Raw genomic sequence first — 57,671 nt, forward strand, 5'->3', positions numbered from 1 at the left:
ACCCGAACCGTAGTTTGGCGAGGGCGGAGCGAGCTGAACGGCGCGCGAGCGACGACCCGAACCGTAGTTTGGCGAGGGCGGAGCGAGCTGAACGGCACCGCCGGGCCCAGGCCGACAAACCCAGACCCACCCGCACAGCGAGGAGAGAACGATGAGCGGCCCCGACGACCAGCGAGCCGACGCGGAAGGGCGCCCTGTTTCACGTGAAACATGGACGCCGGAATCCGAGTTCGACACCCCGATCGCTGCCGCGGCCGCCCGGGCCACGCAGGTGCTGCACAAGAACCGCCGGCTGCCGAGGCCGCCACATCTGCGGGTGTTCACGGTCGCGAATCAGAAGGGCGGCGTCGGCAAGACCACGACGGCGGTCAACCTGGCTGCGGCGCTGGCCCTGCACGGGCTCAAGACATTGGTGATCGACCTCGACCCGCAGGGCAACGCCAGCACCGCGCTGGGCATCGAGCGACGCCAGTCAGGCACTCCGTCGTCGTACGAGGTGTTGATCGGGGAGGTGCGGCTGCACGAGGCGATCCAGCAGAGCCCGCACAACCCGCGGCTGTTCTGCATTCCCGCCACCATCGACCTGGCCGGCGCGGAGATTGAACTCGTCAGCATGGTCGCCCGGGAGAACCGGTTGCGCAACGCGCTGGCGGAGCTGGCCGGCACCGACTTCGACTACGTGTTCATCGACTGCCCGCCGTCGCTGGGCCTGCTCACCATCAACGCCCTCGTCGCCGCGCGTGAAGTCCTGATCCCCATCCAGTGCGAGTACTACGCGCTGGAGGGCGTCTCCCAGCTGATGAACAACATCAACCTGGTCAAGGCGCACCTCAACCCGAACCTTGACGTCACCACCGTCGTACTCACCATGTACGACGGGCGGACCAAGCTCGCCGACCAGGTGGCCGACGAGGTCCGCCGGTACTTCGGCGACAAGGTGCTACGGACCGTCATCCCGCGCAGCGTCAAAGTGTCCGAGGCCCCGGGCTACAGCATGACGATCATCGATTACGATCCGGGTTCCCGGGGTGCGATGAGTTATCTGGACGCCGGGCGCGAACTCGCCGAACGCGGCGCGACAGAGAAGGGACGGGCATGAGCACCCCATCACGCCGTAAGGGAGGGCTGGGCCGCGGTCTGGCGTCGCTGATCCCCACCGGTCCGGCCGACGGCGGTGCCGCGACCAACGGACCAAAGTTGGGCGCTGCGGCTGCCGACGTCGTCATCGGCGGCCCGGTCGCGGAGGCCGCCCGCCGGGCCGACGCTGCCGCGGCCGATGCCGCAGCCGCGGACGCCGACGCGGAACTGGTCGCGGTCTACCGCGAGTTGCCGCCGCTGACAATCCGGCCGAATCCCCGACAGCCCCGCCAGGTGTTCGACGACGAGGCGCTCGCCGAACTCGTGCATTCGATCCGCGAGTTCGGGCTCATGCAGCCGATCGTGGTCCGGGAACTGCCCGTGGCCGAGGTCACCGGCGACGTCCGGTACGAGCTCGTCATGGGGGAGCGGCGCTGGCGGGCGTCCCAAGCGGCCGGCCTGGAGACTATCCCCGCGATCGTCCGCGAGACCGCCGACGACAACATGCTTCGCGACGCGCTGCTGGAGAATATCCACCGGGTCCAGCTCAACCCGCTGGAAGAGGCGGCGGCGTATCAGCAACTGCTGGATGAGTTCGGGGTCACCCACGAGGAACTGGCCACCCGGATCGGCCGGTCCCGGCCGTTGATCACCAACATGATCCGGCTGCTGAAGCTGCCGATCCCGGTGCAGCGCCGGGTCGCGGCGGGCGTGCTGTCGGCCGGGCACGCGCGGGCGCTGCTGGCGCTGGAAGCCGGCCCGGAGGCGCAGGAGGAACTCGCGGCCCGCATCGTCGCGGAGGGACTGTCGGTGCGCGCAACGGAGGAGGCCGTCACGCTGGCCAACCGCGCCGGTCCGGTGACGCCGCCCAAGCGGCGCAACCCGATCCAGATGCCCGGCCTGCAGGATATCGCCGAGCGGCTCTCGGGCACCTTCGACACCCGGGTCACGGTGAGCCTCGGCAAGCGCAAGGGCAAGATCGTCGTTGAGTTCGGCTCGGTGGACGACCTCCAGCGCATCGTTGAAATGATGGACGCCGCGGGCCGCTAGCCGGCCGCGAACGACGACCCGAGCCGTAGTTTGGCGAGGGCGGAGTGAGCGTGACAACACCGCGAACGACGACCCGAGCCGTAGTTTGGCGAGGGCGGAGTGAGCGTGACAACACCGCGAACGACGACCCGAGCCGTAGTTTGGCGAGGGCGGAGTGAGCGTGACAACCTTCGGCCGGCCAAGCGGATGCACCGAAGACGGCCGAAAAGTGGCCTGCGGAAGCACATCCGGGCATACCGGCGCGTTGCGTCACTGTGACGGTCGGCAAGCCGGCGAAGCCGGAGTGAAGCCGGGATCGCCCGTGACCAAACTCGGGACCGGATCGGGGTTCCGGTGGCCGTAGTCCGGGCAGCTCTCCTATCCTGGAAGAGCCGCTGTCGATCGGGGCGCGCCGCACCGCGTGCCGCAGAAAGGTATGACCTCTGGTGTCGGCCCGTATCCTGCCCCTGCGTCTCGAGGCCTTCGAGCAATTGCCGAAGCATGCCCGACGTTGCGTGTTCTGGGAGGTCGATCCAGACATCGTCGGAAAAGACGAGCAGCTCGCCGATCCGGAGTTCGAGAAGGAGGCATGGCTGTCGATGGTCATGCTGGAGTGGGGATCCTGTGGCCAGGTCGCCGTTCGAGGGCGTGCGTCGCAGGATCTGACCGTCGACACCGACGCAACGGAGCCGTGCCTAGGATACGTCTTCTACGCACCGCCGCACGCGGTGCCGCGGGCGCAACGATTTCCGACCGGCCCGGTCAGCGCCGACGCGGTGCTCCTGACGTCGATGGGCGTCGAGGCCGGGCCCGATGACATCGGCATGCAGCAGGACCTCATCGCGGCGGTGGTTTCCGAGCTGATGCGTCGCGGTGTCCGCGCGCTGGAAGCGTTCGGGCGCACGGCCGATGCGGTCTCGGCGGGGGACCAGGGCCCGGGGGCCGGGATCCTGCCGGCGGATGCCGTTGCGGCCCTGGGTGATTGCTCTTTCGAGCGGTGCATGATCGACGCAGATTTCCTGCGGGGCATGGGTTTTACCGTGGTGGCTCCGCACCGGTTTTTCCCGCGGCTGCGCCTGGAACTCGACAAGGGCCTGGGCTGGAAGGCCGAGGTGGAGGCGGCGCTGGAACGCCTGCTGGACAGCACCCGGCTGGAGCAGCCGGTGGGGGCGGCGTCAGCTGCCGCTGGCGCGCCCGGCCTGCTCGACCGACATCTCGTGGGCGAGTAGCTCGGCGAAGGTGAACGTCCCGGTGGGCCGGTCGTTCTTGCCCAGCAGGTAGAGCCGTTTGACCGCCGCCAGGATGCCCTCGGCGATGGCGTCCCGCGTCTGCGGGGTGACCAGCAGGGCCCGGTCCCGGGGGTTGGTGAGATAGCCGACGTCGACCTGGACGCTGGGCATCCTGGTGCGCCGCAACAGATCCCAGGTACGCCCGTGCGTCCGGCAGTCCCGCAGCCCGGTGCGGGCCGCGACCTCCCGCTGGATGAAATCGGCCAGATTGCGGCCCAGCGTGGACACCGATCCCTGGGCGGTCCCGAAGTAGAATGAGGCGACCCCGTTGGCGGTCGGCGTCGGGTGGGTGGCGCAGCGCAGGGCGATCATCAGGTCGGCTCCGACGTCGTTGGCGACGGCGGCGCGCTCGGCATTGGACGGGCTGTGGTTGGCCGGGCGGGACACGAAGATCTCCATGCCGATGGCGGTCATCCGGCCCTCGAGCCGACTGGCCAGATCCCATAGGATGTCGGCCTCGCTGATCGGTCCGCCGGGTCCCTGCATGATCAGGCCGTGATCGCTGCCGCCACGGCCCGGGTCGATGATGATCCGCTTGCCGGACAGCTTCGGGCCGGACTGGCGCACCATCTCCTCGGAGTTGATCGCGTGCAGCGAGCCGCCGGACACTCGGGAGGACAGGAAGTAAAGCGAGCGCAGGGTTTCCGGCCCGCAGATGCCGTCGGCGGCCAGGCCGTACTCCCGCTGGTACGACATCAGCGCGTTGTGGCTCTGCAGCCCGAAGTAGCCGTCGACGAGCGCGGTGTAGAAGCCGAGATCCTGCAACCGGTGCTGCAGCGTGGCGACATCGTCGCCGTACATCGGGGCGCCGAACTGGTGCGCCAGCACCCGAGCCCCCAGGCGGTACGAGGCCTCCTTGAGCGCCCGAAAGGTCGCGCTGCCCACGATGCCGTCGACCAGCAGGCCGCGGCGCTGCTGGAAGGCCCGGACGGCATGGTCGAGCTCGGTGTCGAACACGTCCAGCGCGACGTGCCGGCCGGTGACCATCTCGGCGTCCGGATTGTCCAGCAGGCCCAGGGACAGTAGAGCCTCGCGGATGCCGATGACGGCCGCACCGCGGTCACCGAGGCGCAACTGATCCTCGGAGTCTCCGCGAGAGGGACTCGGCATTTCACGCCCTTCGGTCACGGGTGCTGGACGGCCGGTTGGCCTGTCGTTGGCGCAAGCCGGTCAGTCGCAATTGTCGCAGACGGGCAGCGAAATTCCGAAACTACCGGTGACGACATCGCATCGAATAGCGCTCCGTCGGGCGACGGCGCGGCGACGTCAGAGGGCGTCGGCCAACTCCCGCAGCAGGGCGGCCTTGCCCTTCGCGCCGACGATCCGCTTCACCGGCTTGCCGTCGCGGAACAGGATCATCGTCGGGATCGAGACGACCTGGAACGCCTGGGCGCTGTCCGGGTTGGCATCCACGTCGAGCTTCGCGACGGTCAGCTCCCCGGCCTTGTCGGCGGCGATCTCCTCGAGCACCGGGGCGACCATCTTGCACGGGCCGCACCAGGTGGCCCAAAAGTCGACAAGTACCGGGGTGCTGCTCTCCAGAACCTCGGTGCGGAAGGTGCTGTCGGTTACGGTCACGGTCATTTCTCGGCTCCAATCAGATCGGTATCGGTCCCGGCGGGTTCGGCATGTTCGGCGTGTTCGGCCAGCCAGCGCTCGGCGTCGATCGCGGCGGCACAGCCGCTGCCGGCGGCGGTGATGGCCTGGCGATAGGTGCGGTCCACCAGGTCGCCCGCCGCGAAGACGCCCTCGACGGACGTCTCGGTGCTGCCCGGGCGGGTCAGCACGTAGCCGTCGGGGTCGTGGTCGACCACGTCGGCGACGAGTTCGGAGCGGGGGTCGTGCCCGATGGCGACGAACACGCCGGTGACGTCGAGGGTGGAGTCCTCGCCGGTGACGGTGTTGTGCACGCGCAGCCCGGTGACCGTTTCGGTGCCCTCGACGCCCAGCACGGTGGTGTTGGTGAGGAACCGGATCTTCTCGTTGGCCTGGGCACGTTCGAGCATGATGCGGGACGCACGGAACTCCTCGCGGCGGTGTACCAGGGTGACGCTGCGGGCGAACCGGGTCAGGAACGTGGCCTCCTCCATGGCGGAATCGCCGCCGCCGATCACGGCGATGTCCTGATCCTTGAAGAAGAAGCCGTCGCAAGTGGCGCAGGCGCTGACGCCGCGGCCGAGGAGCTCCTGCTCGCCGGGGACACCGAGGTAGCGTGCGGCGGCACCCATCGCCAGGATCACCGACCGCGCCCGGAACGTGTCGCCGGCACCGGTGGTGACGGTCTTGACCGGACCGGTCAGGTCGACGGCCTCGACGTCCTCCATCTGCAGGTCGGCGCCGAAGCGCAGGGCCTGTTCGCGCATCTGGTCCATCAGTTCGGGGCCCATGATGCCGTCCTTGAAGCCCGGGTAGTTCTCCACCTCGGTGGTGGTCATCAAGGCCCCGCCAAACGAGGTGCCCTCGAACACCAGGGGTGCCAGCTGGGCGCGGGCGGTGTACACGGCGGCGGTGTAGCCGGCTGGGCCGGAACCGATGATGATGACGTTGTGAATCTGATCCTGGGCGGGGGAGCTCATGGGGACCTTTCTAGCGGGAGCCACATCTCTAGCGTGAGCCACGTCGGCACGGTCTATATCGCTGTGGTCATGATGTCAAACACCAGGGTAGGGCGTGATGTTCCCGGTTCGCCGGGCGGTGCAGCCGCCTGCGGCTATGGCCGTTGGGTGAATGCGGTGGCCGCGAGCCGGCCGGTGTCGGCCGCACTGCAGGTCGGCGCGACCGCGACGGCGTCGTAGCTGTCCGGCTGGTCGCCGGCCAGCACCAGCAGGATCGCGTTACGCCCGGCGACCCGGATCTGGCTTCCGCCGAGGACCGGGGTGCCGCTCGGATAGCCCAGTCCGGTCAGGCAGGCCGCGCGCCGCCGGCCGTCACTCAACGGGCCCAGATCCGCCGGCTGATCCAGCAGATCCTGCAGCTCCGGTATCGGCAGCGGTACCCGGGTCGGGTCGACGGTGATGTGTTGCAGGGAGGCGGGGGCGCCGTGCATCGACGCGCCGGTCGTGCGCAGCGCCATCGGAATCCCAACGGCCGCCGCTGCGACGACGGCGGCCGACCCCACCCAGGCGGTCGCCCGGCGCCGGGGTGCGTTGGTGCCGCGGGCGGCGTGCGTCGGCCCGGCGTGCGCGGCGGTGGCGCCGTCGGATGGGGTATCGCCGGAGGATTCGGCCACGCTGGCAGTCTCGGCCATGGCCGGGATCGGCGTTCAGCGGGGGTGCGGTGCGGCATCGCGCAGCACGTCGGCCAGCCGCCGTCGTCCCCGGGCCCGCCGGCTCTTTACGGTGCCCTCGGCGATGCCGAGCAGCCGGGCGGCGCCGGCCACCGACAGGCCCTGGATGTCGACGGCCTCCACCGCGCTGCGCTGCTCGGCGGGCAGCGTCATCAACGCACTGTGCACCGAGATCCGGGTGTCCGAGCGGCCGGTGCGGTCCGGGACCGCGCACATCCGCTCGTCGAGCACCTCGGTGCTGTGGGTCCTGTTGTGCCGCAGCCGGTCCAGACACGCATTGAGCACGATGCGATGGAGCCAGCTGCCCACGGCGGCCTGCTGCCGGAAGGTGGCCGCACCCCGGTGCGCCGACAGCATGGCCTCCTGCAGCGCATCCGCGGCGTCCTCCGGGTCGCGCACCAGGTTCACCGCCAACCGGCGCAGCCGCCGGTGGTGCCGGAAGTACAGCTGCGCGAACGCATCCCGGTCACCGGCCGCATGGGCGGCCAGCAGGTCGGCGTCACTGCGCTCACCGGGGATCGGGTCCACGGCGGCAGATTATCGCCGCCCAGCGCGTCGGGCACTTCGCTGCGGCCCGCCCTGTGGATGAAGCTCAGCCGGCCGCGTTCACCACGATCTCGGAGACCTCGGTCCGGTTCTTCCCGGCAGTGGTGCCCATCGTCGAAATCCACAGCAGCAGATCTGAGGTAGGCGCGGAGGCATCGACCTGAATCACGTTCTTGCCCGGCTTGAGAGTCACCGGCTGCGTCAGCGCGGTGGTGTCGTCCAGGGTGCCCGGATGCGAGTTCGGCGCGGACCGGACCTGCACCGCGGTCCCGGTGCTCGGGACCGTCACCGTCACCGTGCCCACCCGCGTCGGCGACGGCAGTTGCAGCAGCAGGCCGACACCGTTCTTGAAGTTCGGGAACGGTGTCGAATCGGTGTAGGTGTCGGTCGACCACGCGGAGTTGGGGTTGCCGTCGATCGCCTTGTCGGCGTCGCCGGGCATATCCGCTTCGCCCTCGGGCGAAAACACGGTTGCCCTAACGGGTTTGACCACCGCGCCGGTAGGTGCGTTCGGCTTCGCTGATTGCGACAGCGAGGGGGCGTTGGTGAACAGGGCGTCGTTGCCGGTGCCGCCGTAGACGTCACCCAGGATGGACCGGAGCCAGAAGAACAGCGACAGCAGCGCCACCAGCAGCACGGTGACGCCGATGGCCCCACCGATCAGTACGATCTGCCGCCGCCGCTGCCGCACCTCCTCGGGCACCGCCGGGCCGGCCTCGGGGGCAGCCGCGGGCGCCGAGGGCCGCGGCGGTTCGTCGGCGGCCGGGGCGACCGAGTTGAGCACCTGGGTGCGGTCGGCGATGGCGGTCGCCTGCTGCAGCAGGTTCAGCATCGTCGGCGCGGTCCGGATACCGCCGGACTGCTGGGCGGCGCGTACCGCCGCGGCTGAGATCTGGAACGGGATGGACCGGTTGACCAACCGCGGTTCGATCGGCTCACCCGCGGCATCGGTGTCCGCAGGCAGCAGTCCGCTCGGGGCGCCGGTTTCCGGTAGCGGCCAACGGTCGATCAGCAGGGCATACAGGGCGGCACCGGTCCCGCGGATGTCATCCTCCGGGGTGGCGCCGGGCAGGGTTGCCGGAAACGCCAGCGCCACATCGCCTTCGATGCTGACCCGGAGTCGGGCGGGGTGATCGATGGATAGCGCGACGCCGGCCTTGTGCGCGGAGTCGGCAGCGGCGGCAAGGGCCTGGATGGCGCGCGCCCCGCCGAACGGTGACGGTGCGGTGGCGGCGACCTCGGCCAGCGAGCCGCCGCGGATCCACTCCGACACCACCAGTCCGCCCTCGTCGGTCTCGGTGACGTCGAGGATCCGGGCGATGCCGGACCCGGTGATCCGGCCCAGTCGCTGGGTGCGCGCGAGGATGTCCTGCAGTTCACCGGCGGCCAGGGTGTGTTCGGGGTCGATCAGGGTCAGTGCGACGGGGCGTTCCAGCGCTGTGTCGACGGCCTGCCAGAACTGCAGCGGCGCCGGGCCGCCGTGGAAGGTCAACAGCCGGTACCGGCCGTTTCCGACGGTGGTGCCGGCCAGTTGGTGGGTCTCCTCGGGCACCGGCGGCTGCGGATCGGCGGACGCCCGGTCGGTCGCCTGTGGGTCAGCAGACCCAGAACCAACCGAAGGAGTGTCGGTCACCACGGTTCCTTTCGCCGCCCCAGGTTCCGCGGCGGCCGTCGGTGCAGACGGCTGTTCGGGTCCGGGTGGATGGTTGCGGTCAGAATACGACAGTGTGTCGCGGGAGGACGCGGACTCGGCGCCGCTCAGCGAGGCGACGACGGGTTCGGGCGCGGTCGCTGCGGCCCCGCGCCCGAGGCGGCGGGCAAGTAGCGCGCGGGCCGCCTGTGCCTCGGGAACCCCGGCGAACACCAGGACCGCGATCACCACGGGGAGCATCACCACGCCCAGCACCATCAGCCTCAGCAACGAGCCCATGCCGCCGCCGTGTTCGGTCAGCGCGGACAGCCCGGTCACCCGATCCAGCGCGTAGCCGACAAGACCGGCCAGCACCGAGGCACCGACGGTGACCCACACGGTGCGCATCACCTGCCGGCCATAGAGCCGGCCGTGCGCCGGGCGCAGCGCGCGGCGTAGCAGCAGGTGCCCGAGAATCGCCCCGGCCACGAACCCCAGTCCGTTGGCCGCACCGAGGAACCCGGCGACCAGGTCCGGGTTGTCGGTGGCCAGCGGAGCCAGCAGCGACCCGACGATCTTGACGGCGGTGATGACGACGATGATCAGGATCGGGATCCAGGGCTGTTCGCGGGCGTAGAACACCCGCAACTGCAGCAGCACCATCGAATACGGGATCAGGGTGAACGCGGACAGTGTGATCGCCACCCCGAGGTAGTTCGCGTCGACGCCGCCGAACTTGCCGTAGGCGAACAGCGCCGAGCCGATCGCCGGTCCGGCGACCGTCATGAACGCGACGATCGGGATCAGGGTGATCATCTGCAGCCGGGTGGCCAGCGACAGGTCGGCCAGCACGCCGTCGGCGTTGTCGGAGGCGGCGTTGCGACTCAACCGCGGCATCACGACGGTCAGCACGGTGACGCCGATCATGCCGAACGGCAACATCAGGACCAGCCATGTGTAGTTGTAGATGGCTGGGCCGGAAGCGGCTGCGGTGCTGGCGATCTGGTTCCCGATGACCAGGCCGAACTGGCTGATCAGCACGTAGAGCACCATTGCGGCGGCCATCGCCCCGAATCTCTTCAGGCGGTCGTCGATGCCCCACAGCGGACGCAGGCTGATCCGTTGCCGGCGGATCGCCACCAGCAGCACCGCGGTCTGGGCGACCACACCGAGGGTGGTGCCGATGCCGAGGACCAGCAGCTTGGTGTTGCCCATCCGGACGGGGTCGACGGAAAGTTCGCCCGGGACCACCAGATACAGCACCAGGGTCAGGATCGCGACGAGATTGTTGACCACCGGCGCCCAGGCGGGCGGACCGAAGATGTTGCGGTTGTTCAGGATTGCCATGTACACCGAGGACAACCCGTAGAAGATCACCTGCGGCAGAAGCAGATACGCGAACGCGGTGGTGAGAGGCTCGTTCACCTGCGGGTCGCGGCCCAGCATCATCTCGACCAGCAGCGGTGCGGCGGCCACCGACGCGATGGTTGCCACCGCGAGCAGCGTTGTGGCGATGGTCACCAGGCGGCGGATGAAGGCGGCGCCGCCGTCGGGATCGTCGCGTTCGGCGCGGGCCAGCACCGGCACGAAGATCGCGGTGAAGGTGGCCTCCAAGACCAGGGCGGCAACCAGATTCGGCAACTGGTTGGCGACGGTGAAGGCACTGGAGAGGGCGGCGCCGAGGATCGCGGCCAGCAGCACGATCCGGATGAACCCGGTGATGCGGCTGATCAGGGTGGCGAAAGCCATGCCCCACGAGCGGGATACCACCGCGGCGTCGGACAGTTCGCGCCGCTGCGTGATCGGCCCGGAGTCGGGGGTTCGTGGTTGCGGCGTCATGCGTCGTCCTCGGGAGCGGCGGCGGTGTTCGGGCGCCGTCGCCGGCTGCGCCGGACCGGGCCGCGGGCTGGGTCGGTGTGCGGGGGCGGCGGTGGGTCGCCGTCGGGGTCGGGCCGGTCGCGGTCGGGCAGATGGGGTTCCGGCGGAACCAGATCCGCGCGGTCGGGTTGTCCGTGGAAGCGGTGCCAGAGCCGGCGGCCGGTCAGGATGGCCAGGGTGACACCGGCGATCAGCGTGATGAAGAACAGCACCTTGCCGTAGGCGTTGGAGTGCAAAGACAACCGGACCGGTTCGCCCAGCGGCAGCCCGCCGGGGGTCTGCAGGGAGACGTCCACCGCGAACCGCTGGGTGAAGTGCACCTCGATGGGCACCTGGATCGGCCGAAAACCGCCCGGGGGGACCTCGAGTTCACCCAGGTCGGTGACCTTCATCCCGGGTGGGCCCTCGACGAGCAGCCGCACGCGGACCGGCACCGCAAGATCGTTGCGCAGCACCAGCGGCAGCGGGCTGCGTTCGGTGGCCAGGGTGTAGGACTCGCCGGGATTGACGATGGTCACCCCGTGCTGCAGGTCGTCGATGGTGGCGCCGACCACCCCCAGCGACGCGCGGGCGGCGTCGTTGCGCTCGGCGTCGGGACGGGATTGACTCAATGCGCGAGGCCAGTCCTCCCGCAGCGGTGCGGTATAGGACAGGCCGGTGAGGCCGGACTGCGGATCGGTGCCCAGCGCCGACGTCAGATTCCACAACCGGGCGTCCTGGTCGGCGATGGTGGCGGTGACGTCGTCGTCGAACCGGCCGGCCGGGGTACCCGGTTCGACCTCGGCCTCCGGCTGCGGCGGCAGGCCGGCGGTCTCGGCGACCACGCTGGACAGCGGCCGGGGCACCGCGATGCCCGAGGACAGGGCGGCGGCCAGCGCCCGCAGCAGCGCGGGGGCGTCGTCGGGCCCCACCCCCCAGGTGGGTGGCGGCACCACGATCTCGGTGCGCGGCGTGACGGTGCGGTCCAGGCTGCGCCACAGCAGCGCGCCCATCGCGTCCAGGCGCCGACCCGTCGCGGACCCGGTTGCCGGCAGCGCCATGCTGGGGTCGAGATAGCTGGGGGTGACGGGAGTCCCGACCGCACCCAGCGTGGCGGCGACGGCGGGGTCGAATCGGGCCAGGGTCACCCGCGGGGCGACTCGGGCCGGGCGGACGTCGGCGGTGGCCGGGCCGCCGGTGGCGGCGTCCACCGCCCCCGCCTCGGCCGGGGCGATCGCGACCGTCGCCGGCCCGCTTCCGAGCAGCGCGACGGCATCGGGGTTCAGTGGGGCGTCGCCGAAGATGGTTGCCTCACGCAGCGAGCTGACACCGAGCAGCCGGTCGACGAGATCGGCCGATCCGGTGGTGACCTGGGTCGCCAACCGCTGTTCGCCTACCCGCTGGACGGCCGCCAGATCGGCCTGGCCGAACGGCAGGGCGACCACGCACAGGTGCGACGCCAGGGCGCGCAACCGTTCCAGCCAGCCGGCCGCCGCGGCCTGCCCGGTGCCCGGTCGGCTCGCGCCTCGGCCGTCGGGGGAATCGGTGACGACGTAGTCCCCGGTCATGGCGTTCACCGTGATGAGCAGGTCCGGGTCGATCGCCAGGCACAGCGAACGGCCCAGCTGGCCGTCGGGGTCCGCGGGTGGCGCGGTGGCGGCCTCGGCCGCGGACACCAGGACGTCCAGCCGCCCGCCGGGGGCCAGCTCGGTGGCCAGGTCGTCGTCGATGAGCCGGGGGGTGGTGCCACCGGGGATACCCGGGGCCAGCCGCGGCCGGTCGGCCAGCGGCCACAGCATGGTCAGAGGCACCGGTGCGGAGGTGTCCGGTGGGATCGGCGGCACGGGTGCGGCGGCTTCGCCGTCGAGTACTGCCGGGGCGGGCGACGGCACGCCGATCACCGGGAGTAGAAAGCGGGCGTCGGCCAGCCGCGCGGGGGCGCCGTAGTCGGGGGTGCCGTTGACATTGACCAGCAGCGGATACACGCCCGGGTTCTCCACGTCGAGCGACGGGGGAGCGGCGCGCAGCGGGTAGCGGAACGTCACCGCGGTGCGCTGACCCGGCTGCATCTCGGCGGCGACGTCGACGAACGGCCCGACCGCCGAGTACGCGGAGGTCGCCGCGTCGCCGAAGGTGGTGCGCAGTTCCGCGGACGCACTGATCGGGGCCGCGCGCTCCAGGCGTGCGACCACGTCGCGCACCGGCCGGTCACCGACGTTGGTGATGGTGGCGTCCACCACGACGTCGGCGTCACCGGTGACCGTCACGATGTCGGGGGTGACCCGGTCCAGCTCGATGATGAGAAAGGAGGTCTCGTCATTGTGCGCTTCGGCGGGGCCGACGACCACCGCCGGCAACAGCACCAGCGCGAGGGTGAGCAGGATCCGCAGCACGCGGGTTCGGCGGGCGGGGTTCACTGCGGAGGTCCGTAACCGTTGGTCCGGCCCCGGGTGGAGTCGTCGGGCCGGTGGTTACGGCTGCGGGAATGCGTTTGCGGCCGGCGCCGCGGGGTGCTGCGCGGCAGCGGAGGCAGGGCCGCCGGGCCGTCGGATTGCAGCAGGGTGATCAGTTCGTCGGCCACCTTGGCCAGCCGGCGTTCGTCGGCGTAGGCGAGCCGGGACCCGAGTTCGGTCAACGGCACCCAGGCCACCTGCGCGACCTCTCGGTCGCTGTCGGACAACTCACCGCCGGCGAACTGCATCAGGTAGTGGTGCACGGTCTTGTGCACCCGGCGGTCCTCGGCGACGAACCAGTAGTCGATGCTGCCCAGGGAGGCCAGCACCTTGCCCTCGATGCCGGTTTCCTCGGCGACCTCGCGAATGGCCGTCTGCTCGGCGGTCTCACCCTGCTCGATATGTCCCTTGGGCAAGGACCACAGCATCCGGCCGCGGCGGTCCACCCGGCCGATCAGCGCGGCCAGCTGGCCCTCCGGCGGGCCGTCCAGACCGTCGATGACCAGGCCTCCGGCGGAGGTCTCGTGGACGGTCCGCATCCGGTCGGGGCTGCGGCGACGGGAACGCGGCCGGCGGCGGCCGGCGGGACCGGCGCCCGGGGTCACGGGCGCGTTGGGGGTGGCGGGCTCGGCCGAGGGTGCGGGTGCCGCCGAGGTCTGTTCGGCGGCCGGGGCCGGGGACCCAGCGGGACGGCGGCCACGGCGACGGCCGCGGCGTCGCCGCGGTTTGGCCTGCTCACCGTCGGACACCCAAGCGATATTAGCGGTCAGCGATGTGGGTTATCGGCGGCAGTGGCCTCGTGCGGGAGCCGTTACCGGCTTGCCGTCAACCCGATATCAGGACCGGCAGCACGGGGGGAGGTCGGCGTTCGGGTCGTTGGGATCGCGGCGGCGGCGCCGGACGACGATGATGCCGACGATGATCGCCAGCACCAGTGCGAACAACACGTATTCCACAGCGCCTCCCGTCGCCGAACCGCCGGCACGATCGAGGATATCGGAGAATTCACCGCCGGAAGTGGGGTCGCCGGACCCGGCGAACTAGGCTGATCGACCGTGTCCGACGCCGAGAACAGCGCACCCGCGGAAGCCGACGCGACGCTGCTGGCGCGCGCGCTGGTCGCGCTGAACACCCACCGCGAACTGCTGGCGGAACTCGGCGGCCGCTTCGACGCGGCCGGGCACCAGCTGTATCTGGTCGGTGGCAGTGTGCGCGACGCGCTGATGGGCCGGCTGGGCACCGACCTGGACTTCACCACCGACGCCCGCCCGGAGACCGTCCAGCAGCTGCTGCGCGGCTGGGCCGAGGCGCAGTGGGACACCGGCATCGCCTTCGGCACCGTCGGTGCCGCTCGCGGCGGCCAGCAGATCGAGATCACCACCTACCGGGCCGACAGCTACGACCGAGTGACCCGCAACCCCCAGGTGTCCTTCGGCGACACCCTGGCCGGGGACCTGGTCCGGCGGGACTTCACCGCCAACGCCATGGCCGTGCGGATCACCGGCGCCGGGCCGGGCGAGTTCGTCGATCCGCTCGACGGGCTGGGCGCACTGCGCAACCGGGTGTTGGACACCCCGGCCTCACCGGAGGTGTCCTTCGGCGACGATCCGCTGCGGATGCTGCGGGCGGCACGCTTCGTCTCGCAGCTCGGGTTCACCGCGTCGCCCAGGGTGCGCACGGCGATCGAGGAGATGGCGCCGGAGATCTCCCGGATCACCGCCGAGCGGATCTCGGCGGAGCTCGACAAGCTGCTGCTGGGCGCGGACCCGGTGGCCGGCATCGAGGTGATCGTCAGTACCGGGCTGGGTGAGCAGATCCTGCCCGAGGTGGGTGCGATGCGGATGGCCATCGATGAGCATCACCAGCACAAGGACGTCTACCAGCATTCGCTGACCGTGTTGCGCCAGGCCATCGATCTGGAGGGGCCCGACGGCCCGGATCTGGTGCTGCGCTGGGCGGCGCTGCTGCACGACATCGGCAAGCCGGTCACCCGCCGGCACGAGCCCGGCGGCGGGGTCAGCTTCCACCACCACGAGGTGGTCGGCGCCAAGATGACCCGCAAGCGGATGCGCGCGCTGAAGTACCCCAAACAGGTCGTCGACGACGTGTCGCAGCTGGTGTATCTGCACCTGCGCTTCCACGGCTACGGCGACGGCCGGTGGACCGACTCCGCGGTGCGCCGCTACGTCACCGACGCCGGACCGCTGCTGGCCCGACTGCACAAGCTGGTCCGCGCGGACTGCACGACGCGCAACAAGCGCCGGGCCGCGCGCCTGCAGGCCACCTACGACGAGCTGGAACACCGGATCGCGGAGCTGGCCGCCCGCGAGGACCTGGACCGGGTGCGCCCGGACCTGGACGGCAACGAGATCATGGCGCTGCTGGGCATCGAGGCCGGCCCCGAGGTGGGCCGCGCCTGGCGCTACCTGAAGGAACTACGGATGGAACGCGGTCCCCTGGATCCCGACGAGGCCCGGGCCGCGCTGCTGGCCTGGTGGAACACCACCGAATCGTGACCTGACCGCTGCTTTCGTGACCCGTTCGTTGTTTCCCGTGAAACATGCGGAACCGCACGGGGTTCCGCCGCGTCTGAACCTGGTATGGACTACTGCCTGGGATCCGACGACGGTACGGCCGCGATCTTCGACGCCGCGCCGGACATCGACACCAACGGCGACGGGATCCTCGACGCCGTCGGGCTCGATCTGGACGGCGACGGACTGCGCGACGATGTGCTGCTCGATCTCGACGGTGACGGGCTGGCCGACCACGCCGGCTACGACGTGGACGGATCGGCGCCGCGATGGTGCACCGACGACGGATCCGGCACCTGGGCGCTGGCCGCCGAACCCGTCGTGCGCGGTTCACCGTTGCGCTGGACCGGGCTCGACGGTTCCAGCCACGAGGACGTCGGGCCGGTCGACGTCGACGGCGACGGACGCGCGGGGGAGCGGCTGTTCGACGACGACGGCGACGGGCTGGCCGATCGGATCGCTGGGACCGCTGAGGACGGCTCCGCGTTCGGCTTCCTCGACACCGACGGCGACGGGCGCTGGGATCTCAAGTTCGTCGACGTCGACGGTGACGGGACGGCCGACTTCGCCGGCCCGGTGAGCTGAGGTTCCCGGGTTCAGGACTCGCCGGTCCGGGACCCCTCCGGCTTGGCATCACCGCTGCCGAGGGCTTCGATGATTTCGGCGGCCACCCGGAGGCCGGACTGGATGGCGCCCTCCAGATACCCCGGGTGCTCGGTCGCCGTTTCGGTGCCAGCCCAGTGGATGTCGTCGACAGGAGCCGAAGCGACGGGGAGACACCCGGCCCGGGAGCCCGGTACCGGCAGCGACATGTACCCGCCGCCGGCGAATTCATCGAGGTGCCAGGACTTCTCGTGCCAGCCCGCCGGATCGAGGATGTCGGCCCCGAGATAGGGGACCAGCGCGCCGAGTAGAACCTCCCGGCGCGCGTCGGCAGACAGGCCGTCGAGTTCGCGTGCCTCCGGTCCGCCCACCAGAATGCACAGGTGACCGGGGCCGTCGGGTGGACTGCTGTCGAACACCGCCCGCCCCGGTCGCTCCAGCACGATGAATTCCGCGCCGTGGCGCTCCCGCCAGAACGGCCGCGGATACACCGCGATCGCCTTGTAGACCGACCCCATGTAGGTGTTCTGCTGGATCTCCGTCCGTTCGGCCGGCAGGGGTGGTTGGTAGTCGATACGCGCCGCCATCGGCGGCGGCACCGTCACGACGATCTTCTCGGCGTGGATCTCCGCCGACGGCGTCCGGACGGTCACCCCGCCGGGAGCGCGGGTGATCGACGTGACCGGCTGCCCCAGCCGGACCCGGTGACCGAGGTCGGCCGCCAACGCCTCGGGGATTGCGCCGATCGCCTCGACGAGCAACGAGTCCTGGGCTCCGCCCCGGGTTGCCAGAGCGGTCCGCAGGCCGCCCTGTCCGCGCAGCATGGAGATCGCCGCGTAGAGGGACATCCGGTCGAGGTCGGCGGTCCAGGAGATGGTGGCGAGGACGTCCAGCAGTCGCCGCGCGGTTCCGGGCACGCCGCGCAGCCACGATTGAACCGACACATCGTTCCATCGAATCGGGGTCGGGAACCGAGTGGCGGCTTCGACGGTGGCCAGAACCACGCCGGTCACCAACATGGTGGGACCGACGGTCCGTAGCCGACCGCCTCCGTCGAGGATGGTCGGCAGCGGCTGGGTGTGCATGGGGAACCGGGTGAGGCCGAGCTCGGTGGCCAGTGCCATCAGCCGGTGATGGTCGTGGCCGATCCACTGGCCGCCGAGATCTACCTGCGAACCCAGCGCGGTGGTTTCGCGCATCGCACGACCGCCTACACGGTCGGCGGCCTCCAGCACGAGGACCGCGACACCGTTGCGGTGTAGTTCACGGGCTGCGGTCAGACCGGACAGCCCCGCTCCGACGACGACAACCGTCGCCGCCTCGCGCTTCGCGCTCATCGGCCCTCGCTCAGGTTGCTACGGCTCGGAGGCGCCTCGCGCTTCGCGCTCACCGCCCCTCGCCGGGTGGCCCCGCGAAGGCCTGGGCGATACCCAGCCACTGCTGTGCGTCGGGCCCCACGGCCCGCAGGTCCAATTCCGCCAGCGGCCGACGCTGGGTCACCAGCGCACAGAAATCCGCCGCCGAGCCCGTCACCCGTTGTGCGGCGGCAGGGTCGCCCCAGGCCCACACCGCGTCGTCCGGACCGGCCAGCTCGACGTAGAACGGTTCCGACGGCGGGGTCAGGTTGTTGACCGCGTACGCGTAGTCGCGGGTGCGCACCCCCAGATGTGCGACCGAGCGAAGCCGCGGCGTCGCCTCCCGCTGCACCCCGAGAGCATCGGCGACGTCGAGCCCGTGCGCCCAGGTCTCCATCAGCCGCGCCGTCGCCATCGACGCCGCACTCATCGACGGCCCGAACCACGGAATCTTCTGCCCGTCGGGAACCTGCACCAGCGCCTCGTGCAGAGCCCCGCGCGCGCTCCGCCATTCCGCCAGGATCTCCTGCGGCGGCAGCGCAGCCAGTTCCTCGGCGCCCGCGTCGACGAAACCCGTCGGGTTCTGCCACGCCTGCGCCACGATGGCGGCGAAGCCGTCGGGATCGGTGGCGGCGACCAGGGCGACGCGATCGGTCCACAGCAGGTGCGCGATCTGATGCGCGATCGTCCAGCCGGGGGCCGGCGTCGGCTCGGCCCAGCGCTGCGGTGACAGGAAAGCGACCAGTGCGTCGAGGTCGTCGCTCTCGGCGCTCAGGTCGGCGACGATGCCCGCGATGTCCGACATCCGCCGAGCATATTCCGCGGCCCGCAGCGACCCGCGTCAGCGGGTGCGTGGCGCGGACAGGGCGTGTCCGGCCAGCCCGGCCAGATAGATCGCCGCGGCGGCGACGATCAGCCCGGGCGCGTGCCCGTCGGCCGGCATGAACGCCGCCGACGCGGTCACCGCGACGACGAACGCCGTCCAGAACAGCGAATCCTGCACAGCGAAGACGTGTCCGCGCAGGGCGTCGTCGACGTCGAGCTGCATGGCGATGTCGGCGCTGAGCTTGACCACCTGACCGGCCGCGCCCAGGAAGAAGCCGCACGCCATCAGCACCGCCGGTGCCAGCCCGAACCCCGCCAGTTCGACGACGACGGCGACGCCGAGCGCGGTGTTGGCGGTGCGGTAGCGGCCCCAGCGCCGGATGAGCGTCGGCGTCGCCACGGTGGCGAGAAAGGAGCCGGTGCCGGTGACCGCGACGAACAGCACCGCGGCACCGAAACCGGCGACGGCGACCGTCGAATCACCCGCGTGCCGGACCAGCATCAGCACCAGCAGCGTATTGATGCCGAAGGCCATCCGGTGCGCGGCCAGCCCGGTCAGCGTGGCCCGCACGCTGGGGATGGCCGCGGCGGTCCGCACGCCGTACCAGAGGCCGCTGGCCACCGTGTAGAACACCGAGCCGTGCACGGTCCGGGCGGAGTCGTCGGGGCCCAGCGCCCGGGGTGCGAAGCGCAGCGCCAGCAGCAGCGCGATGCCGATCGGCACGGTGGTGGAGAAGATGACCGTCGACGCTCCGGTGTCGTCGGCACCGAAGAGGTGCCGCGGAAGCAGCATGGCGATGGCGCCCAGGAAGGTCGCCACAGCGCCGGCGGCCGTCGCCACCGAGTTCATCGACACCACCTGCTCACGCGCGACGACGTGCGGGATGGCCGCGGACAGACCGGAGGCGACGAACCGGCCCAGGCCGTTGATCAGCAGGGCCCCGCAGAGCACGACGAGGTCGCTGGACCGGGTGGCCAGCAGCACACCCACCCCGACCAGCATGACCAGGCGCCCGGCGTTCGCCGCGACGAGCACCAGGCGCCGGTCCCACCGGTCCAGCAGCGCCCCGGCGAACGGCCCCAGCAGCGAGTAGGGCAGATACAGCACCGCGAACGCGCCGGCGATCGCCCACGGCGACGCCGCCCGCTCGGGGTTGAACAGCAGGGCGCCGGCCAGCCCGGCCTGGAACAGACCCTCGCCGAACTGGCTGGCGATGCGCAGGCCGAGCAGTCGGCGGAAGTCGGGCAGGACCCGCACCGAACGCCAGAGCCGGACAACCGCTCGGGCGTCGACCACAGCACCACTTCCTTGCCGGGAGTCCGGTTGGGCGGGGTTGCCAACGGGCGGTCCGGGCCGCGGGGTTCACCTTACAAATTAATTCCGGGTGCGCGGACCGCCGCGAGCCGTGGGCCCGGGTGCCATTATGGACAGATGGCCCAGCCGGAAGACCCCGAGGACTTCGTCGCGCCCGCGGCGCAGCGGGTGCGTGCCGGGACGCTGCTGTTGGCGAACACCGACCTGATGGAGCCGACCTTCCGGCGCAGCGTGATCTACGTCGTCGAGCACAACGACGGCGGCACCCTCGGCGTGGTGTTGAACCGGTCCAGCGAGACCGCCGTTTACAACGTGTTGCCGCAGTGGGCCGGGCTGGTCGCCAAACCGAAGACCATGTTCATCGGCGGCCCGGTCAAGCGCGACTCGGCGCTGTGCCTGGCCACGCTGAGACCCGGGGCCGACGCCAACGGGGTACCGGGACTGCGGCCCGTGCAGGGGCGCATCGCCATGGTCGATCTGGATGCCGATCCCGAGGCCGTCGCACCCTATGTCGAGGCCGCTCGGATCTTCGCCGGCTACTCCGGCTGGACCATCGGTCAGCTGGAGGGCGAGATCGAGCGCGACGACTGGATCGTGCTGTCGGCGCTGCCCACCGATGTCCTGGTCGAACCGCGGGTTGACCTGTGGTCGCGGGTGCTGCGCCGCCAGCCCATGCCGTTGGCGCTGCTGGCCACCCATCCCATCGACGTCAGCCGGAACTAGCGCCCTATCGGTTGCGGGCGACTACCCGCAGAGCTTGTCGCACCCCGCGCAGGACCCGGCGCACGAGTCCTCCTTGGTGGTCGAGGCCCGATCGGCGATCGCCTGCTCGGCGGCGGCCACCCGCACCACTCGCCAGGCGCCGGCCGCGACGGTGGCGAATGCACCGACGACGCAGATCCCCAGCACCAGGCCCGCCGACGGCGCGCGGGTGACGGCGGCGATACCGCCGGCCAGCAGCATGACGGCGGCGGCCAGCTCAGTCGGGGCCAGCGCGCGCTGCACGGCGGCGGCGTCACCGGACGGGGCCAGCAGGTGCCGCAGGCCGATCACCAGGGCCACCACGGCGGCGATCAGGCACAACACACCCGCGATCAGCATGACCTCAGCTTACGAGGCAGCGCCCACCGCGGGCCAATCGGCGGTGTGGGGCCGGGATCAGCGGGCCGGCACCGCCGCCGGGACCGCGGCGGGGGTTGCCGCCGGGACGGCCGGGTTGGCCGCCGGGACACCGGGCTGCGCCGCGGGCACCGAGGGTGAGGCCGCCGGCACGCCGGGTGTGGCGCCGGGGACGGCCGGCACGGCGGCCGGAGCCGCGGTCGGGTCGGCGACCCGGAAGCCGTTGATGATCGCGTTGGTGGCGTCCGCGCTGGCCACCACCTGCCCGACGGCGGTGTTCACCGACAGCGACACCAGGTACCGGTCGGAGCCCGCGGTGGCGATCACATGCCGTCGCGAGGTGTTGATCATGCTGTCGTTTTCCTTGTAGGTACCCTCCAGCAGCGACGACGGGAAGCCGTTGAACTCGGCGAACGACGCGTCGGTGGACTGCCAGTTCTTCAGCTTCTGGGCGTCGACGAAGCCGTGGCTGATGGCCTCGCGCGGGTCGAAGCTGCCGACCAGCTTGTAGACCACCAGCTGTGCGTTGGAGGTGTACAGGCCGTCGCCGCCGGCGCGGTCGGCGATCACCGCGAACGCGTCCGGCACGTTCGGGTCGGGCACCTGGCTCCAGCCGGCCGGCATCGGCAGGGTGATGGACAGCGCGGTGAAGTCCGCCGAGTGCTGCGGCTCCATCTTCACGTTGTGCTCGTGGAAGTAGTCTTCCAGCGTGCCGGAAGCGGCCGGCGCGATGGCCGCCTGGGTCGGGGTGGCGGCGACCGGAGTCGCGTTCTGGCCAGGTGTCGCGTTCTGGCTCGGGGTCGCGTTGACGGTGACGGTCTCGGTGACCGTGGCCGGCGCGGGACCCGGTGCCACCGGATCGGCCCACACCGGAGCGGGCGTGGTGACACCGGCGAGACCGACGACGCCCGCGGTGACCGCTGCGGCACCACCGGCGATGAACTGCCACCTACGGGCATTGAGAATTCGCACAGTTACCCTCCGAAAAATCCGCACGATCGATGACCGGACCGTCATGCTCGGTTTCGACTGTAGTTGGTGTCGCGGGTGCTCGACCAGTTCAGCCGGGGGCTGGGACCGAGATGGAACCAACTGCTGACCGGTGCGCGATCCAACCGATACCGCTGCGTTAGAACCGCCGGATGCTGGGCAGATGCGGTGGTGAAAGGAAGGTAACGGTCCTTATACCCTGACGGGGTGACCGATTCCGTTTCTGCTTCCGCACCGGGCTCCGATGTGCCGGCCTTCCGGTACACCGCCGCGCTGGCCGGTGCCATCGAGTCGGACTGGCAGGTGCGGTGGGCCGACGAAGGCACCTTCGACGTCCCCAATCCGGTCGGGCCGCTGGCACCGGCCGACCCGGCGGCCCTGCCGACGGACAAGATGTTCGTCCAGGACATGTTCCCCTACCCCTCCGGCGACGGACTGCACGTCGGGCACCCGCTGGGCTACATCGCCACCGACGTCTACGCCCGCTACTTCCGGATGACCGGCCGCAACGTGCTGCACGCCCTGGGCTTCGACGCGTTCGGCCTGCCCGCCGAGCAGTACGCCATCCAGACCGGGACGCACCCGCGGATCCGCACCGAGGCCAACATCGTCAACTTCCGCCGCCAGCTCGGCCGGCTGGGGCTGGGCCACGACTCGCGGCGCAGCTTCGCCACCACCGATCCGCAGTACTACAAGTGGACCCAGTGGATCTTCCTGCAGATCTACAACGCATGGTTCGACCCCGCGGTCAACCGGGCCCGGCCGATCGCCGAGCTGATCGCCGAATTCGAGTCCGGTTCCCGGACGCTGGACGACGGCCGGTCCTGGTCGGCGCTGACGGCCGGGGAACGCCACGACGTTATCGACGACCACCGGCTGGTCTACCACAGCGACTCGATGGTCAACTGGTGTCCGGGCCTGGGCACGGTGCTGGCCAACGAAGAGGTCACCGCCGACGGCCGCAGCGAGCGCGGCAACTTCCCGGTTTTCCGGAAGCGGTTGCGGCAGTGGATGATGCGGATCACCGCCTACTCCGACCGGCTGCTCGAAGACCTGGACGTGCTGGACTGGCCGGACAAGGTCAAGGCCATGCAGCGCAACTGGATCGGCAGATCCACCGGCGCATCGGTACTTTTCGGCTCCGCCGCCGGGGACATCGAGGTCTTCACCACCCGCCCCGACACCCTGTTCGGGGCGAGCTACCTGGTGCTGGCGCCCGAACACGAGCTGGTCGACGAACTGGTCGCGGATGCCTGGCCCGACGGCGTGGACGCCCGCTGGACTTACGGCGCACAGACCCCCGCGCAGGCGGTGGCCGCCTACCGCAGTTCGATTGCGGCCAAGTCGGATCTGGAACGCCAGGAGAACAAGACCAAGACCGGCGTGTTCCTCGGTGCCCACGCCACCAATCCGGCCAACGGACAACAGGTTCCGATCTTCATCGCCGACTACGTGCTCGTCGGCTACGGCACCGGCGCGATCATGGCGGTACCCGGCGGCGATCAGCGCGACTGGGACTTCGCCACCGAGTTCGGGCTGCCCGTCGTCGAGGTCGTCGCCGGCGGCGACGTGACCGAGGCCGCCTACACCGGCGACGGCCCGCTGGTGAACTCCGGGTTCCTTGACGGCATGACGGTCGCCGACGCCAAGGCCGCGATGACGCAGCGGCTGGTCGACGACGGCCGCGGGCGGGCCCGCACCGAATACAAGCTCCGCGACTGGCTTTTCGCGCGGCAACGGTACTGGGGCGAGCCGTTCCCCATCGTCTACGACGCCGACGGCCGCGCCCACGCGCTGCCTGTCGAGATGCTGCCGGTGGAGTTGCCCGACATCGCCGACTACTCGCCGACCATGTTCGACCCCGACGACGCCGACAGCGAACCGTCCCCGCCGCTGGGCCGCGCCACCGAATGGCTGCGGGTGGAACTCGACCTCGGCGGCGGCCCGCAGATCTACACCCGCGACACCAACGTCATGCCGCAGTGGGCCGGCAGTTCCTGGTACGAACTGCGCTACGTCGACCCGCACAACCCGGATACCTTCTGCGACAGCCGAAACGAGGCCTACTGGATGGGCCCGCGGCCGGCCGAGCACGGCGCAGGTGACCCGGGCGGAGTGGATCTCTACGTCGGCGGCGTCGAACACGCCGTGCTGCACCTGCTGTATTCGCGATTCTGGCACAAGGTGCTCTACGACCTCGGCCACGTCAGCTCCCGCGAGCCGTACCGGCGCCTGGTCAACCAGGGCTATATCCAGGCGTTCGCCTACACCGACGACCGCGGCGCCTACGTCCCGGCCGCCGACGTCGTCGAGCGCGACGGCCGATTCTTCTACGCCGGCCCCGACGGGGAGATCGAGGTCAATCAGGAGTTCGGCAAGATCGGCAAGAGCCTGAAGAACTCCATCTCACCGGATGAGATCTGCGACGACTACGGCGCCGACACCCTGCGGGTCTACGAGATGTCGATGGGCCCGCTGGAGGCCTCGCGCCCCTGGTCGACCAAGGACGTCGTCGGTGCCCAACGGTTCCTGCAGCGGCTGTGGCGCCTCGTCGTCGACGAGGAGACGGGCGAACTGCGTTGCACGGCCGGTGATCTCAGCGAGGACACGCTGCGGGCGCTGCACCGCGCCATCGCCGGGGTGTCCGACGACTACGCCGGGCTGCGCAACAACACCGCCGCGGCCAAGCTCATCGAATACACCAACCACCTGACCAAGGCCTATCCCGACGGGGCGCCCGCGGGTGCCGTCGAACCGCTGGTGTTGATGGCCGCGCCGCTCGCGCCGCACCTGGCGGAGGAACTGTGGCGCCGGCTCGGGCACGACGAATCGCTGGCGCACGGGCCGTGGCCGGTGGCCGAGGAGGCCTACCTGGCCGAGGACACCGTCGAATACCCGGTGCAGGTCAACGGCAAGGTCCGCGGCCGCATCACGGTGCCCGCCGACGCCTCCCGGGAGGCCCTGTCGGAGGCGGCGCTGGCCGACGAGAAGGTCATCGACTTCCTCGCCGGCGCCACCCCGAAGAAGGTCATCGTGGTGCCGGGCAAGCTGGTCAACCTGGTGGTCTGACCCGGCGGGTTCAGCGGGGGCGCACGATCACCTCGTGCACCACACCGTCCGGCGGGGTGTTGATGGCCTGGGCGACGACGGCCGCTACCGTCTCCGGCCGCAGGAACCGTTCCGGTCGATACTCGCCGCGCTCATAGGCCACCAGATCGCGCTGCATATCGGTATCGATGCGGCCCGGATAGACCGTCGTCACCCGCAGCTCGGGTTCGTCGGCGCGCAGGGAATCGGCGAAGGCGCGCAGCGCGAACTTGGTCGCCGCATACGACGCCAGCCCGGGCGACGGAGTGCGCCCGGCGCCGGAGTTGATGAACACCACGTGCCCCGAGGCCGCGCGCAGCGCCGGCAGCAGCGCAAGGGTAAGTCCCACCGCACCAAGGAAATTCACCTCCATCGACGCCCGCCACTCCTCGATCGACGTGTCGCCGACCCGGCCCGGGTAGGCCACCCCGGCGTTGTGCACCAGCACGTCGAGCTCGGCGATCACCTCGGTCGCCGACTCGACGGCCGCCGAATCGGTGAGATCCAGCGGCCAGGTCGGTGCACCGAGCCGCTCGGCCACCGCGTCCAGGCGTGCCGACGGCCGACCGGCCAGCAGCAGGCTGTGGGTGGGGGCCAGGGCTTCGGCGATGGCGGCGCCGAGGCCGCCGGCCGCTCCGGTGATCATCGCGGTAGGCATGTATCGCAGCGTAGTTCGCCGGAGTGAACCCGCCGGTCGGCGGGCGCGGGAGCCGCCGGGGCCGCAGAATAGGAGCGTGGCCACGGACCCGAGTTTCACCCCGACCCAGCTGGCGGCCCGCGCGGCGTACCTGCTGCGCGGCAACGACCTGGGCGAGATGACGACGGCCGCACCCCTGCTCTATCCGCACATGTGGAGTTGGGACGCCGCCTTCGTCGCCGTCGGTCTGGCCCCGCTATCGGTGGAACGCGCGGTCGTCGAGCTGGACACGTTGCTCTCGGCGCAGTGGCGCAACGGGATGATCCCGCACATCGTCTTCGCCAACGGCGTCGACGGCTACTTTCCCGGGCCCGACCGGTGGGCGTGCTCGGAGTTGACAGACAACGCCCCGACGGCCCGCGCGACGTCGGGTATCACCCAGCCGCCGGTGCATGCCATTGCCGTGCAACGGATCCTGGAGCGCGCGCGGTCTCGCGGGCGCTCCACCCGCGCGGTGGCCGAGGCGTTTCTCGATCGGCGGTGGGCCGATTTGGTGCGCTGGCACCGGTGGCTGGCCACCGCCCGTGACCCCGAGCAGCAGGGCCGCATCACCATCTACCACGGCTGGGAGTCCGGCATGGACAACTCGCCGCGCTGGGACGGGGCGTACGCCAACGTCATTCCCGGGCAGGTGCCGGCCTACGAACGCGCGGACAACCACATCATCACCGATCCGCAGCAGCGGCCCACCGACGCCGAATACGACCGGTACATGTGGCTCATCGAGGAGATGAAGGCCGCCCGCTACGACGACGAGCGGCTGGCGGCGACGATGAGTTTCGCGGTGCAGGACGTGTTCGTCTCGGCGGTTTTCTCGGTCGCCTGCACGGTGCTGGCCGAGATCGGCGAGGACCACAACCGGCCGCTGGCCGACATCCGCGATCTCTACGCCTGGGCCGAGCGCTTCCGGACCGGGGTGGCCGGGATGAGCGACGAAAGAACCGGTGCGGCACGCGATTACGACGTGCGTGCGCAGCGGTGGATCGCGACGGAGACGCTCGCGCAGTTCGCGCCGCTGCTGTGCGGTGCGCTCGGGCACGAGTGTGAACGGGTGTTGCTGAAACGGCTGGAGGGGCCGCGGTTCGTCGGGCATCCGGATCTGCGGTACGCGCTGATCCCGTCCGCGTCCCCGGTGTCCCGGGAGTTCCGCCCCCGGGAGTACTGGCGCGGACCGGTCTGGCCGGTGATGAATTGGCTGTTCTCCTGGGCCTTCGCCCGCCGCGGCTGGGCGGAACGCTCACATGTGTTGCAGCGCGAGGCGTTACGCCAGGTCAGCGACGGCAGCTTCGCGGAGTACTACGAGCCGTTCACCGGTGAGCCGCTGGGCAGCATGCAGCAGTCCTGGACGGCGGCCGCCGTACTCGACTGGCTGGGCTGAGGAGAAGGTCAGGACTCCCGGCCGGCGGGTCCCAGCGCCAGGCGTTCCAGCGGGCCGATGGCGTTGCGGATCGCGGTGATGTCCTCGGAATCCAGCGCGTGCAGCATGGTGACCAGTGCGGCGTGGCGAGCGTCGAGGGACTCCCGGTGCTCGGCGTGCCCCTTGGGGGTGATGTCAACCAGGACTGCCCGCAGATCCGACGGGTCACGGCTGCGCTTGACCAGGCCGAGCTTCTCCAGGCGGCGGATGGCGACGGTGGTGGTGGGGGTGCGCACCCGCTCCCGGGCGGCCAGTTCGGTCATCCGGATCGGGCCGGTTTCCAGCAGGGTGACCAGGATGGATAGCTGAGCCAGCGTTAGTTCGCCGGCAGCGGCGGTCGCCGCGCGATTGGCGTCGCGGCGGCGCAGCACCGAGAACAGTTTGGTCAGCGTTCGCTGCAAACCCTCGGCAATATCCGCCAGATCCGGTTCGACGGCCGTGACGGCTTCGCTCTCAGCCATAGTTTGAGAGTCTAACTGGCCAGTGCTGCGTGGGTTCGGAGGTCAGGCATCTCGGTCCGGTTCCGCTCACCCGGCGGCCAGCAGGCCGCGCAGAATGCGGATCAACTCCAGGGGCTGGTCACCCTGCACGGAATGCCCGGCGCCGTCCACCACGATCGTCGCCCGGAACCCGGGTGCAGTCGCGGCGAATTGGGAGGCGTCGTCGTCGTTGACGAAATGCGAATGTGCGCCGCGCACCAACGTCGTCGGCATGGTAATGGCGGGAACGTCGTCCCATAGGCCCTCGAAACCCGCACCGGTGCGGAACGAGTCGTAACGCCAGGTCCAGCTGCCGTCGTCGAGTCGGCGGGCGTTGTGGAAAACACCGCGGCGCAGGGACTCACGACTGCGGTGCGGAGCGGCGGCGACGGTCTCGTCGAGCATCTCGGTGAAGCTGGTGAAACTGCGCTGACCCTGCACCAGGGCGACCGCACCCAGTTGCGCCTTGGTCATCTCCTCGTGCCGGGCCGGTGCCGACGGGGTGACGTCGACCAGCACCAGTTCGGGCACCAGGGCCGACTCGGTGGCCGCGATGCGCAGCGCGGTCAGCCCGCCCAGCGACATGCCCACCACCAGGCGGGGCCGCGGCGCCAGTTCGCGCAGCACCGGGGCGACGGTCTGCGCGTTCAGCCGGGGCCCGTAGTCGCCGTCCTCCCGCCACGCGGAGTGGCCGTGTCCGGGCAGGTCGACGGCCAGGGCGGGCAGCCCGAGGCCGACGATGACGGTGTCCCAGGTGTGCGCGTTCTGCCCGCCGCCGTGCAGGAACACGATCTGCGCGGGATCGGCGCCCCAGGCCAGCGCGCTGATGTCGCCGTGTTCGAGCCGCTGGACCGGCGGCAGCGGCCCGTCGTGTCCGGCCTGGGCGGCGTTCTCGGGCAGCAGCGCGAACTCGTCGAGGGCCAGCAGTTCGTCATCGGAGAGCACGCCTCTTTATACGCCGGGCCGCAAACGAAAACAGTGCGGCCGCCCGGAGTGGGCGACCGCACCGCATGCTCGACGGGAATTACCCGCTGTTGTAGCGGCTAGCCTTCGATGAACGTCTCCAGCTCGGCGCGCGCGACGTCGTCGGCGAGCTGCTTGGGCGGGCTCTTCATCAGGTACGCCGACGCCGGGATGATCGGGCCGCCGATACCGCGGTCCTTGGCGATCTTGGCGGCGCGCACCGCGTCGATGATGATGCCGGCGGAGTTCGGCGAGTCCCACACCTCGAGCTTGTACTCCAGGTTCAGCGGCACGTCACCGAAGGCGCGGCCTTCGAGGCGGACGTAGGCCCACTTGCGGTCGTCGAGCCACGCGACGTGGTCCGACGGGCCGATGTGCACGTTCTTGTCCTCGATCTTGCCGGCCAGCGAGCCGGTCAGGTTGGAGGTCACGGCCTGGGTCTTGGACACCTTCTTGGACTCCAGGCGCTCACGCTCGAGCATGTTCTTGAAGTCCATGTTGCCGCCGACGTTCAGCTGGTAGGTGCGGTCCAGGGTGACGCCGCGGTCCTCGAACAGCTTGGCCATCACGCGGTGGGTGATGGTGGCGCCGACCTGGCTCTTGATGTCATCGCCGACGATCGGCACACCGGCGTCGGTGAACTTCTTGGCCCACACCGGGTCGGAGGCGATGAACACCGGCAGCGCATTGACGAACGCCACCCCGGCGTCGATGGCGCACTGGGCGTAGAACTTGTCCGCCTCTTCCGAGCCGACCGGCAGGTAGGAGACCAGCACGTCGACCTTGTTGTCGCGCAGCACCTTGACCACGTCGACCGGCTCGGCGTCGGACACCTCGATGGTGTCGGCGTAGTACTTGCCGATGCCGTCCAGCGTCGGGCCGCGCTGCACGACGACGTCGGTCGGCGGCACGTCGGCGATCTTGATGGTGTTGTTCTCGGAGGCGAAGATCGCCTCCGAGAGGTCGAAGCCGACCTTCTTGGCGTCCACGTCGAACGCGGCGACGAACTTCACGTCGCGCACGTGGTACGGCCCGAACTTGACGTGCATCAGGCCGGGCACGTTCGAGTTCTCGTCGGCGCCGGCGTAGTACTGCACGCCCTGCACAAGCGAGGACGCGCAGTTCCCGACGCCGACAATGGCGACCCGCACATCCGTCGACGTGGTCACGGTGTTCTCACTCATGGATTCTCCTTTGGTGGATATTGCTGGGGTGTGGTCTTGGGGGCGGGCCGTGCTCACATCGGCTCCGGGGTTACCTGGTTGCCGCGTTCGGCGGCGATCAGTTCGTTGAGCCAGACGACCTCGCGCTCGCTGGACTCCAGGCCGAGCTGATGCAGCTGGCGGGTGTAGCGGTCGCGGGACCCGGCCGCTCCGGCCACGGCCTCGCGCAGGCCCTCGCGGCGTTCCTCGACCTGACGGCGACGGCCCTCCAGGATGCGCATCCGGGCGTCGGCCGGGGTGCGGTTGAAGAACGCCAGGTGCACGCCGAAGCCGTCGTCGGTGTAGTTCTGCGGTCCGGTGTCGGCGACCAGCTCGGTGAACCGGGCCCGGCCGGCGTCGGTGAGCTGGTAGACCCGGCGCGCCCGGCGCACCTTGACGGTGCCCAGCGGCGCGGCGTCCTCGACGATCAGCCCGTCGGCCTGCATCCGGCGCAGCGCCGGGTACAGCGAGCCGTAAGAGAAGGCGCGGAACGCACCGAGCAGCCCGGTGAGGCGTTTCCGCAGCTCATAGCCGTGCATCGGTGATTCGAGCAGGAGACCGAGGATGGCGAGCTCAAGCACGCGTACACCTCCTCGGAAATCGGGTTGCGCCGTTACGGCGGATCAACAGCTCGGCAAATAGTATCGCTCCGATATATTCGCGCGCAAAATGTGCGCCCCGCGGCGGTCAGGCGGGGTTGGCGCAGCCGTCGGCAGACATTCGCCCGGCGTTCACCCGCCTTCGCGTTCATCCAGAACGTACGCAGGGATTTTTCGTGAAATCTCGGCGTGGACTCTGCCTCGATGGCGAGAGCGAGATTGCCGCGGCTCAGGACGGCGGGTACATCCCGCGGACGGTGCCGTCGGGGGCGAACCTGATGTAGCCGCTGCTGCCGAAGGTCGTGGAGATGTACGCCGACAGTACGACGGCGTCCGGCGTGGACGGGTCCGCCGATGGTTCGACGATCAGGTAGCGGTCTTTGACGTCGGCGGAGTCGATGCCCAGCGACTGCGGCGCCCCGCGCAGGATCCCGATAGCCCCCGTGTAGTCGAAGGCGCCCAGGTCCACCAGACGGTCGTTGGAGCTGCGGGTGGTGGTGCTCGGGTCGCCCCAGCCGCCGCGGTAGGACACGGTCAGCGAGCGGCGCTGATCTGTCGGATCGGGCCGGGTCAGCGAGGCGTTGGTCGGATACACCACCAGCCGGTAGCCGTTGGTGTCGCCGAACCGCTTGCGCATCTGCTCGAACATCCCGGTCAGTCCCCCGAGGGAGTGCAGCTCCCGGGGCGGGGTGAGCACGATGGGTGTCACCCCGTCGGGTTTTTCGCCCGGGTCGGTGGTGAAGTCCAGCGGCGAGCTGGAGTTCCCGTACATCCCCCAGCCGAGTCCGACCCCGAAGACCACCAGCACTGCCGCCAGCCCGATACGCAGGCCCCACCCGGGTGGCAGCGGCCGGACCCGGGGCCGGGTGCGCAGGTGGGGCAGCTGCACCGGCGCGTTGTCGGTCTGCAGATCATCGGTCAGGGACTGCAGGTCGCCCAGCGTGGTGGCGGTGGTGGCGGCGGTCACCCGCAGCCGGTGCTCCTCACCGGAAAGTTGGCCGTCGGCCAGCGCGCTGTCGAGCACAGCGCAGGTGTTGTTGCGGTCGCTGTCTTTGGCGCGGGTGCGCGGAGTTGGCACAAGTATGGATCGTAGGGGGCACGCCCCGGTCGCGCCTCGATGATCGGGGTAGCGACGTACTCTGGTGGGCGTGCGATTGCAACGGCAGGTAGTGGACTACGCGCTTCGGCGCCGGTCGCTGCTGGCCGAGGTGTACTCCGGCCGGACCGGGGTCACCGAGGTGTGCGACGCGAATCCGTATTTGCTGCGAGCCGCCAAGTACCATGGCAAGCAGAGTTCGGTGATGTGCCCGATATGCCGGAAGGAACCACTTACGTTGGTGTCCTGGGTTTTCGGCGACCATCTGGGTCCGGTTTCCGGGTCAGCGCGCACCGCCGAAGAGCTGGTGTTGCTCGCGACGCGCTATGAGGAGTTTGCTGTTCACGTCGTGGAAGTGTGTCGGACTTGCAGTTGGAATCATCTGGTGAAGTCATACCTGTTGGGATTGCCCCAATCCCCCAAGGGCGCTCCGCGCACCCGGGCGGCGCGAAAGGGCGCACGTACCGCCAGTGAATGATCAGACGAACACTCCGCCACAGCGACCCCACCCGGAGAACGAACCGCAGCGGCCGGATCCGGTGACCGGCCCCGCCCAGGGTCCGACGACGGGCGACGCCGCCCGCCCCGGTGACACCGTCCGCATCACCCGGCCGGGGGGCACCGCCTCCGGCCCGACGACCGGTGACCCCGGTCGGCCCGCGCGCCCGTCGTTGCCGCCGCCCCCGGGGGCACCGCAGCGTCGTTCCCCGCGCCCGACCGAGATCCTGCCGACGACACCCGACGGCGCCGACCGCGATCTGGCCGATCCGATCGACGTCGTCAAGGCCGCCCTGGACGGGACGCCGCTGTCCAAACCACGCCGGCCCGGCGACGGCCCGCCGGCCGACGGGGACAGCGGTGCCGCCGCAGCAGCCGTCGAGCACGGGGAGGCGCCGCCGCTGTTGCCGCGTCGCGGTCCCGCCCGGGGTCCCCGCGACGGGCGCCCGCCGCGGGGGGCCGGTGTGGTTCCCCCCGGGTTCAAACTCCCCGCTTTCAAGATCAACTGGAAGTGGGTGCGCCGCGGCACCGCGGCGCTGGTCGCCCTGGTGGTGCTGCTGCCGCTGATCACCTTCGGCATGGCCTACGCGATCGTCGACGTCCCCAAGCCCGGTGACATCCGCACCGCCCAGATTTCGACCATCCTGGCCTCCGACGGGTCGGAGATCGCCAAGATCATCCCGCCGGAGGGCAACCGGATCGACATCAGCATCGACCAGGTACCCCAGCACGTGCGCGCCGCCGTGATGGCCGCCGAGGACCGCGACTTCTACAGCAACCCGGGCTTCTCGTTCAGCGGGTTCGCCCGGGCGTTCAAGAACAACCTGGTCGGCGGGGACACCCAGGGCGGATCCACCATCACCCAGCAGTACGTGAAGAACGCGCTGGTCGGCGACGCGCGCTCGGGTACCCGCGGGCTGATCCGCAAGGCCAAGGAACTCGTCATCTCCACCAAGATGTCGCGGGAATGGTCCAAGGACCAGGTGATGGAGGCCTACCTCAACATCATCTACTTCGGCCGCGGCGCCTACGGCATCTCGGCGGCGTCCCAGGCCTACTTCGCCAAACCGGTCAACGAGTTGACCGTCTCCGAGGGCGCGCTGCTGGCGGCGCTGATCCAGCGGCCGTCGACCCTGGATCCCGCGGTCGACCACGCGGGGGCGATGGAGCGCTGGAACTGGGTGCTCGACGGCATGGTCACCATCGGCGCGCTGTCGGCGCAGGACCGGGCCCAGCAGGTGTTCCCGGACACCATCGCACCGGAGCGCGCCAGCCAGGAGAACCAGACCGTCGGCCCCAACGGGCTGATCGAGCGACAGGTCGTCAAGGAACTGATGGCCATGTTCAACGTCAGCGAGCAGCAGCTCAACACCGAGGGCCTGCAGGTCACCACCACCATCGACCCGCAGGCGCAGAACGCCGCCGTCGACGCCGTCACCACGACGATGTCCGGCCAGGATCCGGACATGCGCGCCGCGGTCGTGTCGATCGACCCGCGCACCGGCGGCGTCAAGGCCTACTACGGCGGCTCGGACGCCAACGGGTTCGACTTCGCCCAGGCCGGCCTGCCGACCGGCTCGTCGTTCAAGGTCTTCGCGCTGATCGCCGCGCTGGAACAGGGGATCGGGCTCGGCTACCAGGTGGACAGCTCGCAGCTGTGGGTCAACGGCATCAAGATCTCCAACGTCGAGGGCGAGGGCTGCGGCACCTGCAACATCGCCGAGGCGCTCAAGCGGTCGCTGAACACCAGCTTCTACCGGCTGATGATGAAGCTGAAGAACGGCCCGGAGGACGTCGCCGACGCCGCGCACCGCGCCGGCATCGCCACCAGCTTCCCCGGCGTCCCGCACACCCTCAGCGAGGACGGCCAGGGCGGCCCGCCGAACAACGGCGTGGTGCTGGGCCAGTACCAGACCCGGGTGATCGACATGGCGTCGGCCTACGCGACGATCGCCGCCTCCGGCGTGTACCGCACCCCGCACTTCGTGCAGAAGGTGGTCAACTCCGACGGCCAGGTGCTCTTCGACGCGGGCACCCAGGACAACGCCGGCGATCAGCGCATCGAGAAGGCCGTCGCCGACAATGTCACCGCCGCCATGGCCCCGATCGCGGGCTATTCGCGCGGCCACAACCTGGCCGGCGGCCGGGCGTCGGCGGCCAAGACCGGCACCAACCAGCTCGGCGACACCGGCGCCAACCGCGACGCCTGGATGGTCGGCTTCACCCCGTCGCTGTCGACGGCGGTGTGGGTGGGCACCACCTCCGGCGACAAGCCACTGGTGAACAAGTGGGGCGGCCCGGTCTACGGGTCGGGGCTGCCGTCGGACATCTGGAAGGCCACCATGGACGGCGCCCTCAAGGGCACCGACAACGAGACCTTCCCCAAGCCGACCGAGATCGGCGGTTACGCCGGTGTTCCGGTGTATATCCCGCCGCCGCGGCCGGTGAACCCCGAACCAGGCCCCGTCGAGCCGCCGCCCGACGGTGCCCCGGGTGACGAGCCGCCGGGCGAGCCGCTCCCGCCGGGTGACCCCAACCTGCCGCCCCCGCCGCCGTGACGGGTGCCGACCGCCCCGTCGTCTCGCCTCGGCCGCTGGCCGCGGACCTGCGCAGCGACCAGACCCGTGACCTGCCCAGCCGCACCGATGCGCTCGGCGCTGCGCTGTCGCAGACGATCGGCGGCCCGGTGGGCCGGCACGCGCTCATCGGGCGCCAGCGGTTCCTAACGCCGCTGCGAGTGATGTTCGGCATCGCGGTGGTGTTCCTGGCGCTGGGCTGGACCACCAAATCGCCGTGCCTGCAGACCGTCGGACAGGGCACCGCCGACCAGAAGGTCGCCAACTGGGCCAACAACCGGGCCTACTACGAGCTCTGCTATTCCGACACCGTGCCGCTCTACGGCGCGGAACTGCTGAACCAGGGCAAGTTTCCGTACAAGTCGAGCTGGATCGACACCGACGCGTCCGGTAAACCGCACATCCGCTACGACGGCGAAACCGCCATCCGCTACATGGAATACCCGGTGCTGACCGGGCTGTACCAGTACGGATCGATGGCGCTGGCCAAGACTTACACGGTGCTCACCAAGATCACGCCGGTGCCGGTGGTGGCCGAGGTGGTGATGTTCTTCAACTTCGCCGCGATCGGGTTGGCGCTGGCTTGGCTGGTGACGGTGTGGGCCAGCGCGGGACTGGCCGGACGGCGACCGTGGGACGCCGCCCTGGTGGCCGGCTCGCCGATCCTGATCTTCCAGATCTTCACCAATTTCGACGCGCTGGCAACGGCTTTGGCGATGACCGGACTGCTGGCCTGGGCCCGCCGGCGCCCGGCGCTGGCCGGCGTATTGATCGGCCTGGGCGTGGCGGCCAAGCTCTATCCGGCGCTGCTGCTGTTCCCGATCGTGCTGCTGGCACTGCGCACCGGCCGGCTGCGCGCGGCCGGGGTGACCCTGGCTACGACGGCAGCCTCCTGGCTGGTGGTGAATCTGCCGGTGGCACTGCTGTATCCGCGGGGCTGGTCGGAGTTCTTCCGGCTCAACGCCCGCCGGGGCGACGATATGGACTCGCTGTACAACGTCTTCAAATCCTTCACCGGGTGGCGCGGTTTCGATCAGCACCTGGGCTTCTGGGAGCCCCCGGTGATCCTCAACTCCGTGGTGGCCGTGGCGTTTCTGGCCTGCTGCACGGGCATCGGCTACCTGGCGCTGACCGCCCCGCGGCGCCCCCGGCTGGCCCAGCTGGCGTTCCTGGTGGTGGCGGCGTTCCTGCTGACCAACAAGGTGTGGAGCCCGCAGTTCTCGCTGTGGCTGGTGCCGCTGGCGGTGCTGGCGCTGCCGCACCGGCGGATCCTGCTGGCCTGGATGACCGTCGACGCCGTGGTCTGGGTGCCGCGGATGATGTACCTGTTCGGCGTGCAGAACCACGGACTGCCCGAACAGTGGTTCACCACAACGGTTTTGGTGCGCGATCTGGCCGTCGTCGGGATGTGCTACCTGGTCATCCGCCAGATCCGGCGTCCGCGGGAGGATCTGGTGCGCATGCGCGGGGGAGTCGACGACCCGTCGGGCGGGGTGTTCGACGGTGCGCCCGACGACCCGCCGTCGTGGCTGCCGCGCCGGCTGCGGCCTACGCCGGTCGCCACAAAGGCGCCGACCGACGAGGACTACCAGGCGCTGGCCGTCAGCGCGGTCGGAGGCGTCGGCCCGACGGCGGACCGCTAGCGCGGGTCTGCGCGATTTCGCAGGTCGCGGGTCGTTCCTGTAACCTGAGCCGGTTGCCGACGCAGGCGACCCTCCTGCCGCGGAATCCCCCGCGGCCGCACTACGACCATAGGAGGTGATGAGGTTCCCATGCGTCCATACGAAATCATGGTCATCCTTGACCCCACTCTTGACGAGCGCACCGTGGCCCCGTCGCTGGAGACGTTCCTGAACGTCATCCGCAAAGACGGTGGCAGCGTCGACAAGGTGGACATCTGGGGCCGTCGCCGGCTCGCCTACGAGATCGCCAAGCACGCCGAGGGCATCTACGCCGTCATCGACGTCAAGGCAGCGCCCGCTTCGGTCGCCGAATTGGATCGTCAGCTGGGGCTGAACGAGTCGGTTCTGCGCACCAAGGTGATGCGGACCGACAAGCACTGATCCAAGACGGTGGGTCCGCGTGCGGGTTAGTCTCGCGAGCGAACATCCACCCAATCCCAGGAGGATCCCGTGGCTGCTGGTGACACCACCATCACCGTCGTCGGAAACCTGACCGCCGATCCGGAACTTCGGTTCACCCCGTCGGGGGCGGCCGTCGCCAACTTCACCGTCGCCTCTACTCCCCGGATCTATGACCGGCAGAGCGGCGAGTGGAAGGACGGCGAGGCGCTGTTCCTGCGCTGCAACATCTGGCGGGAGGCCGCGGAGAACGTGGCCGAGAGCCTGACTCGCGGCGCTCGGGTGATCGTGACCGGGCGGCTCAAGCAGCGCTCGTTCGAAACCCGCGAGGGCGAGAAGCGCACTGTGGTCGAGGTCGAGGTCGACGAAATCGGACCTTCGCTGCGGTACGCCACGGCGAAGGTCTCCAAGACCAGCCGCGGTGGCGGCGGCGGTGGATTCGGCGGTGGCGGTGGCGGTGGGGGTGCCTCCCGGCCTGCTGCGGCCTCGGCACCGGCCGATGACCCGTGGAGCAACGCCCCGGCGTCCGGTTCGTTCGCCGGTGGCGACGACGAACCGCCCTTCTGACACCACCCGTATTCGAAAACAGTTGAGAAAGAGACAGATTCATGGCCAAGGCCAATAAGCGCCGGCCGGCGCCGGAAAAGCCGGTCAAGACGCGCAAGTGCGTGTTCTGCTCCAAGAAGGGGCAGGAGATCGACTACAAGGACACCTCGCTGCTGCGCACCTACATCAGCGACCGCGGCAAGATCCGCGCCCGCCGGGTCACCGGCAACTGTGTCCAGCACCAGCGCGACATCGCGATCGCGGTGAAGAATGCCCGCGAGGTCGCCCTGCTGCCGTTCACCTCTGCCACCCGCTAGGCCCACGCAGGCCCGGCGCATACCGAAAGTACGAACATGAAGCTCATCCTGACCACCGAGGTCGACCACCTCGGCTCGGCCGGTGACACCGTCGAGGTCAAAGACGGGTACGGCCGCAACTACCTGCTGCCGCGCGGACTGGCCATCGTGGCCACCCGCGGCGCGCAGCGCCAGGCCGACGAGATCCGTCGGGCGCAGGAGACCAAGGCCGTCCGCGACCTGGACCACGCCCGCGAGATCAAGACCGCCCTGGAGGGCCTGGGCTCGGTGACCCTGCCGGTGAAGACCTCGGGCGACTCCGGCAAGCTCTTCGGCTCGGTCACCGCCGCTCATATCGTCAACGCGGTGAAGAAGGCCGGTGGCCCGAACCTCGACAAGCGTCTGGTTCACCTGCCCAAGGCGCACATCAAGTCCGTCGGCGAGCACAAGGTCGAGGTGCGCCTGCACCACGACCTGAACGCTCTGCTCGGGCTGAATGTCGTCGCCGAAAGCTGAGCGGGCCGCGAAGCGGACCGCGAGGCTTGCCGGTGATTGAGGACAGCGTCGCGGAGAGTTAACAGCTGACACCGAACGCCCCGGTGGAACCCCTGGAGGTTCCACCGGGGCGTTTGCTGTGCGTTCAGCGAACGAAACCGGTGTGCTCTGCCGGAGCAAACTACACATGCCGTTAACCTGCGGCGCTGTGAGTCGTTACGCAACACTCCCGGGACGGCAACCCGATGCGACACGCCGTAGCGATCTCCATCCCCAGCCCATAACTTTCCCTATTGCCGGTTGACCTGCGGATTTGGGGAAAACTTCTACTGATGTACACAAGTTCTCCCCAAGGGCCCAACACGCTCCACCTGATGTTTCCACACAGCATCCACAGGTTGCTCCACAGCGTCGATTTGCGCGGGGGCCAGCAACGTCTAGCGTTACAGCGCGCGCGTACGCAGGCCGCCGCCGAGCGGAGTTGTCGGACCCGAGGAATACCGTCGGATTCGAGCGGTATTCGAATGTGCGTTTGACGGAAGGGGGCAGGTCGAGATGGCCGTAGTGGACGATCTTGGGCACCCGGACGGGGAGGCCCCGCCGTCGAGTGAGGACTTCGGGCGGCAGCCGCCGCAGGACATGGTGGCAGAGCAGTCCGTGCTGGGCGGCATGCTGCTGAGCAAGGACGCCATCGCCGACGTCCTGGAGAAGCTGCGCCCCGGGGACTTCTACCGCCCGGCCCACCAGAGCATCTACGACGCCGTCTTGGACCTCTACGGCCGCGGTGAACCTGCCGATGCCGTCACCGTCTCCGCCGAGCTGGACCGGCGCGGGCTGCTGCGCCGCATCGGCGGGGCCCCGTACCTGCACACGCTGATCTCGACCGTCCCGACGGCCGCCAACGCCGGCTACTACGCGGGCATCGTCGCCGAGAAGGCGCTGCTGCGCCGGCTGATCGAGGCCGGTACCCGGGTGGTCCAGTACGGCTACGCGGGCGCCGAGGGTGCCGACGTGTTCGACGTGGTGGATCGCGCCCAGGCCGAGATGTTCGACGTCAGCGACCGGCGCACCAGCGAGGATTTCGTGCCGCTGGAGGACCTTCTGCAGCCGACCATGGACGAGATCGACGCCATCGCCTCCAACGGCGGCGTGGCCCGCGGTGTGGCGACCGGGTTCACCGAGCTCGACGACATCACCAACGGCCTGCACGCCGGCCAGATGATCATCATCGCCGCGCGCCCGGGTGTCGGGAAGTCAACGCTCGGATTGGATTTCATGCGCTCCTGCTCGATCAAGCAGCGGCAGGCCAGCGTCATCTTCTCGCTGGAAATGAGCAAGTCCGAGATCGTCATGCGCCTGCTGTCGGCCGAGGCGAAAATCAAGCTCGGTGACATGCGCTCGGGCAAGATGAGCGACGACGACTGGGCCCGGCTGGCGCGGCGGATGAGCGAGATCAGCGAGGCGCCGCTGTACATCGACGATTCGCCGAACCTGACCATGATGGAGATCCGTGCCAAGGCCCGCCGTCTGGCACAGAAGTCCGACCTACGGCTCATTGTGGTGGATTACATGCAGCTGATGACGTCCGGCAAGAAATACGAATCACGCCAGCAAGAAGTGTCGGACTTCTCGCGTAGCCTTAAATTGATGGCAAAAGAATTGGACGTTCCGGTGGTCGCAATTAGCCAGCTGAACCGTGGCCCGGAACAGCGTACGGATAAGCGTCCGCAAGTCTCTGACCTGCGTGAAAGCGGCTCGCTCGAGCAAGATGCGGATATGGTAATGCTATTGCACAGGCCGGATGCATTTGATCGTGATGACCCTCGCGGGGGCGAGGCGGACATTATTCTCGGTAAACACCGAAATGGTCCGACTGCCACAATTACCGTGGCGCATCAATTGCATTTGTCACGATTTACAAATATGGCGCGTTAGTTCCCTCCTAGGGTAGGTTCTCGCGCTCGACTTAAAAATCTCACGGCTGACTTCTTGGCGCGACTTGCCCGGCAGGTATGGGCGAATGCCCGTGTTGCCCGAAAGAAGTATCAGGCCGCGAGCTGGGGGCTGGTGCTTCTTCTTGGCAGTGGGAGCCCTTGCCGCCGTCGCCCTCGATGTCGCTTGGAGTCGGTGTCGAACTAATGGCGGTGGCAGTCCTCCACGTGCATGGAGCCAACGTGCACGGGTTCATTCAAGGGCAACTTCGCGGATGCCGAAGACGTCAAGTCGAGTCGAATCAGGGGCGTGCGAGCGTGTTGAAGACAGCACGGAGTTTTCCCGGCAGCTGGCTTTCGGTGGTGTCCATGCAGTGTGCGCGAACTCGATTTCCGGACTTCGTGAATCGGGTCTCGATGGAGTAGCGGCGAGCGCGAGGTTGTCCGGTGATGCAGACATGAAGATCTGATCCTCGGCCCGTAACGTGCCAGCAGCGTAGGTGGTCGTTGTGCGGAGCCTGGGGGGTGAAGATGCGGTGGCGGTCGTCGATCGCGAGTGCGTTGTCGAAGTCAGCTGCCGCGAGATATCTGTCGGCGGGATCAAGGGCCATGCCTTTTCGGATCTTCTCAGCCAACGCCTGCGACACGTGGGGTGCACGGTCGCGCACCGGAACGTACTTTCCGTGCAAGATGTCGTCGACTGAATCCCCCGCCTCGTAAGGCAGGCGGCCGGCGACCAGACCGTACAAGGTGCATGCAGCTGAGTAGATATCGGACTGCACGCTTGAGCGTCCGCCGGAATGCAGCTCTGGAGCTTTGATTCTGACATCGCCGTGCGCATCCGCTGTGCCGGTACCGTCCATCAAGGCCGCAATACCGAAGTCCCCAAGCTTGGCGCTGCCGTTTCGCGCAAGGAATATGTTGTGCGGTTTGACGTCACGATGCAACAAGCCACGTTTGTGGCACAGGTCCAAGCCGCGAAGCGCCCGTCGCATCCAGTCGACTGCTAAACCCGGTTCTACGCCCCATGGCTGTGCGCGTACGTCCAAGGAACATTCGGCGAGATCGGTCGCCAGGTATGGCAGGTCGACGGCCTGATCGGCATTGTGTACTTCGACGATGTGCTCGCTGCGAAGTGCCGTTAGGATGGTGGCCTCCCGCCAGGTGGCTCCGGAATCCCTATTGAGGATTAGCTTCAGGGCGACCTCGTATCCGCGATTCCTATCGAATGCCCGCCAAACCTCGCCGTAGGTACCTGCGCCCAAGAACTGCTTGAGGTCATAGCGGTTTGCGATCCGATCGCCGGTTGACGCCCACGTCACATCAGAAGTGTATGTTCTGGACGATGTTTGTTCTGGGACTGCGTGTGGGTACCGAGGGTAGTAAGTGGGTTTTGCGCGGTGTGCTTCTAGATCCTGCGACTGATGAAGTCTGCCCCACGACGATCGATCACTTCCCAAAGAAGAGCCACTCCGCGGCGCAGCAAGCCCATGACGCCCATGACGCATTGGCGGGCGCTTTGTCCGCCTATGAGATTCGCGCGGTCGTGTTACGGGAGGCAGATCACCACAATAGAGCTGGAATCAAGGACGGAACCAAGAAGCGTCTGCGGCTCGAAGGAGCCTGCCTGGCGGCGTGCCAGGCGCTGGGTGTGCCGGTGGAAGTCATGGACGGTCAAGGTGTTGGGCGCGCGATTGGTTCGTCGAAAGAGGGGGCAGAAGATGCGGCGCGGCAGCTTGGCGTCGACTCCAACCTGGTCGAAGCAGCCGCTGCTGCACTGGCCGCGAAATCTCTTCTATGAGTTGAGGTTGAGCGAAACGACGTGGTCTATGCCGGGGTCGTCATCTAGACCATCAAGATCAGGTCGAACGCGGTCGAAGATGACGGCACCTACCCACGAGGCACCGTTTTCGCGCAAATAGGCTGCGCACGAACGTGTTATATTCCCGGTCACCGTGGCAGCATCGACGACCAGCACCTTCTCGGCGAAGGAATTCCGGCTGTCCGAATAGGCCAACTTGCCATTGCTGAGCAAGGCCGCTGCGGTAGTGAGTGGTTCTGCGGCAGCATTTGCGGCGACGAGGTGACTGCAACCAATTGCCGCAGCCGCGTCGATCAAAGCGATGGCGGCTTGTCGCAGTTGGTCGACTTCACGCAGGCATAGTGTCGACAGCTGAGCCTTGAGAACGCCCGCGGCCAGCGACTCCGGGGGGATTACACCCGCATCGGCCGACAGCCCTGCAATCGCCTTGGTCACCTTGCCTCCTCGAGGGTTCAGTGTGGAAACATGTGACAAGTAGCTTGTAACAAGATTCATGCTAGTACGAACGGGGGTGCCGATGTGGATGCCACTCAGGTCAGCGACGACATGTTCGGCAGAGCCTGCAGGCTTCCCCTGATGTTGTGGGTTCTACGCCACCCGAAGGACCGCGTCTACCAGTCCGAGCCACCTGAGTCACTGGGCGCGCGGACTGCGTTGCGGCAGGAACTCGACCGTATGGTCCGCATGGGGTTGCTGCGTGAAGAGCGGCCAGATGGTGACCCTCGCGTGTACTACGCGAAGACCGACAGTCCCTTGTGGGAGATCGTTGAGGCGGCCCGGGATGTCCTCAAGCGCAGTTCCGACAGTTGACCGGTTCGAGATTAAAGCGACTGGCTGTCGGAGAAGTCGGTAGGGCCGCAGGGGTTCGAAGCTATTCGTGAGACAAACCTTGGCGAAGGTGCCATGAGACAGATCCAATGCCTGCATGCCAACGCTGTGGGTATTTGAAGTGGAGTCTTAGAACCCACACCTCCTGCTGCCGAGATGCAACGGAAGATGGGCTGCCTACGAGCTGACCGCGTTCCAGGGCCATGGTCATCTGATGTTCTCGATGCGGCACGTTCACCAGGAGCGGGTATGCCGTCATCCCGGGTAGTGCAGTGTGCACCTCCGCGACCGAAATCTGCGACCGGATGCTGTAGTCGCGGAGGCCGAGGGTCGCCCATGGTGAAGGCACCGGATCACACCGACCACAGCAAGGAAACGTCGCCATGCCTGCAACTGCCACCGCGAAACTACGCACGACCGCCAGTACAGCTCCGATCGACGAGATTCTGTCGATCGTCCGTGAGGATGGCGGCGTAATCGTCAAGGGACTTCTCACACCGGATCAGGTGGCACGATTCAACGCCGAGATCGACCCGGCCCTGCGGGGGTTGGATCCCGGTTCGAAGCACGACAACGAAATCGTCGCGGAATTTCACGGTCGGAACACCAAGCGCCTCACCAACTTGGTCACCCGAAGCGAGACGTTCCGCCGCGAAGTGATCGATCACGACCTCGTTCATGCGTTGGCCGATGGGGTGTTTCTCGAAGAATCGGGTACCTACTGGATGACGACGGCCCAGGTGATCGAGATCGGTCCGGGCAACGCTGCCCAGATGCTCCACCGCGACCTGGAGAATTGGTTTCCGTTCGTCGGCATGGGACCTGCCGGGCCCGAGGTGACCGTCAACTTCCTGATCGCCCTGACCGACTTCACCGAGGAGAACGGCGCCACCCGAGTTATCCCGGGTAGCCACAAGTGGGATGACTTCGAGGACCGCGGTACGCCGGAGCAGACCATTCCAGCTGAGATGAGTGCCGGCGACGCACTGTTCTTCAGCGGCAAGACCGCCCACGGTGGCGGCGCGAACCGCACTTCCGACGAGTACCGCCGTGCGGTCAGCTTCGCACTCAACCCGGGCTTCTTGGTAGGCGAGGAGGCCTACCCGTTCCTCGTCGACCGCGAACTCGCACGATCGCTCCCGCCCCGCGTTCAGAGCCTCATCGGATTCCGCTCGCAATACCCGACCGGCTCTCCGGGGCTTTGGCAGGTCGACTACCGCGAGCTCGCGGACTACCTCGACCTCTGACCTCAAGCACGTACTCCAACAGACCGACACCACCCACTGAAGAAACAAGGAACCATGGCTGAATCACACGATGTCGTCGTGCTCGGCTGCGGCCTGATGGGGTCGGCCCTGGCGAGATCCTTTGCAACCAGGGGCTATTCGACCGGTACCTGGAACCGCACGCACGAGCGGGCAGAAGCATTGGCGGCGGACGGTGTCATGGTTCGCGGCCAGGCGTGCCGTTTCCGGGGTGGGCGACGTCGAGCGCTGGTGACTGTCGGCGGGTCGAGACCGGTATGGGCGGGCCGGGAGCCTCAGGCGGGCGGGGGTTGATGCAATCCGAACGGCACTCCTTGATCATCGGTGCAGTTCGCGAATCGGCCGAAGCCAGGTTCTTCTGGTGACGGATCGGCGGCGTGACCGCCGAGTTCGCGCACCTTGGCGATCGCGTCGTCGATGTCGTTGACGGCGAAGTAAGCGGTCAGAGTGCCCGTCTTCACTTCGTCGTGGAGGCCACCGCGAATGGTGGGGGTTTGGATGACAGCTTGATCGCCGTCACCAAAGCCGTTGAAGGTCCACCCCAGAAGTGTTCCAAAGAACGCTCGAGCCTTCTTCGCGTCGGGTGCGCCAATCTCGAAATGGGTCACTTCACCGGTCATCCCGTTCGCCTTTCTTCGAGGGTGTCTCCGAAACTACGAAGTGTGACGACTGCCGTATTGGAAGAAAGTCACCTATCCGGCCAGCAGCGGCCAGGCGGATCCGAGTCCATCGCCGGTTCGGAGGATGCTCGAGACCACGCCGGGGGGCTGCTCGGCGAAGGCGGCAAAGTCGAGATGCATGTGCGCCTGGTCGTAGTAGCCGCACGCGACGGCAACACGTCCCGGTGTCAGACCATTTCGCAGAAGTGCGGTGGCGTTCTCGAACCGAAACAGGCGGGCCGCCACCTTCGGCGTGACCCCGAAGGCGCGGCAGAACCTGGATCCGAGATGGCGGCGGTTCCAACCAATCTCTTCGGCAACGGATTCGATACGGACCCGCCCGCGGGCGTGTTCGATCATCTCCCATGCCCGGCGAAGCTTGGGATCGACCAGTGGGCCACCGCTGGGCTGTAGGTATTCGTCGACGATGTCGAAGACGTCCGCCCAGTCCGGTGTCGAGGCGAGCCGGTCGTGGAGATCGACGGCTCGACGGCCGATCACGTCGTCGAGAGACACAACCTGCTGGTCGAGATCACCCAACGCGGTCCCGAGGAAACCGGCGGCATCGGTGACCGACAAGTCGATCTCGATACCGTGAAACAATCCCTGCTGATCGACGACCACCGGACCGGCTCGCGGCCCGGCGACGAACGCCCCGACCGCAACCCCGGCGGACTCAACCGCTGCCGTCACCGTCATGGTCGAGCCGAAGACCAGCACCAACCGGGCACATGGTGTGGCCCACTCCACGGTCCTGCGAGACTGGTCCAACTGCTCGGCGAACCCGGCGTAAGAGTGAGCCAGGATGCCACCCGAACGTGGGCGGCGCCAGGCGAGTTCCCAGTCCGTTCCCCGGGATGTCCGCACGTCCACCGTCAACACTGTGCCAGGTGTCCACGCCGCCCATCACGGCGACATCGCACTTGAGGTTGCCGGTGAGGGGGGTGCTCATGGCAGTGCACTCACATTCTCGGTTGGCTTTGCGTTGGCAGCAACGTTGTGGGCGTGCAGCGCGCGGTAGGCGAGGTAGTAGACGAAGCCCTGAGCTCCCCACGTCGTCAGCGCGGCGGTGAAGAAGATCGTGCGGAGTTCGTCGTCGAAGGGGAACGGGAAGAAGTCGTAGGTGATCGCGATGACGGTCCCCGCTGCTGTGGTGAGCGCAGCCCAACCGGCGAGCCGCTTTTCGCCAATGCCCCACAGCCGCTTGACGAAGTACGCGAGGAACAGCGTGGTGAGCAGGTTCATCGTGAGATAGAACGCGGCCGGACCGACATGGAGCGTCTCGTGGTCGAGCCCGCCCAGGAGGAAGCCGCCCCCAATGGCGAGTCCGAAGGCGCCGATCTCGACGGCAAGGGTCGGCTTGTACCGATGGGTCACCGCCATCAGGCCCAGCACCAGGACGAGTGTGAAGCCGAACGATCGCGAGAACGCGTCGAGGAAGAAGGCCACCGACAAGGGGCCGCTGCCCGATTCGGCGCCCAGCAGCGACCCCACGAGGAAGTTCGTCGCCGACACACCGACGACCGAGTATTCAAGGCCGAGCAGCCAGTTGCCGTAGTTCCGGAGGAACTTCCAGCCGCAGCAGAAGCCGACGACGATCAGCCAGACATCGGCCAAGAGGAAGAGCATGTCATTCATTGCCTTGGCTCCTTTCCTATTCGAGGTGGTCTCTACTTTCGCGAGCCGGTGACTCCGGTCACAACGACACGGCGCACCTGTTCGAGTCGCCGTCGGTGCACGGTGCACGGTGCACCCCGTGTGCACGCTGCACCCGCTCGGTCAAAAGGCGGTGCGCGCTGTCGTAGTGAGCGAGGTCATACCTGAGCCACTGTGGACGTCACGAAGTCACCAGAGGAGACGAGGGAGTTGGCAGCCATGACAACTGAGGTATCGAATGACGTTGCGGAGTTCGACGTCGTCATCATCGGAGCGGGAATCTCGGGAATCGGTGCGGCACGGTATTTCAGCCGCGGGCTCCCGGACAAGTCCATCGCCGTGCTGGAGGGCCGCCAGAACTTTGGCGGCACGTGGGATCTTTTCCGCTATCCGGGCATCCGCTCCGACTCGGACCTACACACCTTCGGTTACGAGTTCAAGCCGTGGCGCCATGAGTCGGCGATCGCGGACGCTCATCTGATCCGGGAGTACCTGCACGAGACGATCGAGGAAAACGATCTCGGACGACTCATCCGGTACGGACACCGGGTCGTGCGGTCGGAATGGTCCTCAGCGGACTCGAAGTGGACGCTGACCGTCGAAGTGACCGATCCCACCGGTTCGGTTGCCACGAAGACGATCCGGACCGGCTGGGTTTTCGCGGCCACCGGCTACTACCGGTATGACGAGGGTTTCTCGCCGGAGTTTCCGGGACGCGAGGACTTCGGGGGTCTGGTGATTCATCCGCAGCACTGGCCGGAGGACCTCGACTACCGCGGCAAGAAGGTCGTCATCATCGGCAGCGGCGCGACCGCAGTCACGATGGTGCCGGCGATGTTGACCGGCCCTGGCGCTGCCGGTCATGTGACGATGCTGCAGCGCACGCCGACCTACATCATGCCGAGTCCTCGCGTCGACAAGCTCGCTCTCGCACTCACGAAACTTCTCGGCCCCCAGCGGGGGTACGCCGTGACGCGGTTCAAGAACATCTGGATCGAACGCGGGATCGTCAAGGGCCTGCGGATGTTCCCGAAGGCAGGGCGAAAGCTGATCCGGCGCGAGAACATCAGGCGGCTCCCCAAGGGGTTCGACGTCGACAAGCACTTCAACCCGCCCTACAACCCGTGGGACCAGCGGTTGTGCGCGGCGCCAGACGGGGACTTCTTCGATGCGATCAAGGAAGGCAGCGCCTCGGTCGTCACGGACTCCATCGTGCGCTTCAGCAAGGGCGGTATCGTCCTGAACTCCGGCGAAGAACTGCAGGCCGACATCATCGTGACCGCAACCGGATTGAACCTGCGACTCTTCGATGGAATGCCGATCGTGGTGGACGGGCGCGAGGTCGACATCACCGAGTCGTACGCGTACCGCGGGATGCTCCTGAGCGGAATCCCCAACTGGGCGATGGCCATCGGCTATACGACATCGTCCTGGACTCTCAAGGTGAGTCTCATGTGCCGGTATTTCATCGACTTGATCAAGCACATGGATGCTTGCGGATTCGACCGCGCGGTGCCGGTCGCGATTGCGGGAATGGAGCCCAGGCCGGTGATGGATCTCCAATCCGGTTACGCCAAGCGTGGGGCTAAGGTATTGCCAAAACAGGGACCAACAGCACCGTGGCGCATGGCGATGTCCTACCAGGAAGACGCAAAGGCATTGCGCGGTCCCGTTGCCGACGAGCACCTCGAGTTCGGCGTCAGCGAGAGGGCACAGGCCTATGTCTGACTCAGACCAGTACGCAACGCTCTCATCCGGACAGGCGGTCTGCTTCCGCGAGTCGGGAGATAAGGCGGGCCCCGCTATCCTGCTCATCGCCGGGCTAGGTGAGGACCTCACCTTCTGGAGCGACTCATTCGTCGGATCACTTGTCACCCAGGGTTTTCGGGTAATCGTCATGGATAACCGGGACGTCGGCCGATCAACATTCGCGACCAATCCGGCGCCCGCGATGTGGCGTCAGGTTCTCGGGCGCCCACGCAGCGACGCCTACTCGCTCGCGGACATGGCCTCCGATTGTGTCGGCGTACTCGACCATCTCGGGATCGGGCAGGTTCACCTCGTTGGACGATCCATGGGCGGAATGATCGCGCAGACGATCACCGCGACCGAACCTCAACGCGTGCTGTCCCTGACGTCCATCTTCTCGACCACCGGGGCGAGCGAGGTCGGCCAGCCGGCGCTCTCGACGATTCGGCTGCTCGTCGCTGCACCACCCAAGAACAGAACCGCGGCCGTGCGCAACCATCTGCGAATCACGAGGCACATCGCCGGAACCGCGTACCCCATCGACGACGCCGAGGAAGCCGCGATCGCAGCACACGGCTGGGATCGCAGCGCCGGGGACACCGCTGCCGGTGTGGCGCGTCAGATTCAGGCGATCCAGTGCTCCGGAGACCGCACGGCCCAGCTGAGCAGGATCACAGCTCCAACCTTGGTCATCAACGGTGACCGGGACCTGATGGTGAACCCCAGCGGAGGCATCGCGACGGCCAAAGCGATCCGCTCGGCGCAGCATGTCGTCATCCCCGGCATGGGTCATCACATTCCGGAGGCTCTGGTCGATCCGATCACCCAGTACATCGCGCAACACGCGGACCGAGTGAACAAGGGACTCGGCGTCGAGGACGGAGCTTCGGCGTAAGTCTCGGCGCCCCGGCAACGATCAAGGCAGACTGCCGATATGGAGGAACTGTGGCCGCTGCCCACTCCCGAGGTCTCCGACGCGATCCGGTCACTGTGCCAACGGCTCCTGACGGACGCGGACGCCTTGACCGGCGCAATCGCGGCGGCCGCCCTGACGACGCAGTACGACCCTGCCCTGCTTCCGGATGCATCGTTGGTCGAGGAGGACCGCCACCTCAACCGCTCCGATCTTGTCCAGTGGCTGACGTCGAACATCCAGCAACCGGGGCGAAGGGTCGAGCCCTACATCGGCCCGCGGACAACCGAGTACATTTGCGACCTTGTCTCCCGCGGCATCGCACCTGATTTCGCCGAAGGATGGCGGGTGGCACTCGGTATCGGCTGGCGCCGATGGGTCGAAGAATGCGTGGCGTACTGCGCAGACGCTGACCTGCTCGTGGAGGTCCTCGACGTGTCGGGGAAGTCGCTCGTGCAGTACGCCCTCGACTCGGTCGCGGCGATGCGCGAGGCCAGCCTTGCCGCCGCGATGGGTGACGCAAATGCCGACGCGATTGCGCTGATACAGCTGATCGCCAGTGGGGCCCCCATGACCGAGGACCTCGCGGAAGGGCGCCTGAGATACCGGTTGGCCCGCCAGCACGTCGGCCTCGTCTTGTGGACCGACGATCCTCAACGGGCGAACGCGTTGGATGAGGCGGTCGCGGACGTCCGCTCCGCTTCGGCGGGAGGAAGCGCCCTGATCGCCCGGGCCACTGCTACCTCGCGCTGGATCTGGCTATCCGGGTCCGCGATACCTGACCTTCACCACATCGAGAAGGTGGTGGCGAAGGCGGAGAATGTTCGAGCGGCCGTCGGAAGGCCGGGACGAGGACTCGACGGGTTCAGGTCCAGCCACCAAGACGCCCTCGCGGCCCAGGCACTGGTCGTCCGGCTCGGATCCGACCGGCGCTTCACGGCGTACGCAGACGTCGAGCTCATCGACAGCATCACGAAGGACCCTGCCAGTGCACGACGGTTCGTCACCAAGACTCTCGGCCCGCTGGCCGAAGCAGACGAAGCGATACGGCAGGCGCTTCTGACCTACGTGCAGTGCGGCTTCAACACCACTCGGGCGGCAGCCAACCTCTACGCACACCGAAACACCGTCGAGCGCCGGGTATCGCGCGCCAACGAACTGTCCGCGGTCAAAGTGGAAGACAACCCCACACACGTCGCCGCCGCACTCCTGGTGCTCGAAATCGCGCCAGATATCACGGCGGCCACACCCTGCTAAACGCAGAAGACGTTCTCGCCAGTGCTCCCGAGTCGGCGCACAGCCAGTGGGTCGGGTCTGGCTATGACGCGGCTCGCGAGCACCGCGGTAGATTCTTCGAGAACAACCCGACCAGCCCCCGACGAAAGCCACCATGCCCGAGGACCAGACCGCAGACGTTCCCCCGGATCACCTTTCCCTCGATCCGCGCAGCCCCTTCTTCAACGAGGAGATCCTGCTCCGCGGCGTGGGGATCCGATTCAACGGCGCCGAGAAGACCAATGTCTTCGAGTACGACGTGACCGAGGGCTGGGTGCGTGTGGAAGTCCCCACGGCGAAGGATCGCCGCGGAAACCCGATGGTCGTGAAGCTCAACGGCACGGTCGAGCCGTACTTCCGCTCGGCGGAATAGCCGGCGCGTTCGACACCAACCCCGGCGTCGAGTACACAAAGGAGATGCCGGAGCCAACCTCTGACGTCTGGGAAGTCCTGTCCACCGCGCGCTCCATCCGCCGCTACACCGATGACCCGGTTGACGACGAGACACTGAATCGTTGCCTGGAGGCGGCGACTTGGGCGCCCAACGGGGCCAACGGCCAGTTGTGGCGGTTCATCGTGCTCGATGCGCCGGAGCAGCGGGCTGCGGTTGCCGAGTGCGCGAAGATCGCCCTGCAGACGATCGAACCCGTCTACGGCATGACCCGGCCCGCCGCCGACGATCAGAGTCGGTCGGCGCGCAATAACCGGGCCACCTATGAGTTGCATGACCGGGCCGGTGAGCGCACGTCGGTGCTGTTCACCGCCTTCAAGACCGAGTTCGCTTCGGAATACTTGCAGGCCGGCTCGCTCTACCCGGCGATGCAGAACTTCTACCTGGCCGCACGAGCTCAGGGTCTGGGTGCGTGCTTCACCGGTTGGGCGGCTTACGGCGGCGAGTCGATCCTGCGCGAATCGGTCGGGATTCCCGACGAATGGTTCCTGGCCGGGCACATCGTGGTGGGTTGGCCGCGCGGGCATCATGGCCCGGTGCGGCGCCGCCCGATCTCCGACGTGGTGTTCCGCAATCGGTGGGATCCCGAGCGCGCCGACATCCTGTACGGCCGCGGTGCCCGGTCCCGCGGGGGTAGCTGAGCTGAAGCGTAGGCGTAGGCGTCGGCGTCGTGCACGGTGAGGAGCGGCGAGTGCAGGCCACCCCGCGGGACACCTCGTGGCCACGAACCACCGCCGCGTCAATCGCCGAGTTGGCCCTCGAACTCGCCGAGTTGGCGCCGCAGCTCGGCCAGCCGCTCGGAGGCCGGGAGAGTCTGCTCGATGTGGGGACCGTACCCGTTGCACTCGTGGGTGCCCATACAGGCGCAGCCGGCGCCGTCAACGCTGCTGAAGGCTTTCGACTGAAGTGCTCGAATCAGGTCGGGCATATTGTTCAGCGCGACCGGTCTTTCTTCGTTCATTGTTCAGACTCCCTGTCGTGGTTGTTGCTGAGTGCTAACCCCCGCCGTGACCGCAGATTTACGGGACATCTCGCCGCGGACGAGTTCGACGGCGGTGATCCATGCATCGGTGCCCAGCCTGCGCGCCAACGTCTGCAGTCTGGGCAGCTGGGCCGCGCACAGGTCGGGGTTGTTCTGGGCGAGCTGGGAGACTGCCAGTAAGAGGCGATCGTGGAACTCGTCGTCGACGGCTTCGATCGCCGACGACGCGGGAGGATAAAGCGGCGCGAGAACGTCGATCACCCGACCGAACTCGCCCTCGTCGAAATAGAACTGGCCGAGTGCACGGCGGATCAGCTCGCCATGATGGTCGGCCGTGGTCAATCTGAGCGCCATTTCCAGCTTCCTTCGTGCGCCAGCCCGATCATTGAAGCGGCCGGAGAGCAACTTGGCGGTGTTGACGCCGAGCAGCGCGTACGCCCATCGACCCAGGACCGGTGCGGCTTTCGCGAGTTGCTCGGCAAGTTGCTCGGCCCGCGTCTCAAGCACGAGTGCGGCCTCGTTCTTGCCCTCGTGGTAGTCGACCAACGCCAGGCCGTTCAACATCGCAATGTGGACCCGCAGTCTCTCGATGTCGTCATGCACATCGGCGAGGCCACCTAGTCCCTGCTCATACAGGTGTCGAGCGTGTGCGAGGAACCGTGGATGCCGCTGCACCGCATAGGCATTGGCCAGGTCTGCTGTCAGTTGGGACTTCTCGCCCGGGGCGCTGGCGAGTCGTCGAGCACATCCGAAGTGAAACACTGCTGTGGCGCGGGCGACTCTTGCCGGACGAAGGTGCGGGGCCAGCCGGGCCGCGCTGATGTGCGCCGAAATGGCTCGTTCCCGTGCCCGGTCGTCGCTGTTGTGGGCGGGCGAGCAGGCCCGCGCGAGCGCGGCGCAATGTTGTTGCAACGACGGCTGACCCACGATGCGGTACCCGGCGAGAAGCGCCCCGTGCTGTCGCAGCAAGCCCGATCTATCAGCACCGAGTTGCGGTAGATGTGCGCGGCGCAGATAGCCCCAGCCATCGGGTGGCCATGCTGCGAATAGCGCTGTGGCATTGCGTCGCTGATCGGCCACGTCGAGTCGGCCCCACAGCCTCCGGCGGGTCCGGGCGCTCAGTCGAAGCCATGGCTCACCACTCGGTCCCGGTATCGCGAGCGAGAAGGCCATATCGTCGCGAAGACCGAGGGCGACCACTGCGTCGAGGGGTGCACCGATCTGGGAGGCGGCGAGACAGTTCAACGCTTCGGTGCTCCGCGGATCCAGCCCGGTCGGAACAACTGTCGGACGGGTCGGTACCGCCTCCGTCGGGGTGGTGTGCCTTTTCAGAAAATCGTTGCCGGCCAGAACTGCCGGTCCGCCGACGCAGGCGACGGTGAAGCCGGTCTCCTCGGTGAACCTTGCCAGCCGTGTCACGAAGGTGTGCAGCAGACCCTCGGCGTCAGCAGGCAGCACGAGCGCGAGGCCATACCCATATCCCAGCTCCGCGATCGCACGTGCCGCCGCGTGCACCACGACTCGGGCCTCGGACTGGTCGATGTTCTCCGGCGCGTCGTCACGCTGTGGCTCGGCCGCGTCGCGGGAGGAGTGGGCGAGCTCATCCCATCGTGGAGCGACGGCTCGGGTGGTCGCCCGCAGTAGCGCCGTCGACTGTCGACGATCCGCCGCGTCCAGGGCATCCAAAACAACCGGGTAGGGGGCCGCGCAACTCGGCGAGGGGTCACCCAGCCAGTCCAAGGATGGAAACGTCCGCTGCCAATCGGCCGGACGAGCTGACCAAAGGATGGGCACGACGCACTGCGCCGTCAGTCGGGTTGCGCGCTCGGCGCGGGGTCGCTCGCCAATTCCTGTTCAGCCTCTTCGAGCTGATGCTGGAGGTCGCGAATCTGCTGACGTGTCAGTTCAATTCGATCGGCCAGGCTCATCTTCGTCTGATCCAACGGGGTGGTCCGGTTCGTACAGGAGAACTGTCCCATGCAGAGGCAGTCATCGGGTGCTTCCAGGGCCATGATCTGTTGGTAGACGGTATTCCTCTGCAACATGCGGAACAGGTCATTGAATTCGTTGAGCGCGACGGGTTCTGGCTCTGTCATGTCATTCCCTTGTCATCGTGGCGGTACGGCCGCCGGTTACTTCGACGATCGGTAAGCGGTGGACGTGTGGTGGGCGATTGATGGCCGAGCCCAGCGCGGCAGCCTCGATTGCGGTGTAGCGATCCGCCAAGCTGCCGGGGAAATAGGACTGAAAGTCTTCGCATGCCGCCGCAAAGATGGTGTCATGGTTCGCGCGCGCATGATTGGCGCAACCCGATGTGTGGATCAATGCGTATGGGCAGCGGGAGCATTGTTCGACGGCACCGGGAAACCGGGACAGCCAGGCGGGCGCGTTGTCGTCGTCGAGCCGCAGCACACCGTTGTGATAATCGCCGACCCGGCGGTCTTTGATGCCGATTTCCTCCCAGCAGGCGTACACGTCGCCGTGCGGATCGAACATCAACATCCCGGTTTCGGCAGAGCAGTGTGCGACCCGCTGGAACGGATACTCCTCGGAGAGCGCCCGTCCGAGCACACCGTCCGCGTAGCCTTCGTAACTGCGCACGCATCCTCCGCCGGATTGGTCCGTAATCGAAAGCAGCTGTGCGTGAGAGACCAGGGACTCGTGTGTGCTCTCTCCGGTGACCACGGCGGCGTGCGCGGAGAACGACGAATGACCACTCCATCCGCGCAACGCGAAGAAGTCGTCGAGCAACTCGACCTGGTCGACGTTGCTCGAATCCACATTGATGCGGGCGCTGACGCGCGAGCCGGCTGACAGAGCCAAATCGATGTTGTCCGCGATCCGGTCGAACGATCGGCGAATCCCTGGCCCGATCCGCCGTCGATCATGTACGTCGGGCATGCCGTCGAGCGTTATCTGGAGGTCGGTGATGCCGTCACGGCCCATCAGATCGGTGAATGCGTCGAGTTCCACGCCGTTGGTGATCGCCCACAGGGCGGCACCTCGACGACGGGCCTGCTCGACGATGTATGCCACAACCGGCCGCGTCGCCCGGGTGAGCGGTTCGCCACCGAACAGGCCGACTCGACGCAGCGGACTGCGTTGATGACCCGGTGCCGGGTCATCAACGGCCAGCATCGACAGTTCCCGGGCCAGCGAGCCCGGCTCAGTGAACGCGTCGATCACACGAAAGGCGTCGTCGACTCGGGCTTCGTCCATCATCGACGCATAGATGCCGCGGCCGGCATGCATGTCGTGAGACTGAAAACAGTAGGGACAGCGAAGATTACAGGTGTAGGCGGGCACGAAGACAAAACTCGGTTGGCTGGACGCGAGATCCGATTGATGAATAGCGGTCGCAACGTTCACCATGAGTTCGCGCTCTTGTTCTGCCGACAGGTCGGTTGTGTATCCACGCGCTTCGAGGTGTTTGCCCGTTGCGTCCAGCGGTGACCACGGTGGACGGGTCACCTCTGCGCCGCGGTGTTCGAGCAGGTAGGACCCCGTGGCCGCGGACACTTTGTCGAGGCTGCCGTTGAGGCCATGCATGAGAATGTAGAAGCGCTCGTCGGGGAGTTGAGCGCCGATGATATAGCTGCTAACTCTCATGCGACCCCCTGGCCACTGCAGTCGTCCCCGCAAAATCCGAAGTCCGACCCAAGCACTATAGCTATTCGCTAGGCGACAGGGGATCGAATGAGGCCCCCGCATTCTTCGACCAGCTCGGTCCGGCCCAGGCCGTCGATCGGTCCGACGACGCCGGCCCTGACCCGGGATGCCTGCTGAACCCACAGGAGGCGCATAAGGCGCTCGGAGTGCTATCGGTCAGGTTGATGACCACCGATTGCTCTACTCAGAGCGCATACTATGGGTATGCCGACAACATCGCCGCCGTCGTCATTTCGGAGGCGGAGATCAGCCGTCGGGCGCTGCCCATTCTCGTGTTTGTCACCCGCAACGTCGGAGACGTCCAACGCGCGGACATGCGTCTGCTCAACCCTGGAAGCCCGCTCCCTGACGTACGGCGGCTACGGCGACAGAATCTGCGTGATGCCGTCGCGATAGGTGGTGGCCCTGAACTCCGGGAATCGGGAGGCGAACTTGGACGAATCGAAGATGTTGTCCACGCCGTACCGCGGCATGAGCTCTGAGACTTCCTTCGCCTTCTTGTTGACGAGGCTCGCCAGCGTGATGACCGCGAGCGGGATTGTGCTGTAAGGGATCTGTCGGCCGGTAACCTCGGCGGCGATCGCGATGATCTCGCGGTAGGTGAGGCGGTTCTGATCGATCGGCAGGTGCCAGGTCTGGCCGTAGGCGTCCGGGGTGTTGCCGATCAGGCCCATGGCGCGGCTGGCGTCGGGAGTCCAGATCAGACTCCGCTTGGTATCGGCGCTGACGGGAACCAGAGGCCGCTTGCCGTCCTTGATTCGGTCGAAGACGACAGAATTGGTCAGGCTCTGCGTCTTGCCCGGGCCGTAGAACTCGGGGGCACGAGCGATCACCGCTTGGATGCGGCCCGCGTCCATCTCGGCCTGCAGCAGCGTCGCGATCTGCGCGCGAACGGCAGACTTGCGACCGCGCGGTTCGAAGGGGGTCTTCCCCTCGACCTGCGGGGTGGCGGTACGGGGATACATGTAGGTGTTGTCGAAGAACACCAGTTTGGCCCCGTGATTGCGGACCGCGGCGATGACGCTCTCCATCATTGGCGGGAACTGCGCCTCCCACAGCGCCGAGTCCATCGGCAGCCCGGCCGTCAGGTAGACGATGTCGCTGCCCGCGACGGCGCGGTCGGTCGCCTCCGGATCGGTCAGATCGGCCTTGACGAGTTCGTCGGTGTCGTGGTGCTTGCTGGGGTTGCGCCCGACCAGCCGGATGTCACGGGTCACGTTGTCGTGCAGGTAGCGCGCCAAACCCTCGCCGATCTGCCCGTTGGCACCCAGTACGGTCTGCATCGATTCCCCTATCGCCACTCGTTCAATGGTTGAAGTACATAGCATCCCGCTACGCACCCGTTTCCGTGGCGAGCCAGACTGCTCGTGGCCACGGCTTCCTCGCGGTGACCGCAATCGGAATACCTCAGCACGCACGCAGCGTCTCCATTCCAGGATAACCCGAGCTCGGGGGCTTGCGGCAAGGCCCGGCTGGTGCTGCACACTGGCCCGTCCCACCAGTACGGCAGGAGGATTCGGGTGTCCGAAGCGCTGGATGAAGGGCCGTTCTTCCACGGCACGATCGCAAACCTGGGGGTCGGCGAGTTCCTCACCGCGGGCCGCCCGTCGAACTATCGCCCGGCGATCGTGATGAACCACATCTACTTCACTGCTCGCGTCGACGGAGCCGGCCTTGCCGCGGAGATCGCCGCGGAACTCGCACCCGGTGACACCGTCCCGAGGGTCTATCAGGTGGAGCCCACCGGGGCCTTCGAGAACGATCCGAACGTGACCGACAAGAAGTTCCCCGGCAACCCCACGCGTTCTTACCGCAGTGACGCCCCGTTGCGGATCGTCGGTGAGATCACCGAGTGGACGAGACTGAGGCCCGAGGAACTGCAGTCCTGGCGGGAACGTCTCTCGGAGCTGCTGGCCGGCGAGCGCGGGGTGATCATCAACTGAGCTCGACGGGAGGTGCCCGGCGTCTGGACCGGAAACGCGACCGCGTGACGCACCTGCGCGATGTCGGTGATGGAGACGGCGCCGCGCCATACACTCGCCGTGTGAACATCGTCGGGTTTGTTGCCGGCATCGCGCTCGGCCCGGTTCGGGCCGGCGTCGCGGTGGCAGATGCCGGGCTCAACGCTGCGGTCGTGGCGCTTGGTGTGGTCAAGCAATCCGTCGGTGTGGACGGCACGACGGCAGGCGGATCGATCACCGAGCTGGTCCCTCTACGAGGGGCGTTGGTCGGTGCGAACCGCGTCGCCGAATTCACCGAGAGGGATCGTGCGCTCGGGCGTGCCCTGGCCCCGGGCGGCCCGGCCGACCAGCTGATGCGCCCGGGTGGGGTCGTCGACCTGCTGACCTCGCCGGGCGGCCTGCTCGATCGGTTGGGCGACGGAGGCACGTCATCGCTGGAGCGGATTTTGACACCCGGTGGGCTCGCGGATCGGCTGATCGCCGAAGAAGGCCCGTTGGAGCGGTTGCTTGCCGAGGACGGAATTGTCGAGCGGATATTCGCCGAGGAAGGCGTCATCGACAAGCTACTGG

The 57,671-nt window shown here is 67.9% G+C and carries 56 protein-coding genes (1 of these 56 running past the window's edge); 27 read left to right on the top strand and 29 right to left on the bottom strand.

All coding sequences use genetic code 11. The features are described from left to right. Positions 1-151: 151 nt before the first annotated feature. From G6N16_RS02685 to G6N16_RS02695, 3 genes are all read left to right on the top strand, one after another. Positions 152-1,099, top strand: a complete 948-nt coding sequence (locus G6N16_RS02685) for a ParA family protein (protein WP_083030179.1) — start codon at positions 152-154, stop codon at positions 1,097-1,099. Beyond that, positions 1,096-2,127: a ParB/RepB/Spo0J family partition protein gene (locus G6N16_RS02690; RefSeq protein WP_083030178.1), complete on the top strand. Its 1,032-nt coding sequence runs from the start codon at positions 1,096-1,098 to the stop codon at positions 2,125-2,127. The genes G6N16_RS02685 and G6N16_RS02690 overlap by 4 nt, the downstream gene beginning before the upstream one ends. Positions 2,128-2,552: 425 nt before the next feature. Continuing rightward, a complete protein-coding gene (locus G6N16_RS02695; RefSeq protein ID WP_083030177.1) occupies positions 2,553-3,335 on the top strand; it encodes an acetyltransferase in 783 nt (260 codons plus the stop codon). Here G6N16_RS02695 and G6N16_RS02700 read toward each other — a convergent pair. From G6N16_RS02700 to G6N16_RS02735, 8 genes are all read right to left on the bottom strand, one after another. Further along, on the bottom strand, positions 3,282-4,505 hold the full coding sequence (locus G6N16_RS02700) for an N-acetylmuramoyl-L-alanine amidase (protein ID WP_083030176.1): 1,224 nt from the start codon (positions 4,503-4,505) through the stop codon (positions 3,282-3,284). The two genes, G6N16_RS02695 and G6N16_RS02700, sit on opposite strands and share 54 nt — an antisense overlap. A gap of 156 nt (positions 4,506-4,661) precedes the next feature. Then, on the bottom strand, positions 4,662-4,979 hold the full coding sequence (trxA, locus tag G6N16_RS02705; protein WP_083030175.1) for a thioredoxin: 318 nt from the start codon (positions 4,977-4,979) through the stop codon (positions 4,662-4,664). Then, the gene (trxB, locus tag G6N16_RS02710) at positions 4,976-5,971 is read right to left on the bottom strand and encodes a thioredoxin-disulfide reductase (protein WP_083030174.1); all 996 of its coding nucleotides are present in this window, start codon (positions 5,969-5,971) and stop codon (positions 4,976-4,978) included. Before trxB ends, trxA begins: the two co-directional genes overlap by 4 nt. 134 nt (positions 5,972-6,105) lie before the next feature. Then, on the bottom strand, positions 6,106-6,624 hold the full coding sequence (locus G6N16_RS02715; RefSeq protein ID WP_133052909.1) for an RsmA family anti-sigma factor: 519 nt from the start codon (positions 6,622-6,624) through the stop codon (positions 6,106-6,108). Between the two features lie 33 nt (positions 6,625-6,657). Beyond that, entirely contained in the window at positions 6,658-7,209 is a 552-nt protein-coding gene (gene sigM, locus G6N16_RS02720; protein ID WP_083030172.1) for an RNA polymerase sigma factor SigM, read from the bottom strand. 64 nt (positions 7,210-7,273) lie between these two features. Beyond that, positions 7,274-10,696 carry a murein biosynthesis integral membrane protein MurJ gene (murJ, locus tag G6N16_RS02725; RefSeq protein ID WP_083030171.1) on the bottom strand — a complete coding sequence of 1,141 codons (3,423 nt, stop codon included), beginning with the start codon at positions 10,694-10,696 and terminating at the stop codon, positions 7,274-7,276. Continuing rightward, the gene (locus G6N16_RS02730) at positions 10,693-13,131 is read right to left on the bottom strand and encodes a DUF6049 family protein (protein ID WP_179961172.1); all 2,439 of its coding nucleotides are present in this window, start codon (positions 13,129-13,131) and stop codon (positions 10,693-10,695) included. The genes murJ and G6N16_RS02730 overlap by 4 nt, the downstream gene beginning before the upstream one ends. After that, positions 13,128-13,916, bottom strand: coding sequence for an NUDIX hydrolase (locus G6N16_RS02735; protein WP_179961173.1), 789 nt, complete (start codon positions 13,914-13,916; stop codon positions 13,128-13,130). The genes G6N16_RS02730 and G6N16_RS02735 overlap by 4 nt, the downstream gene beginning before the upstream one ends. A 306-nt stretch (positions 13,917-14,222) precedes the next feature. On the opposite strand from G6N16_RS02735, the gene G6N16_RS02740 reads away from it, so the two are divergent. Both G6N16_RS02740 and G6N16_RS02745 read left to right on the top strand, forming a co-directional pair. After that, the gene (locus tag G6N16_RS02740; protein WP_083030169.1) at positions 14,223-15,683 is read left to right on the top strand and encodes a CCA tRNA nucleotidyltransferase; all 1,461 of its coding nucleotides are present in this window, start codon (positions 14,223-14,225) and stop codon (positions 15,681-15,683) included. 84 nt (positions 15,684-15,767) lie between these two features. Further along, on the top strand, positions 15,768-16,286 hold the full coding sequence (locus G6N16_RS02745; RefSeq protein WP_083030168.1) for a pullulanase: 519 nt from the start codon (positions 15,768-15,770) through the stop codon (positions 16,284-16,286). 11 nt (positions 16,287-16,297) lie between these two features. Here G6N16_RS02745 and G6N16_RS02750 read toward each other — a convergent pair whose 3' ends face one another. Genes G6N16_RS02750 through G6N16_RS02760 form a run of 3 tightly spaced genes read right to left on the bottom strand, consistent with a single transcriptional unit; the run spans position 16,298 to position 19,781 of the window. Then, positions 16,298-17,641 carry a flavin monoamine oxidase family protein gene (locus G6N16_RS02750; protein WP_083030167.1) on the bottom strand — a complete coding sequence of 448 codons (1,344 nt, stop codon included), beginning with the start codon at positions 17,639-17,641 and terminating at the stop codon, positions 16,298-16,300. Positions 17,642-17,690: 49 nt separating this feature from the next. Continuing rightward, a complete protein-coding gene (locus G6N16_RS02755) occupies positions 17,691-18,464 on the bottom strand; it encodes a TIGR03084 family metal-binding protein (RefSeq protein ID WP_083030166.1) in 774 nt (257 codons plus the stop codon). A 36-nt stretch (positions 18,465-18,500) separates the two neighbouring features. Then, positions 18,501-19,781, bottom strand: a complete 1,281-nt coding sequence (locus G6N16_RS02760) for an MFS transporter (protein ID WP_083030165.1) — start codon at positions 19,779-19,781, stop codon at positions 18,501-18,503. A 135-nt stretch (positions 19,782-19,916) separates the two neighbouring features. On the opposite strand from G6N16_RS02760, the gene G6N16_RS02765 reads away from it, so the two are divergent. After that, the gene (locus tag G6N16_RS02765) at positions 19,917-20,522 is read left to right on the top strand and encodes a YqgE/AlgH family protein (RefSeq protein ID WP_083030164.1); all 606 of its coding nucleotides are present in this window, start codon (positions 19,917-19,919) and stop codon (positions 20,520-20,522) included. A 21-nt stretch (positions 20,523-20,543) separates the two neighbouring features. Here G6N16_RS02765 and G6N16_RS02770 read toward each other — a convergent pair whose 3' ends face one another. Together G6N16_RS02770 and G6N16_RS02775 are read right to left on the bottom strand one after the other, a co-directional pair. Continuing rightward, positions 20,544-20,900, bottom strand: coding sequence for a hypothetical protein (locus G6N16_RS02770; RefSeq protein ID WP_083030163.1), 357 nt, complete (start codon positions 20,898-20,900; stop codon positions 20,544-20,546). A 57-nt stretch (positions 20,901-20,957) separates the two neighbouring features. Next, positions 20,958-21,890: an LpqN/LpqT family lipoprotein gene (locus G6N16_RS02775; RefSeq protein ID WP_234805784.1), complete on the bottom strand. Its 933-nt coding sequence runs from the start codon at positions 21,888-21,890 to the stop codon at positions 20,958-20,960. A gap of 225 nt (positions 21,891-22,115) precedes the next feature. Here G6N16_RS02775 and leuS point away from each other — a divergent pair, with 225 nt between their 5' ends. Further along, positions 22,116-24,977, top strand: coding sequence for a leucine--tRNA ligase (leuS, locus tag G6N16_RS02780; RefSeq protein WP_083030161.1), 2,862 nt, complete (start codon positions 22,116-22,118; stop codon positions 24,975-24,977). 10 nt (positions 24,978-24,987) lie between these two features. Here leuS and G6N16_RS02785 read toward each other — a convergent pair whose 3' ends face one another. Beyond that, on the bottom strand, positions 24,988-25,653 hold the full coding sequence (locus G6N16_RS02785) for an SDR family oxidoreductase (RefSeq protein ID WP_083030160.1): 666 nt from the start codon (positions 25,651-25,653) through the stop codon (positions 24,988-24,990). A gap of 76 nt (positions 25,654-25,729) precedes the next feature. Between G6N16_RS02785 and ggh the strand changes: the two genes are divergently transcribed. Further along, positions 25,730-27,070, top strand: coding sequence for a glucosylglycerate hydrolase (gene ggh / locus G6N16_RS02790; protein ID WP_083030159.1), 1,341 nt, complete (start codon positions 25,730-25,732; stop codon positions 27,068-27,070). Positions 27,071-27,078: 8 nt separating this feature from the next. On the opposite strand, the gene G6N16_RS02795 is transcribed toward ggh, so the two are convergent. The 5 genes from G6N16_RS02795 to G6N16_RS02815 form a co-directional block, all read right to left on the bottom strand. Next, the gene (locus tag G6N16_RS02795; protein ID WP_083030158.1) at positions 27,079-27,570 is read right to left on the bottom strand and encodes a MarR family transcriptional regulator; all 492 of its coding nucleotides are present in this window, start codon (positions 27,568-27,570) and stop codon (positions 27,079-27,081) included. A 66-nt stretch (positions 27,571-27,636) separates the two neighbouring features. Continuing rightward, a complete protein-coding gene (locus G6N16_RS02800) occupies positions 27,637-28,533 on the bottom strand; it encodes an Rv0045c family esterase (RefSeq protein ID WP_083030157.1) in 897 nt (298 codons plus the stop codon). A 98-nt stretch (positions 28,534-28,631) separates the two neighbouring features. After that, entirely contained in the window at positions 28,632-29,735 is a 1,104-nt protein-coding gene (locus G6N16_RS02805) for an inositol-3-phosphate synthase (protein WP_110810790.1), read from the bottom strand. A 53-nt stretch (positions 29,736-29,788) separates the two neighbouring features. Next, positions 29,789-30,334 carry a PadR family transcriptional regulator gene (locus G6N16_RS02810; RefSeq protein WP_083030156.1) on the bottom strand — a complete coding sequence of 182 codons (546 nt, stop codon included), beginning with the start codon at positions 30,332-30,334 and terminating at the stop codon, positions 29,789-29,791. Positions 30,335-30,581: 247 nt separating this feature from the next. Further along, on the bottom strand, positions 30,582-31,430 hold the full coding sequence (locus G6N16_RS02815; RefSeq protein ID WP_234805783.1) for a DUF1707 SHOCT-like domain-containing protein: 849 nt from the start codon (positions 31,428-31,430) through the stop codon (positions 30,582-30,584). 70 nt (positions 31,431-31,500) lie between these two features. Here G6N16_RS02815 and G6N16_RS02820 point away from each other — a divergent pair, with 70 nt between their 5' ends. From G6N16_RS02820 to dnaB, 8 genes are all read left to right on the top strand, one after another. Then, positions 31,501-31,926, top strand: a complete 426-nt coding sequence (locus G6N16_RS02820) for a DUF5318 domain-containing protein (protein WP_083030203.1) — start codon at positions 31,501-31,503, stop codon at positions 31,924-31,926. 193 nt (positions 31,927-32,119) lie between these two features. Next, entirely contained in the window at positions 32,120-34,504 is a 2,385-nt protein-coding gene (locus tag G6N16_RS02825; RefSeq protein ID WP_083030202.1) for a transglycosylase domain-containing protein, read from the top strand. After that, on the top strand, positions 34,501-36,165 hold the full coding sequence (locus G6N16_RS02830; protein WP_083030154.1) for a glycosyltransferase family 87 protein: 1,665 nt from the start codon (positions 34,501-34,503) through the stop codon (positions 36,163-36,165). The genes G6N16_RS02825 and G6N16_RS02830 overlap by 4 nt, the downstream gene beginning before the upstream one ends. A 129-nt stretch (positions 36,166-36,294) precedes the next feature. Then, positions 36,295-36,585: a 30S ribosomal protein S6 gene (rpsF, locus tag G6N16_RS02835; protein ID WP_083030153.1), complete on the top strand. Its 291-nt coding sequence runs from the start codon at positions 36,295-36,297 to the stop codon at positions 36,583-36,585. 69 nt (positions 36,586-36,654) lie between these two features. Continuing rightward, on the top strand, positions 36,655-37,170 hold the full coding sequence (locus tag G6N16_RS02840; protein WP_083030152.1) for a single-stranded DNA-binding protein: 516 nt from the start codon (positions 36,655-36,657) through the stop codon (positions 37,168-37,170). A 41-nt stretch (positions 37,171-37,211) separates the two neighbouring features. Further along, positions 37,212-37,466 carry a 30S ribosomal protein S18 gene (gene rpsR, locus G6N16_RS02845; protein ID WP_083030151.1) on the top strand — a complete coding sequence of 85 codons (255 nt, stop codon included), beginning with the start codon at positions 37,212-37,214 and terminating at the stop codon, positions 37,464-37,466. A gap of 36 nt (positions 37,467-37,502) precedes the next feature. Then, positions 37,503-37,961: a 50S ribosomal protein L9 gene (rplI, locus tag G6N16_RS02850; protein WP_083030150.1), complete on the top strand. Its 459-nt coding sequence runs from the start codon at positions 37,503-37,505 to the stop codon at positions 37,959-37,961. 534 nt (positions 37,962-38,495) lie between these two features. Further along, the gene (gene dnaB / locus G6N16_RS02855) at positions 38,496-39,875 is read left to right on the top strand and encodes a replicative DNA helicase (protein ID WP_083030149.1); all 1,380 of its coding nucleotides are present in this window, start codon (positions 38,496-38,498) and stop codon (positions 39,873-39,875) included. A 298-nt stretch (positions 39,876-40,173) separates the two neighbouring features. On the opposite strand, the gene G6N16_RS02860 is transcribed toward dnaB, so the two are convergent. Further along, positions 40,174-41,193 (bottom strand): serine/threonine-protein kinase, encoded by a 1,020-nt coding sequence (locus G6N16_RS02860; RefSeq protein WP_163787748.1) that lies wholly within the window; start codon positions 41,191-41,193, stop codon positions 40,174-40,176. An 11-nt stretch (positions 41,194-41,204) separates the two neighbouring features. Here G6N16_RS02860 and G6N16_RS02865 point away from each other — a divergent pair, with 11 nt between their 5' ends. Then, positions 41,205-41,672 (top strand): hypothetical protein, encoded by a 468-nt coding sequence (locus G6N16_RS02865; RefSeq protein ID WP_163787749.1) that lies wholly within the window; start codon positions 41,205-41,207, stop codon positions 41,670-41,672. Here G6N16_RS02865 and G6N16_RS02870 read toward each other — a convergent pair. Then, positions 41,667-42,128 (bottom strand): hypothetical protein, encoded by a 462-nt coding sequence (locus G6N16_RS02870; RefSeq protein WP_133052906.1) that lies wholly within the window; start codon positions 42,126-42,128, stop codon positions 41,667-41,669. The two genes, G6N16_RS02865 and G6N16_RS02870, sit on opposite strands and share 6 nt — an antisense overlap. A gap of 84 nt (positions 42,129-42,212) precedes the next feature. On the opposite strand from G6N16_RS02870, the gene G6N16_RS02875 reads away from it, so the two are divergent. From G6N16_RS02875 to G6N16_RS22095, 3 genes are all read left to right on the top strand, one after another. Beyond that, a complete protein-coding gene (locus G6N16_RS02875) occupies positions 42,213-42,503 on the top strand; it encodes a hypothetical protein (protein ID WP_083030147.1) in 291 nt (96 codons plus the stop codon). A gap of 401 nt (positions 42,504-42,904) precedes the next feature. Next, positions 42,905-43,768 carry a phytanoyl-CoA dioxygenase family protein gene (locus G6N16_RS02880; RefSeq protein ID WP_083030146.1) on the top strand — a complete coding sequence of 288 codons (864 nt, stop codon included), beginning with the start codon at positions 42,905-42,907 and terminating at the stop codon, positions 43,766-43,768. A gap of 54 nt (positions 43,769-43,822) precedes the next feature. Beyond that, the gene (locus tag G6N16_RS22095; protein WP_083030145.1) at positions 43,823-44,080 is read left to right on the top strand and encodes an NAD(P)-binding domain-containing protein; all 258 of its coding nucleotides are present in this window, start codon (positions 43,823-43,825) and stop codon (positions 44,078-44,080) included. Here G6N16_RS22095 and G6N16_RS02890 read toward each other — a convergent pair. The 3 genes from G6N16_RS02890 to G6N16_RS02900 form a co-directional block, all read right to left on the bottom strand. Next, the gene (locus G6N16_RS02890; RefSeq protein WP_083030144.1) at positions 44,062-44,406 is read right to left on the bottom strand and encodes a VOC family protein; all 345 of its coding nucleotides are present in this window, start codon (positions 44,404-44,406) and stop codon (positions 44,062-44,064) included. The two genes, G6N16_RS22095 and G6N16_RS02890, sit on opposite strands and share 19 nt — an antisense overlap. A 72-nt stretch (positions 44,407-44,478) precedes the next feature. Then, positions 44,479-45,165 carry a helix-turn-helix domain-containing protein gene (locus G6N16_RS02895; protein ID WP_083030143.1) on the bottom strand — a complete coding sequence of 229 codons (687 nt, stop codon included), beginning with the start codon at positions 45,163-45,165 and terminating at the stop codon, positions 44,479-44,481. Positions 45,166-45,393: 228 nt separating this feature from the next. Continuing rightward, positions 45,394-46,083 carry a transporter gene (locus tag G6N16_RS02900; protein ID WP_083030142.1) on the bottom strand — a complete coding sequence of 230 codons (690 nt, stop codon included), beginning with the start codon at positions 46,081-46,083 and terminating at the stop codon, positions 45,394-45,396. Positions 46,084-46,311: 228 nt separating this feature from the next. Between G6N16_RS02900 and G6N16_RS02905 the strand changes: the two genes are divergently transcribed. From G6N16_RS02905 to G6N16_RS02925, 5 genes are all read left to right on the top strand, one after another. Next, positions 46,312-47,829: a flavin-containing monooxygenase gene (locus tag G6N16_RS02905; RefSeq protein ID WP_407663615.1), complete on the top strand. Its 1,518-nt coding sequence runs from the start codon at positions 46,312-46,314 to the stop codon at positions 47,827-47,829. After that, positions 47,822-48,745, top strand: coding sequence for an alpha/beta fold hydrolase (locus tag G6N16_RS02910; protein WP_083030140.1), 924 nt, complete (start codon positions 47,822-47,824; stop codon positions 48,743-48,745). Before G6N16_RS02905 ends, G6N16_RS02910 begins: the two co-directional genes overlap by 8 nt. Positions 48,746-48,784: 39 nt before the next feature. Further along, positions 48,785-50,020, top strand: coding sequence for a PucR family transcriptional regulator (locus G6N16_RS02915; protein ID WP_083030139.1), 1,236 nt, complete (start codon positions 48,785-48,787; stop codon positions 50,018-50,020). 133 nt (positions 50,021-50,153) lie between these two features. Continuing rightward, on the top strand, positions 50,154-50,411 hold the full coding sequence (locus G6N16_RS02920; protein ID WP_083030138.1) for a DUF3297 family protein: 258 nt from the start codon (positions 50,154-50,156) through the stop codon (positions 50,409-50,411). A 44-nt stretch (positions 50,412-50,455) separates the two neighbouring features. Next, entirely contained in the window at positions 50,456-51,130 is a 675-nt protein-coding gene (locus G6N16_RS02925) for a nitroreductase family protein (RefSeq protein WP_083030137.1), read from the top strand. 98 nt (positions 51,131-51,228) lie between these two features. Here the strand turns inward: G6N16_RS02925 and G6N16_RS02930 are convergent, their stop codons facing one another. The 5 genes from G6N16_RS02930 to G6N16_RS02950 form a co-directional block, all read right to left on the bottom strand. Next, the gene (locus tag G6N16_RS02930) at positions 51,229-51,450 is read right to left on the bottom strand and encodes a hypothetical protein (RefSeq protein ID WP_133052904.1); all 222 of its coding nucleotides are present in this window, start codon (positions 51,448-51,450) and stop codon (positions 51,229-51,231) included. Between the two features lie 3 nt (positions 51,451-51,453). Next, positions 51,454-53,157, bottom strand: coding sequence for a hypothetical protein (locus tag G6N16_RS02935; protein ID WP_133052903.1), 1,704 nt, complete (start codon positions 53,155-53,157; stop codon positions 51,454-51,456). A gap of 122 nt (positions 53,158-53,279) precedes the next feature. Beyond that, on the bottom strand, positions 53,280-53,567 hold the full coding sequence (locus G6N16_RS02940; protein ID WP_083030133.1) for a hypothetical protein: 288 nt from the start codon (positions 53,565-53,567) through the stop codon (positions 53,280-53,282). Position 53,568: 1 nt separating this feature from the next. Then, entirely contained in the window at positions 53,569-55,080 is a 1,512-nt protein-coding gene (locus G6N16_RS02945; protein ID WP_163787750.1) for a radical SAM/SPASM domain-containing protein, read from the bottom strand. A gap of 419 nt (positions 55,081-55,499) precedes the next feature. Next, complete coding sequence (locus tag G6N16_RS02950; protein ID WP_234805782.1) at positions 55,500-56,480, bottom strand: NAD-dependent epimerase/dehydratase family protein; 981 nt, start codon at positions 56,478-56,480, stop codon at positions 55,500-55,502. Positions 56,481-56,660: 180 nt separating this feature from the next. Between G6N16_RS02950 and arr the strand changes: the two genes are divergently transcribed. Then, positions 56,661-57,083, top strand: coding sequence for an NAD(+)--rifampin ADP-ribosyltransferase (arr, locus tag G6N16_RS02955; protein ID WP_083030130.1), 423 nt, complete (start codon positions 56,661-56,663; stop codon positions 57,081-57,083). 101 nt (positions 57,084-57,184) lie between these two features. Then, positions 57,185-57,671 carry the 5' portion of a hypothetical protein gene (locus G6N16_RS02960; RefSeq protein ID WP_083030129.1) on the top strand. 233 nt of this gene lie beyond the right edge of the window, so the window shows 487 of its 720 coding nt (coding positions 1-487); its start codon is at positions 57,185-57,187; the stop codon falls past the right edge of the window.

This window comes from Mycolicibacterium insubricum, from assembly GCF_010731615.1.
GTDB lineage: Bacteria > Actinomycetota > Actinomycetes > Mycobacteriales > Mycobacteriaceae > Mycobacterium > Mycobacterium insubricum.

Excerpts from the sequence above, each read along its gene's own strand:
- G6N16_RS02805 (WP_110810790.1), bottom strand. The coding sequence starts at position 29,735 with ATGAGTGAGAACACCGTGACCACGTCGACGGATGTGCGGGTCGCCATT.
- G6N16_RS02685 (WP_083030179.1), top strand. The coding sequence starts at position 152 with ATGAGCGGCCCCGACGACCAGCGAGCCGACGCGGAAGGGCGCCCTGTT.
- trxB (WP_083030174.1), bottom strand. The coding sequence starts at position 5,971 with ATGAGCTCCCCCGCCCAGGATCAGATTCACAACGTCATCATCATCGGT.
- rpsR (WP_083030151.1), top strand. The coding sequence starts at position 37,212 with ATGGCCAAGGCCAATAAGCGCCGGCCGGCGCCGGAAAAGCCGGTCAAG.
- G6N16_RS02770 (WP_083030163.1), bottom strand. The coding sequence starts at position 20,900 with ATGCTGATCGCGGGTGTGTTGTGCCTGATCGCCGCCGTGGTGGCCCTG.
- murJ (WP_083030171.1), bottom strand. The coding sequence starts at position 10,696 with ATGACGCCGCAACCACGAACCCCCGACTCCGGGCCGATCACGCAGCGG.
- G6N16_RS02700 (WP_083030176.1), bottom strand. The coding sequence starts at position 4,505 with ATGCCGAGTCCCTCTCGCGGAGACTCCGAGGATCAGTTGCGCCTCGGT.
- G6N16_RS02945 (WP_163787750.1), bottom strand. The coding sequence starts at position 55,080 with ATGAGAGTTAGCAGCTATATCATCGGCGCTCAACTCCCCGACGAGCGC.
- G6N16_RS02765 (WP_083030164.1), top strand. The coding sequence starts at position 19,917 with ATGGCCCAGCCGGAAGACCCCGAGGACTTCGTCGCGCCCGCGGCGCAG.
- G6N16_RS02920 (WP_083030138.1), top strand. The coding sequence starts at position 50,154 with ATGCCCGAGGACCAGACCGCAGACGTTCCCCCGGATCACCTTTCCCTC.
- G6N16_RS02755 (WP_083030166.1), bottom strand. The coding sequence starts at position 18,464 with ATGTCGGACATCGCGGGCATCGTCGCCGACCTGAGCGCCGAGAGCGAC.
- G6N16_RS02915 (WP_083030139.1), top strand. The coding sequence starts at position 48,785 with ATGGAGGAACTGTGGCCGCTGCCCACTCCCGAGGTCTCCGACGCGATC.
- dnaB (WP_083030149.1), top strand. The coding sequence starts at position 38,496 with ATGGCCGTAGTGGACGATCTTGGGCACCCGGACGGGGAGGCCCCGCCG.
- G6N16_RS22095 (WP_083030145.1), top strand. The coding sequence starts at position 43,823 with ATGGCTGAATCACACGATGTCGTCGTGCTCGGCTGCGGCCTGATGGGG.
- G6N16_RS02690 (WP_083030178.1), top strand. The coding sequence starts at position 1,096 with ATGAGCACCCCATCACGCCGTAAGGGAGGGCTGGGCCGCGGTCTGGCG.
- G6N16_RS02795 (WP_083030158.1), bottom strand. The coding sequence starts at position 27,570 with ATGGCTGAGAGCGAAGCCGTCACGGCCGTCGAACCGGATCTGGCGGAT.
- G6N16_RS02865 (WP_163787749.1), top strand. The coding sequence starts at position 41,205 with ATGTTCTGGACGATGTTTGTTCTGGGACTGCGTGTGGGTACCGAGGGT.
- rplI (WP_083030150.1), top strand. The coding sequence starts at position 37,503 with ATGAAGCTCATCCTGACCACCGAGGTCGACCACCTCGGCTCGGCCGGT.
- G6N16_RS02940 (WP_083030133.1), bottom strand. The coding sequence starts at position 53,567 with ATGACAGAGCCAGAACCCGTCGCGCTCAACGAATTCAATGACCTGTTC.
- G6N16_RS02925 (WP_083030137.1), top strand. The coding sequence starts at position 50,456 with ATGCCGGAGCCAACCTCTGACGTCTGGGAAGTCCTGTCCACCGCGCGC.
- trxA (WP_083030175.1), bottom strand. The coding sequence starts at position 4,979 with ATGACCGTGACCGTAACCGACAGCACCTTCCGCACCGAGGTTCTGGAG.
- G6N16_RS02750 (WP_083030167.1), bottom strand. The coding sequence starts at position 17,641 with ATGAGCGCGAAGCGCGAGGCGGCGACGGTTGTCGTCGTCGGAGCGGGG.
- G6N16_RS02900 (WP_083030142.1), bottom strand. The coding sequence starts at position 46,083 with ATGAATGACATGCTCTTCCTCTTGGCCGATGTCTGGCTGATCGTCGTC.
- G6N16_RS02930 (WP_133052904.1), bottom strand. The coding sequence starts at position 51,450 with ATGAACGAAGAAAGACCGGTCGCGCTGAACAATATGCCCGACCTGATT.
- G6N16_RS02890 (WP_083030144.1), bottom strand. The coding sequence starts at position 44,406 with ATGACCGGTGAAGTGACCCATTTCGAGATTGGCGCACCCGACGCGAAG.
- rpsF (WP_083030153.1), top strand. The coding sequence starts at position 36,295 with ATGCGTCCATACGAAATCATGGTCATCCTTGACCCCACTCTTGACGAG.
- G6N16_RS02785 (WP_083030160.1), bottom strand. The coding sequence starts at position 25,653 with ATGCCTACCGCGATGATCACCGGAGCGGCCGGCGGCCTCGGCGCCGCC.
- G6N16_RS02745 (WP_083030168.1), top strand. The coding sequence starts at position 15,768 with ATGGACTACTGCCTGGGATCCGACGACGGTACGGCCGCGATCTTCGAC.
- G6N16_RS02910 (WP_083030140.1), top strand. The coding sequence starts at position 47,822 with ATGTCTGACTCAGACCAGTACGCAACGCTCTCATCCGGACAGGCGGTC.
- G6N16_RS02880 (WP_083030146.1), top strand. The coding sequence starts at position 42,905 with ATGCCTGCAACTGCCACCGCGAAACTACGCACGACCGCCAGTACAGCT.